This is a genomic window from Streptomyces sp. NPDC058457 (assembly GCF_042720695.1).
GTDB lineage: Bacteria > Actinomycetota > Actinomycetes > Streptomycetales > Streptomycetaceae > Streptomyces.
In genome coordinates, this window is sequence record NZ_JBHXLU010000008.1 from 57,227 (window position 1) to 112,130 (window position 54,904).

Annotated in this window: 54 protein-coding genes and 6 tRNA genes (2 of these 60 cut by a window edge); 24 read left to right on the plus strand and 36 right to left on the minus strand. The window is 71.6% G+C overall.

Going from position 1 to position 54,904, the window contains the following annotated elements:
* The 3 genes from ACFWPS_RS09285 to ACFWPS_RS09295 form a co-directional block, all read right to left on the minus strand.
* Positions 1-304, minus strand: partial view of an extracellular solute-binding protein gene (locus ACFWPS_RS09285; RefSeq protein WP_383702733.1) — the 5' end (the start) only. The gene continues 983 nt to the left of window position 1, outside the view; 304 of the gene's 1,287 nt are visible here — the first part of the coding sequence; the start codon lies at positions 302-304; the stop codon falls past the left edge of the window.
* Positions 305-1,010: 706 nt separating this feature from the next.
* Positions 1,011-1,082: transfer RNA gene (locus ACFWPS_RS09290), tRNA-Val, on the minus strand.
* A 76-nt stretch (positions 1,083-1,158) separates the two neighbouring features.
* The gene (locus ACFWPS_RS09295) at positions 1,159-1,623 is read right to left on the minus strand and encodes a TIGR02611 family protein (RefSeq protein WP_383702735.1); all 465 of its coding nucleotides are present in this window, start codon (positions 1,621-1,623) and stop codon (positions 1,159-1,161) included.
* 191 nt (positions 1,624-1,814) lie between these two features.
* Here ACFWPS_RS09295 and ACFWPS_RS09300 point away from each other — a divergent pair, with 191 nt between their 5' ends.
* Positions 1,815-2,228, plus strand: a complete 414-nt coding sequence (locus tag ACFWPS_RS09300; protein WP_004002642.1) for an SsgA family sporulation/cell division regulator — start codon at positions 1,815-1,817, stop codon at positions 2,226-2,228.
* A gap of 271 nt (positions 2,229-2,499) precedes the next feature.
* A complete protein-coding gene (locus ACFWPS_RS09305; protein ID WP_383702737.1) occupies positions 2,500-3,060 on the plus strand; it encodes a CGNR zinc finger domain-containing protein in 561 nt (186 codons plus the stop codon).
* Positions 3,061-3,195: 135 nt separating this feature from the next.
* On the opposite strand, the gene ACFWPS_RS09310 is transcribed toward ACFWPS_RS09305, so the two are convergent.
* Positions 3,196-3,348: a hypothetical protein gene (locus tag ACFWPS_RS09310; RefSeq protein ID WP_234531635.1), complete on the minus strand. Its 153-nt coding sequence runs from the start codon at positions 3,346-3,348 to the stop codon at positions 3,196-3,198.
* Between the two features lie 257 nt (positions 3,349-3,605).
* A complete protein-coding gene (locus tag ACFWPS_RS09315) occupies positions 3,606-4,061 on the minus strand; it encodes a hypothetical protein (RefSeq protein ID WP_383702739.1) in 456 nt (151 codons plus the stop codon).
* 362 nt (positions 4,062-4,423) lie between these two features.
* Between ACFWPS_RS09315 and ACFWPS_RS09320 the strand changes: the two genes are divergently transcribed.
* Complete coding sequence (locus ACFWPS_RS09320) at positions 4,424-4,942, plus strand: DsbA family protein (protein WP_383702741.1); 519 nt, start codon at positions 4,424-4,426, stop codon at positions 4,940-4,942.
* A 21-nt stretch (positions 4,943-4,963) separates the two neighbouring features.
* Here ACFWPS_RS09320 and ACFWPS_RS09325 read toward each other — a convergent pair whose 3' ends face one another.
* From ACFWPS_RS09325 to ACFWPS_RS09335, 3 genes are all read right to left on the minus strand, one after another.
* Positions 4,964-5,788, minus strand: a complete 825-nt coding sequence (locus ACFWPS_RS09325; RefSeq protein ID WP_383702743.1) for a GNAT family N-acetyltransferase — start codon at positions 5,786-5,788, stop codon at positions 4,964-4,966.
* An 86-nt stretch (positions 5,789-5,874) separates the two neighbouring features.
* Positions 5,875-6,696, minus strand: a complete 822-nt coding sequence (locus ACFWPS_RS09330; protein WP_383702745.1) for an aminotransferase class IV — start codon at positions 6,694-6,696, stop codon at positions 5,875-5,877.
* Positions 6,697-6,707: 11 nt separating this feature from the next.
* Positions 6,708-7,775 carry a chorismate-binding protein gene (locus tag ACFWPS_RS09335; protein WP_383702747.1) on the minus strand — a complete coding sequence of 356 codons (1,068 nt, stop codon included), beginning with the start codon at positions 7,773-7,775 and terminating at the stop codon, positions 6,708-6,710.
* A 178-nt stretch (positions 7,776-7,953) separates the two neighbouring features.
* On the opposite strand from ACFWPS_RS09335, the gene ACFWPS_RS09340 reads away from it, so the two are divergent.
* The 5 genes from ACFWPS_RS09340 to ACFWPS_RS09360 all read left to right on the plus strand — a co-directional run bounded on the left by ACFWPS_RS09340 (position 7,954) and on the right by ACFWPS_RS09360 (position 8,423).
* A tRNA-Gly gene (locus tag ACFWPS_RS09340) sits at positions 7,954-8,026 on the plus strand.
* 38 nt (positions 8,027-8,064) lie between these two features.
* Positions 8,065-8,138, plus strand: a tRNA-Cys gene (locus ACFWPS_RS09345).
* A 1-nt stretch (position 8,139) separates the two neighbouring features.
* Positions 8,140-8,211 (plus strand) — tRNA-Val (locus ACFWPS_RS09350).
* Positions 8,212-8,245: 34 nt separating this feature from the next.
* A tRNA-Val gene (locus tag ACFWPS_RS09355) sits at positions 8,246-8,317 on the plus strand.
* A 34-nt stretch (positions 8,318-8,351) separates the two neighbouring features.
* Positions 8,352-8,423, plus strand: a tRNA-Val gene (locus ACFWPS_RS09360).
* Between the two features lie 57 nt (positions 8,424-8,480).
* On the opposite strand, the gene ACFWPS_RS09365 is transcribed toward ACFWPS_RS09360, so the two are convergent.
* The 4 genes from ACFWPS_RS09365 to ACFWPS_RS09380 form a co-directional block, all read right to left on the minus strand.
* Positions 8,481-8,792: a zf-TFIIB domain-containing protein gene (locus tag ACFWPS_RS09365; protein ID WP_089103196.1), complete on the minus strand. Its 312-nt coding sequence runs from the start codon at positions 8,790-8,792 to the stop codon at positions 8,481-8,483.
* Positions 8,793-8,935: 143 nt separating this feature from the next.
* On the minus strand, positions 8,936-9,856 hold the full coding sequence (locus tag ACFWPS_RS09370; protein WP_383702749.1) for a phosphotransferase family protein: 921 nt from the start codon (positions 9,854-9,856) through the stop codon (positions 8,936-8,938).
* A gap of 319 nt (positions 9,857-10,175) precedes the next feature.
* Entirely contained in the window at positions 10,176-10,352 is a 177-nt protein-coding gene (locus ACFWPS_RS09375; RefSeq protein ID WP_046726640.1) for a hypothetical protein, read from the minus strand.
* A gap of 209 nt (positions 10,353-10,561) precedes the next feature.
* A complete protein-coding gene (locus ACFWPS_RS09380) occupies positions 10,562-10,837 on the minus strand; it encodes a hypothetical protein (protein ID WP_383702751.1) in 276 nt (91 codons plus the stop codon).
* Between the two features lie 196 nt (positions 10,838-11,033).
* On the opposite strand from ACFWPS_RS09380, the gene ACFWPS_RS09385 reads away from it, so the two are divergent.
* Positions 11,034-12,356 (plus strand): protein kinase, encoded by a 1,323-nt coding sequence (locus ACFWPS_RS09385; RefSeq protein WP_383702990.1) that lies wholly within the window; start codon positions 11,034-11,036, stop codon positions 12,354-12,356.
* Positions 12,357-12,362: 6 nt separating this feature from the next.
* Here ACFWPS_RS09385 and ACFWPS_RS09390 read toward each other — a convergent pair whose 3' ends face one another.
* From ACFWPS_RS09390 to ACFWPS_RS09430, 9 genes are all read right to left on the minus strand, one after another.
* Positions 12,363-13,181 carry an RNA methyltransferase gene (locus ACFWPS_RS09390; protein WP_181807761.1) on the minus strand — a complete coding sequence of 273 codons (819 nt, stop codon included), beginning with the start codon at positions 13,179-13,181 and terminating at the stop codon, positions 12,363-12,365.
* Between the two features lie 79 nt (positions 13,182-13,260).
* Positions 13,261-14,493 (minus strand): uroporphyrinogen-III C-methyltransferase, encoded by a 1,233-nt coding sequence (gene cobA / locus ACFWPS_RS09395; protein ID WP_383702753.1) that lies wholly within the window; start codon positions 14,491-14,493, stop codon positions 13,261-13,263.
* 440 nt (positions 14,494-14,933) lie between these two features.
* Complete coding sequence (gene cobT, locus ACFWPS_RS09400; protein ID WP_383702755.1) at positions 14,934-18,698, minus strand: nicotinate-nucleotide--dimethylbenzimidazole phosphoribosyltransferase; 3,765 nt, start codon at positions 18,696-18,698, stop codon at positions 14,934-14,936.
* 344 nt (positions 18,699-19,042) lie between these two features.
* Positions 19,043-20,269, minus strand: coding sequence for a precorrin-6y C5,15-methyltransferase (decarboxylating) subunit CbiE (gene cbiE / locus ACFWPS_RS09405; RefSeq protein ID WP_383702757.1), 1,227 nt, complete (start codon positions 20,267-20,269; stop codon positions 19,043-19,045).
* A 106-nt stretch (positions 20,270-20,375) separates the two neighbouring features.
* Complete coding sequence (locus ACFWPS_RS09410; protein WP_383702759.1) at positions 20,376-21,014, minus strand: GNAT family N-acetyltransferase; 639 nt, start codon at positions 21,012-21,014, stop codon at positions 20,376-20,378.
* A 164-nt stretch (positions 21,015-21,178) separates the two neighbouring features.
* On the minus strand, positions 21,179-22,015 hold the full coding sequence (locus tag ACFWPS_RS09415) for a MetQ/NlpA family ABC transporter substrate-binding protein (protein WP_383702761.1): 837 nt from the start codon (positions 22,013-22,015) through the stop codon (positions 21,179-21,181).
* Between the two features lie 78 nt (positions 22,016-22,093).
* Positions 22,094-22,819: a methionine ABC transporter permease gene (locus tag ACFWPS_RS09420; RefSeq protein ID WP_383702763.1), complete on the minus strand. Its 726-nt coding sequence runs from the start codon at positions 22,817-22,819 to the stop codon at positions 22,094-22,096.
* The gene (locus ACFWPS_RS09425; RefSeq protein ID WP_383702765.1) at positions 22,816-23,850 is read right to left on the minus strand and encodes a methionine ABC transporter ATP-binding protein; all 1,035 of its coding nucleotides are present in this window, start codon (positions 23,848-23,850) and stop codon (positions 22,816-22,818) included. The genes ACFWPS_RS09420 and ACFWPS_RS09425 overlap by 4 nt, the downstream gene beginning before the upstream one ends.
* A 376-nt stretch (positions 23,851-24,226) precedes the next feature.
* On the minus strand, positions 24,227-24,874 hold the full coding sequence (locus tag ACFWPS_RS09430) for an HAD family hydrolase (RefSeq protein ID WP_383702767.1): 648 nt from the start codon (positions 24,872-24,874) through the stop codon (positions 24,227-24,229).
* Between the two features lie 69 nt (positions 24,875-24,943).
* Between ACFWPS_RS09430 and ACFWPS_RS09435 the strand changes: the two genes are divergently transcribed.
* On the plus strand, positions 24,944-25,303 hold the full coding sequence (locus ACFWPS_RS09435) for a hypothetical protein (RefSeq protein WP_383702769.1): 360 nt from the start codon (positions 24,944-24,946) through the stop codon (positions 25,301-25,303).
* Position 25,304: 1 nt separating this feature from the next.
* Positions 25,305-25,724, plus strand: a complete 420-nt coding sequence (locus ACFWPS_RS09440; protein ID WP_383702771.1) for a hypothetical protein — start codon at positions 25,305-25,307, stop codon at positions 25,722-25,724.
* Positions 25,725-25,839: 115 nt separating this feature from the next.
* Here the strand turns inward: ACFWPS_RS09440 and ACFWPS_RS09445 are convergent, their stop codons facing one another.
* The 3 genes from ACFWPS_RS09445 to ACFWPS_RS09455 all read right to left on the minus strand — a co-directional run bounded on the left by ACFWPS_RS09445 (position 25,840) and on the right by ACFWPS_RS09455 (position 28,142).
* Positions 25,840-26,337, minus strand: a complete 498-nt coding sequence (locus ACFWPS_RS09445; protein ID WP_361291245.1) for a GNAT family N-acetyltransferase — start codon at positions 26,335-26,337, stop codon at positions 25,840-25,842.
* Positions 26,338-26,381: 44 nt separating this feature from the next.
* Positions 26,382-26,888 carry a sigma-70 family RNA polymerase sigma factor gene (locus ACFWPS_RS09450; RefSeq protein ID WP_383702773.1) on the minus strand — a complete coding sequence of 169 codons (507 nt, stop codon included), beginning with the start codon at positions 26,886-26,888 and terminating at the stop codon, positions 26,382-26,384.
* A 75-nt stretch (positions 26,889-26,963) separates the two neighbouring features.
* Positions 26,964-28,142 carry a glycerophosphodiester phosphodiesterase gene (locus ACFWPS_RS09455; protein WP_383702775.1) on the minus strand — a complete coding sequence of 393 codons (1,179 nt, stop codon included), beginning with the start codon at positions 28,140-28,142 and terminating at the stop codon, positions 26,964-26,966.
* Between the two features lie 324 nt (positions 28,143-28,466).
* Between ACFWPS_RS09455 and ACFWPS_RS09460 the strand changes: the two genes are divergently transcribed.
* Together ACFWPS_RS09460 and ACFWPS_RS09465 are read left to right on the plus strand one after the other, a co-directional pair.
* Complete coding sequence (locus ACFWPS_RS09460) at positions 28,467-29,138, plus strand: lysophospholipid acyltransferase family protein (RefSeq protein ID WP_383702777.1); 672 nt, start codon at positions 28,467-28,469, stop codon at positions 29,136-29,138.
* A 197-nt stretch (positions 29,139-29,335) separates the two neighbouring features.
* On the plus strand, positions 29,336-30,988 hold the full coding sequence (locus ACFWPS_RS09465; RefSeq protein ID WP_383702779.1) for a multicopper oxidase family protein: 1,653 nt from the start codon (positions 29,336-29,338) through the stop codon (positions 30,986-30,988).
* 96 nt (positions 30,989-31,084) lie between these two features.
* On the opposite strand, the gene ACFWPS_RS09470 is transcribed toward ACFWPS_RS09465, so the two are convergent.
* The 3 genes from ACFWPS_RS09470 to ACFWPS_RS09480 form a co-directional block, all read right to left on the minus strand.
* Positions 31,085-32,611, minus strand: a complete 1,527-nt coding sequence (locus tag ACFWPS_RS09470) for an MFS transporter (protein WP_383702781.1) — start codon at positions 32,609-32,611, stop codon at positions 31,085-31,087.
* Positions 32,608-33,159, minus strand: coding sequence for a TetR/AcrR family transcriptional regulator (locus ACFWPS_RS09475; RefSeq protein WP_383702782.1), 552 nt, complete (start codon positions 33,157-33,159; stop codon positions 32,608-32,610). Before ACFWPS_RS09475 ends, ACFWPS_RS09470 begins: the two co-directional genes overlap by 4 nt.
* Before the next feature lie 104 nt (positions 33,160-33,263).
* Positions 33,264-34,235 carry an aldo/keto reductase gene (locus ACFWPS_RS09480; RefSeq protein WP_383702784.1) on the minus strand — a complete coding sequence of 324 codons (972 nt, stop codon included), beginning with the start codon at positions 34,233-34,235 and terminating at the stop codon, positions 33,264-33,266.
* Between the two features lie 179 nt (positions 34,236-34,414).
* Between ACFWPS_RS09480 and ACFWPS_RS09485 the strand changes: the two genes are divergently transcribed.
* Positions 34,415-35,170, plus strand: a complete 756-nt coding sequence (locus tag ACFWPS_RS09485) for an HAD family hydrolase (protein ID WP_383702786.1) — start codon at positions 34,415-34,417, stop codon at positions 35,168-35,170.
* Between the two features lie 15 nt (positions 35,171-35,185).
* Here the strand turns inward: ACFWPS_RS09485 and ACFWPS_RS09490 are convergent, their stop codons facing one another.
* The 3 genes from ACFWPS_RS09490 to ACFWPS_RS09500 all read right to left on the minus strand — a co-directional run bounded on the left by ACFWPS_RS09490 (position 35,186) and on the right by ACFWPS_RS09500 (position 39,732).
* Positions 35,186-36,622, minus strand: coding sequence for a hypothetical protein (locus ACFWPS_RS09490; protein WP_383702788.1), 1,437 nt, complete (start codon positions 36,620-36,622; stop codon positions 35,186-35,188).
* A 384-nt stretch (positions 36,623-37,006) separates the two neighbouring features.
* Positions 37,007-38,437 (minus strand): argininosuccinate lyase, encoded by a 1,431-nt coding sequence (argH, locus tag ACFWPS_RS09495; RefSeq protein WP_383702790.1) that lies wholly within the window; start codon positions 38,435-38,437, stop codon positions 37,007-37,009.
* A 98-nt stretch (positions 38,438-38,535) separates the two neighbouring features.
* Positions 38,536-39,732: an argininosuccinate synthase gene (locus tag ACFWPS_RS09500; protein ID WP_383702792.1), complete on the minus strand. Its 1,197-nt coding sequence runs from the start codon at positions 39,730-39,732 to the stop codon at positions 38,536-38,538.
* Between the two features lie 243 nt (positions 39,733-39,975).
* Between ACFWPS_RS09500 and ACFWPS_RS09505 the strand changes: the two genes are divergently transcribed.
* From ACFWPS_RS09505 to ACFWPS_RS09515, 3 genes are all read left to right on the plus strand, one after another.
* Positions 39,976-40,845: a hypothetical protein gene (locus ACFWPS_RS09505; protein ID WP_383702794.1), complete on the plus strand. Its 870-nt coding sequence runs from the start codon at positions 39,976-39,978 to the stop codon at positions 40,843-40,845.
* Positions 40,846-40,964: 119 nt separating this feature from the next.
* Entirely contained in the window at positions 40,965-41,552 is a 588-nt protein-coding gene (locus ACFWPS_RS09510) for a pyridoxamine 5'-phosphate oxidase family protein (RefSeq protein ID WP_383702796.1), read from the plus strand.
* Positions 41,553-41,555: 3 nt separating this feature from the next.
* Positions 41,556-42,260 (plus strand): L,D-transpeptidase, encoded by a 705-nt coding sequence (locus ACFWPS_RS09515; protein ID WP_383702798.1) that lies wholly within the window; start codon positions 41,556-41,558, stop codon positions 42,258-42,260.
* 105 nt (positions 42,261-42,365) lie between these two features.
* Here ACFWPS_RS09515 and ACFWPS_RS09520 read toward each other — a convergent pair whose 3' ends face one another.
* Positions 42,366-43,856, minus strand: a complete 1,491-nt coding sequence (locus tag ACFWPS_RS09520) for a sensor histidine kinase (RefSeq protein ID WP_383702800.1) — start codon at positions 43,854-43,856, stop codon at positions 42,366-42,368.
* Positions 43,857-43,861: 5 nt separating this feature from the next.
* Complete coding sequence (locus tag ACFWPS_RS09525) at positions 43,862-44,602, minus strand: response regulator transcription factor (RefSeq protein WP_383702802.1); 741 nt, start codon at positions 44,600-44,602, stop codon at positions 43,862-43,864.
* 152 nt (positions 44,603-44,754) lie between these two features.
* On the opposite strand from ACFWPS_RS09525, the gene ACFWPS_RS09530 reads away from it, so the two are divergent.
* From ACFWPS_RS09530 to ACFWPS_RS09560, 7 genes are all read left to right on the plus strand, one after another.
* Positions 44,755-46,113 (plus strand): ferric reductase-like transmembrane domain-containing protein, encoded by a 1,359-nt coding sequence (locus ACFWPS_RS09530; RefSeq protein ID WP_383702804.1) that lies wholly within the window; start codon positions 44,755-44,757, stop codon positions 46,111-46,113.
* A gap of 19 nt (positions 46,114-46,132) precedes the next feature.
* Complete coding sequence (locus ACFWPS_RS09535; protein ID WP_383702806.1) at positions 46,133-46,639, plus strand: FMN-binding protein; 507 nt, start codon at positions 46,133-46,135, stop codon at positions 46,637-46,639.
* Positions 46,640-46,698: 59 nt separating this feature from the next.
* Complete coding sequence (locus ACFWPS_RS09540; protein WP_383702808.1) at positions 46,699-48,081, plus strand: ferric reductase-like transmembrane domain-containing protein; 1,383 nt, start codon at positions 46,699-46,701, stop codon at positions 48,079-48,081.
* Between the two features lie 45 nt (positions 48,082-48,126).
* On the plus strand, positions 48,127-48,927 hold the full coding sequence (locus ACFWPS_RS09545) for an FMN-binding protein (RefSeq protein WP_383702810.1): 801 nt from the start codon (positions 48,127-48,129) through the stop codon (positions 48,925-48,927).
* A 55-nt stretch (positions 48,928-48,982) separates the two neighbouring features.
* Positions 48,983-49,723, plus strand: a complete 741-nt coding sequence (locus ACFWPS_RS09550; protein WP_383702993.1) for an FAD:protein FMN transferase — start codon at positions 48,983-48,985, stop codon at positions 49,721-49,723.
* A gap of 210 nt (positions 49,724-49,933) precedes the next feature.
* Positions 49,934-50,104, plus strand: a complete 171-nt coding sequence (locus ACFWPS_RS09555; protein WP_383702812.1) for a hypothetical protein — start codon at positions 49,934-49,936, stop codon at positions 50,102-50,104.
* Positions 50,105-50,179: 75 nt separating this feature from the next.
* Positions 50,180-51,994, plus strand: coding sequence for an ABC transporter ATP-binding protein (locus tag ACFWPS_RS09560; protein WP_383702814.1), 1,815 nt, complete (start codon positions 50,180-50,182; stop codon positions 51,992-51,994).
* Between the two features lie 7 nt (positions 51,995-52,001).
* Here ACFWPS_RS09560 and ACFWPS_RS09565 read toward each other — a convergent pair whose 3' ends face one another.
* The 4 genes from ACFWPS_RS09565 to ACFWPS_RS09580 all read right to left on the minus strand — a co-directional run.
* The gene (locus ACFWPS_RS09565) at positions 52,002-52,754 is read right to left on the minus strand and encodes a zf-HC2 domain-containing protein (protein ID WP_383702816.1); all 753 of its coding nucleotides are present in this window, start codon (positions 52,752-52,754) and stop codon (positions 52,002-52,004) included.
* The gene (locus ACFWPS_RS09570; RefSeq protein WP_383702818.1) at positions 52,744-53,331 is read right to left on the minus strand and encodes an RNA polymerase sigma factor; all 588 of its coding nucleotides are present in this window, start codon (positions 53,329-53,331) and stop codon (positions 52,744-52,746) included. Before ACFWPS_RS09570 ends, ACFWPS_RS09565 begins: the two co-directional genes overlap by 11 nt.
* 141 nt (positions 53,332-53,472) lie before the next feature.
* A complete protein-coding gene (locus ACFWPS_RS09575; protein ID WP_189264716.1) occupies positions 53,473-54,018 on the minus strand; it encodes an arginine repressor in 546 nt (181 codons plus the stop codon).
* Between the two features lie 19 nt (positions 54,019-54,037).
* Positions 54,038-54,904, minus strand: partial view of an acetylornithine transaminase gene (locus tag ACFWPS_RS09580; protein WP_383702820.1) — the 3' portion only. It continues 330 nt past the right edge of the window; only the last 867 of its 1,197 coding nucleotides appear in the window; the start codon falls outside the window, past its right edge; its stop codon occupies positions 54,038-54,040.

Here is a 54,904-nt window from a genome sequence, read left to right on the forward strand (position 1 = left end):
GGAAAACGTCCGGGGGATTTCCACCGGCGGCCTGCGTCTGGAACTTCTCCCAGAACGACGCATACGTCTGAAAGTCGGTCTTGACCTTGATCTTCGGGTACTTGTTCTCGAAGAGAGCGATGGTCTTGTTGATCTTCTGCGCGCGCTCCTCGGCACCCCACCACGAGTAACGGATCGTCACCGTTCCATCCCCGGAACCGCTTCCGCCACCACACCCGGCCGTCGCCGCGACCCCGAGCGCGGCAGCCGAGGCTCCGGCCGCCTTCAGGATGGTCCGCCTCTCCACATTCCTGCTGGTTCCCACAGTCGGGCCCCTCCCCGCAGCGTCGCCGACGCTTGCATGAATCGTTTCAAGTAAGCGCTTGCTGGCACAAGTTACGGAGGGGCCGGTGAGGCGTCAATGATTCGCACAGGAATTTCTTGTGGGCGGGGGTGGCGGGGCCGGGCGGTCGGGTGAGGGTACGGGGCTTGCGAGGTGGGAGACCTCGCAGGTGACGGACGTACGGTCGGCGGGTCGAACGCGAAGTGGCTTGCGGGAGGCGGGGGTTACGGCTTGGCTTCGGCGGGCGGGCGGAGCAGTCCGGGGCGGGGCGGAGCGGTCCGGGGCGGGGCGGAGCGGAGCGGCGGGAGTCGACGGGGCTCGGGACGTACCGGGGCACACTTGCCGGCACTCGGCACCCGGGGCGCACACCTCCGACCACTGCGGTCGGGCGCGCCCCACCCGGCAGGTCCGGCCACGGTGATCGCCCACCGACCGTGTTCGCCGCCACCGCCGCCACCGCCGCCACCGCCGCGCCTGAACGACAACCGCCGACGGCACCCACCGGCCCCCGCAGGGGCGCTCACGCCCCACACGCCGACCGCCCACGGCCTTCGCCGCCTCCGGCCTCGGCGCCGGCCCCAGTGCCGCGGTCACGCCGCTCCAGCCCCGCCCCGAGCCCCGAGGCGACCGCGACCCTGGAAACGACTACGGCCCACCTGTTCTCTGGCAGGTGGGCCGTGGTTCCGGGTGGGCGATACTGGGTTCGAACCAGTGACCTCTTCGGTGTGAACGAAGCGCTCTCCCACTGAGCTAATCGCCCGGGCACAGGGAGAACATTACCCCATGTCAGGGGGTGCCCCCGACCGGTCGCCGGGGGCCCGCGGCCGATGGCCGGATCACTCCTCGATCTTCCAGGGCATCACGATCCCGAACCTGGAGAGGTAGATCCCCACCCCGGCGGCCACGACCACCAGGCCGATCGTCGTGAGCGTGATGTTGCGGCGGCGCACCTTGGGGTCGAGGGCCTTCTGGGCCGCCTCGGTGACCTTGCGCTTCGTCCAGCGCAGCACCAGCTGGGCCCAGACGAACTCGGTCGCCCAGATCGCCATGCCGCCGAAGATGATCACCCAGCCCGGCCCCGGCAACGGCAGCAGGACGATGCCCACGACCACCACTGCCAGGCCGACCGCGAAGACCCCGACCTGCCAGCTCAGGTGCAGTGCCCGGCGTGCCTTGATGAACTCGGGCGCCCGCGATCCGAGCCCCCGCTCGGCGCCCGACCGGCCCGTCGACGTCCCGTCCACCTCACTCCCGTCCGAGGCCACGGCGGCCTCGCCCGGTTCGTTACTCCCCGTATTCATACGACCAAACCCTACCTGAGCGATTCCGGTCACCGGAATGGTCGTAGATCGCGTCCGGCTTCTCGGCCGGAAGAGTTACGTAAAGGCACGCAAAACACTCAGAGGGGTTTACAACGGCACCGTAGGTGGCATGTCGATTTCGCCGACGTGCGAATCCCCGAGCGCACACTGAGCGAAAGGCCCTGGCGCTTATGAACACCACGGTCAGCTGCGAGCTGCACCTGCGCCTCGTTGTGTCGAGCGAGTCCTCCCTGCCTGTCCCCGCAGGCCTGCGGTACGACACGGCCGACCCCTACGCCGTGCACGCCACCTTCCACACCGGAGCCGAGGAGACCGTCGAGTGGGTGTTCGCCCGCGACCTCCTCGCCGAGGGGCTGCACCGCCCCACCGGCACCGGCGACGTCCGCGTCTGGCCGTCCCGCAGTCACGGTCAGGGCGTCGTGTGCATCGCCCTGAGCTCCCCGGAAGGGGAAGCTCTGCTCGAAGCCCCGGCGCGAGCCCTGGAATCCTTCCTGAAGCGAACAGACGCCGCCGTGCCGCCCGGCACGGAGCACCGGCACTTCGATCTCGATCAGGAGCTCTCCCACATCCTGGCGGAGAGCTAAGGCACGGCCCCTGAAAGCCGCCCGGCGCCGTCCACTCGGGGAGACGGCTCGGGCCAAGACAACCGCATACGGCAGCACCGGCGCCGCCACCGTGTTTCGGTCACGGGGCGGCGCCGGTGTGTCCGTGCGCCCTGTGGAACCTCCGGGGGGCGGTGAACGTTCTACCCGGCAGCCGTGAGTGGGGCAGGGCACGGTGCGGGGCCACCGCATGTCGCTACCATCGGCCACCATCGGCGGGCGCCCGCCCGACCCTCAGGCCAGGGAGCGAAACGTGCTGATCACCCACGACACCCGGCGTTCTCTCGACGCCGTGGTGGATCTGGTGAACACCGCACCGGAGGACGACACGGCGGCGGAGGGACTGCCCGATGTCGCAGCTCTCCACGATTTCGTACGAAACCACGACATCAGCGACATCGGCGTGCTGTCGGAGTTCGATCTGTCGGCAGTGCGCAAGATCCGCGGACGGTTCGCGGGGATCTTCGCCGCTCCGGACGCCCGGACCGCCGCCGGGATGATCAACGAGCTGGTCGCGGCCGCGGGCACCACGCCCCGGCTCACGGACCACGACGGCCATGACTGGCATGTGCACTACTTCGCGCCCGGTGCCTCGGTGGCCGACCATCTCGCCGCCGACTGCGGGATGGCGCTCGCGTTCTTCGTGGTCGCCGGGGAGGAGGAGCGGCTGCGGCGCTGCGAGGCCCCGGACTGCCGACGTGCCTTCGTCGACCTCTCCCGTAACCGTTCGCGTCGTTACTGCGACAGCCGGACCTGCGGAAACCGCCTGCATGTCGCCGCGTACCGGGCACGCCGCAAGGAGGCGGCCGGCTGATCCCGGAGTCGCGGCCGGCTGATCCCGGAGAGCTCGGGGACGGGTACCCGGTGCGGGGTGCCCGATCGGCCCCGGTCGGGTGCGTCGATGCCGACGCCGGTCCCGGCGGGTGGCGCCGGGACGGGCGGGTACGGCTCACAGCCACAGCAGGTCGTGCAGCGCAGCCATGAGGAGCAGACACCCGATCACCGCTAGGAAGATCATCAGCGGTGGCTGGGAAAGGGCGAAGAGGCACCCGCGGGGCTCGTCCTTCGACGGCGCGGCCTCGCTCTGTTTCGTGTCCAGCATCTCGCGGCGATGATGTCCCAGTGGGCACCCGCCGCGCGATCAACACGCCCGGAATGGGCGGGAGTTCGTCGAATTCCGTGATGTCCGTTTCACTTCCGCTCGCACCCTGCACACTTCCGCGCGCGCCGCAGCCGCACTGTGTCGTTTCAATGCCTCATGTGACTGTCATATGCATGCGCCCGCAACCCGGCTGAACAGCACCGCGGCGACGCACCGCAGGGCGCCGTCCGGCACGCCCCGCCCGCCGCCGCGGAGTGTCATATTCCGTGCTTCTTGAGGATGGCCTCTATGTCGCTGAAGTCCTCGCCCGAGTCGGTGCCGCGGGGCGCCGCCTTGGGCCTGGCCGCCGGGCGGGGGGCCGGGCTCAGGGACGGTGCCGACGCGGCGGGTGCGACGGCGTCGCGCTGTGCGCCCCGGGCGGCCGCCTTCCGCTCGGCGCGGGTACCACGGGTGCCGCCGCGTCGGCGCTCCACCGCGCGGGTGGTGGCGAACAGGGCCCAGGCCGCCCCGAGCACGCCGAAGCCGGCCCAGGCGGTGGGGCTGAAGGCGGTGTCGGCGAGCCAGCCGACCACGCCCGTCATGACCAGGCCGACGGGTACGAGGGAGTAGGCGGCGATGCGGGCCGCTGCCAGGTACCGCTTGCGATAGGCGGTGACCACGGCGATGCCCAGACCGGCCGCGGACACGGCGGAACAGACTGTCTCGGCGATCATCCGGTCCTCCTGCGGGCTGGGTCGGGCGGGCGGTGCGAGGGGCGGGCCGCGGGGTGCGCGCGCTGCTTCGCCCCTTCCATCGTGCACCGCCCGGCCCGTGCGATCCATGCCCGCGGCCGACAATCAGGGGCATCTCGGGGTCCCCTCCGGGTCGCCTCCACCCCAGGGACGAGCTGCGACCACACCCACGCCCACTCCGGCCGATGCCGTACCGCCTGACGGCTGATGCCGTACCGCCTGACGGCCGCTGCCGTACCGCCCGGCGGCCGCCGCTTGTCCGGGCCGGCTGCCACCGTCCGTCGGCGGACGCCGTCCGGTGTCTCGATTGGGTCGGTGGAGCGGGGCCTGGAAGACTGGTGGTCATGAACGACTCCCCCGCACGCACCGACGCCCCGGTCCTCGACGTCTGGTGTGAACTCCAGTGTCCCGACTGCCGCAGCGCCCTGGACGACCTCCGTGCCCTGCGTGCCCGGTACGGCGACCGGCTGGAGCTGCGGCTGCGGCACTTCCCGCTGGAGAAGCACAAGCACGCCTTCGCGGCCGCGCAGACCGCCGAGGAGGCCCTGGAGCAGGGGAAGGGCTGGGAGTACGTCGAGGCGGTCCTCGGCCGGGTCGAGGAGCTGGACCGCGGGGGCGAGCCGTTCCTGGTCGAGGTGGCCGGTGAACTGGGCCTGGATGCCGAGGAGTTCGACACCGCACTGGTCGACGGCCGGCACATCCTGATCGTGGACGCCGACCAGGCCGAGGGCAAGGCCATCGGCGTGACCGGCACCCCGACCTATGTCATCGGCGGCGAACGCCTCGACGGCGGCAAGAGCCAGGAGGGGCTGCGCGAGCGCGTGGCGGAGATCGCCGACCGGCTGCTGGCCGGGGCGGAGTGACCGGGCAGGAGTGACCGGGTCTCAGATCAGGTCCTTGTAGAGGATGTGCGACACGGTGACGTACCCCAGCGATTCGTAGAGCCGTTCGGCCGGGGTGTTGCCGGCGAACACGTTGAGGCCGAGGACGCGTCGGCCGGCGGCGATCGTCTGGTTCTCCGCCAGCAGCATGAGGGTGCGGCCGTGTCCCCGGCCGCGGTGGTCGGCGTCGGCCTCGACGTCGTACACCCAGGCCTGGTCCTCCCAGAAGGCCAGCCAGAGGGTGCCGACGCGGGTCCCCTCGTGTTCGAGGATGCTGAACCGCATGTCCTCCGTGGCGAGCCCTCGCGGCAGCAGCCGCTCGTGATCGCGCCGCGACTTCTCCCAAGCCTCGGCCTCGGGCAGGCCCCGCTCGATCCACATGCGCGTGTACACCTGGGACTCGTGGGCGAGCCACTCCTCGTACTCGGCCCCGGTCATGGCACGGCCGAGGCTGCCCGTCGGCAGGGCGAGCGGGGTGTCACCGAGCCGTTTCTCCATGCCCCGGTTGCGCGGGACGTAGCCGAGCGCCTTGACGAGCCGCAGCGCCGGCTCCGCGGCGGCCGGGACGCTCAGCTCGATCTGCCGGCAGCCCCAGCCGCGCGCCACCTCCTCCGCGGCGAGCGCGGCCACGGTGCCCCGGCCCCGGCGGCGGTCCGGCTCCTCGATGCGCAGGTCGTCGATCCGGGCCACCCGGGCGCCGAGATTGCGCGAGGTGCCGAGGCGGAGGGTGCCGACGGGCCTGCTGTTCACGCACACCTGGAAGCGGCGGGACAGCGCTCCGTCGGCGCCGTGCTGGAGCGGCTCGGTCGGCCGCAGTGTCGTGGTCATCAGGGGTGTTCTACCCGCCCGGGACGCCGACGTCAGCCCAATAAGACCCTATGGGGGAGGGCATCAAAGGTCCCATGGGGAGGGGCTCAGGGGTCCAGGTCCTCGCCCGACCGCTCGTCGAAGATGCGCACGGCCTTGGCGGTCACCGGGCCGGGGGCGCCGGGGAGTTCGCGGTCGTCCACGCGGTGCACGGCCTGGACGTCGCGCAGGGTGGAGGTGAGGAAGATCTCGTCGGCCCGCTCCAGGACGTCCAGGGGCAGGTCGGTCTCCCGGGCTCCGGTCCACTCGACGGCCAGGGCACGGGTGATGCCGGCCAGGCAGCCGGAGGCGACCGGCGGGGTGTGGATCTCGCCGTCGAGGACGACGAAGACGTTGGAACCGGTGCCCTCGCAGAGCTGCCCGACGGTGTTGGCGAACAGGGCCTCGGAGGCGCCGTGTTGGTGGGCGCGGGCCAGGGCGACGACGTTCTCGGCGTACGAGGTGGTCTTGAGGCCGGTGAGCGCGCCGCGCTCGTTGCGGGTCCAGGGGACCGTGATCACGGCGGTGGAGTCGGCGCGGCGGCCGGTCTCGCCGAGGGCGACCACGAGGGTGGGGCCGTGGTCGCCGCGGTCGGAGCCGAGCGGGCCGTGGCCGCCGGTGTAGGTGATGCGCAGCCGGCCCAGCGGCATCGGGTTGGCCGCCAGGACCGCCGCACAGGCCCGGCGGACCTCGTCGTGGTCGGGGTCGGGCAGGCCGAGGCCCCGGGCCGAGCGGGTCAGCCGGTCCAGGTGGCGGGTGAGCGCGAAGGGCCGGCCCTCGGTCGCCTTCACCGTCTCGAAGATGCCGTCCCCCACGGTCAACCCGTGGTCGAAGACGGAGACACGCGCGGACTCGACGTCCTGCAACCCGCCGTCCAACCAGATCTTCAAAGCTCTCTACCTCACAAGTCAGCGCCGGATGCGTCGGCTGCGTCGGACCTGCCGTGCACGTCATACGTACCCGACGCTACCGCGAGCAGCCGGGCGGCCTTCAGCTCGGTCTCCCGCCATTCACCCTCCGGGTCGGAGCCCCAGGTGATCCCGGCGCCGGTGCCGAACCGCAGCACGCCCGCACCGCGGTCGATCCAGAAGGTACGGATGCCCACGGCCAGCTCGCCGACGCCCCGGTCCGCGTCCACCCAGCCGATGCCGCCGCAGTACGGGCCGCGCGGCGCGGTCTCCAGGGCCTCGATGATCCGCAGGGCGCTCGACTTCGGCGCGCCGGTGACCGAGCCGGGCGGGAAGGCGGCGGCGAGCAGCTCGGGCCAGCCGGTGTCCGCGCCCAGCTCGCCCCGGACCGTGGAGACGAGGTGGACCAGCCCCGGATGCTTCTCCACGGCGCACAGGTCGGGGACGGTCACCGTGCCGGTGGCGCAGACCCGCCCGATGTCGTTGCGGACCAGGTCCACGATCATCACGTTCTCGGCGTAGTCCTTCTCCAGGAGGTCCGCCTCGGTACGGCCGGTGCCCTTGATGGGCCCGCTCTCGACGGTCCGCCCCGTCCGGCGCAGGAACAGTTCGGGCGAGGCGGTGGCTATCTCCACGCCGTGCTCCGGGAGGCGAATCGTTCCGGCGTACGGCGCCGGGTTGCCGCGGGCCAGCAGCGCGGTCAGGGCGTCCACGTCGGCGTCCGGGGCGACCGGCGCGGACAGCACGCGGCAGAGGTTGGCCTGATAGACCTCACCGGCCGCGATGTACGTGCGGATCCGCCGCACCGCCGCCGTGTACGCGGCGCGGTCGAGGGACGACGTCCAGTCGCCGACCGCCGGCCCCCGCCACTCCCCCGGCACCGGCGCGGGCACCGGCTCCTCCCGCACGTCGCCGAAACGGGCGCAGGTCAGCCGGCCCTCGAAATCCGCGCAGACGGCCCAGAAACCGGAGGAGTCCAGGGCCGCCGGATCGGTCGTGACGTCGAGCAGGCCGGTGGCGACGCGGTCGCCGAAGCGGGCGAGAGGAGCATGATGGAGCACGTCGTCGAGTCTATGGCGGGTGTCCTGGGGGTGACCCGGGCATGTCGTCAAGGGGGCCCTGACCACGTCATCCGTCGGGTCGGGCGCAGCACGCTGCGCAAACGCGTTTTTGTGCTGGCCCGGGAATCCGCTAGAGTTCAACACGTCGCCGGGACGCGAGAGCGGACCGAAACGACAGGCGGACGTAGCTCAGTTGGTAGAGCGCAACCTTGCCAAGGTTGAGGTCGCGAGTTCGAGCCTCGTCGTCCGCTCGAAGGAATCAGGGGTCTTCCCGATCCCCTACACTCCTGGTGGAGTGGCCGAGAGGCGAGGCAACGGCCTGCAAAGCCGTCTACACGGGTTCAAATCCCGTCTCCACCTCCAAGGACGATTAGCTCAGCGGGAGAGCGCTTCCCTGACACGGAAGAGGTCACTGGTTCAATCCCAGTATCGTCCACTGGATCTTGGTCGGAAGGCTGTGGATCTGTCCCGCGCGATTAGCTCAGCGGGAGAGCGCTTCCCTGACACGGAAGAGGTCACTGGTTCAATCCCAGTATCGCGCACGCAGTACTCGTGATCTTCGGATCGCGGTCCCGAGGACGATTAGCTCAGCGGGAGAGCGCTTCCCTGACACGGAAGAGGTCACTGGTTCAATCCCAGTATCGTCCACGCAGCAAAGAGCCCCGGCCGTCTCGTACGGCCGGGGCTTCTTCGTGCGGTCAGCCGTCAGCTGGAGAAGAGCATGTGCGCCCAGCTCTTGTTGTGGCCGTGGTGGCCGCCGTGGCCGCCGTAGTGCCCGTGGCCGCCACCGTGGTGACCGCCACCGTGCTGCGGGGCGCCCCAGGCCGGCGCGGGCGGGGCCGGGTACGCCTGCGGAGCCGGCGGCGGGACCGGCTTGGACCACTGTGCCTCCAGCTGGGTCAGCGCCTCCAGCTCGCCGTAGTCGAGGAAAATACCCCGGCAGCCGCTGCACTGCTCGATCTGGACGCCGTTGCGGTTGTAGGTGTGCATCGGCGCATGACACTTCGGACACTGCATGGTCGGCTCAACTCCTCGCCGGTAAAAACTGCTTCACGTTCTTCCAGGACAGACTCCGTCCGACCCTGGCCGGTTGCAGCCTACTTCGGGAAATCGTGCGTCAACCGGGCGGGGACCAAGGTCGTTCCAGGCCGGACAAAGGGTCATTCCGGTGCCATCCGGGCGCAAGCGTCGATCAGGGACTGCTCCACCTCGTCCAGGGAGCGCTCCGTCGCGATCGCCTTCGCGAGATAGCGCGCACCGGTCTGGACGGTGAGGGCGCGGGCCGGGACGTCCAGGGCGGGCCAGGGGTCGCCGTCCTCCGGTACGGCCGGACCGCCGGCCGCGCGGTAGGCGGTGAGGAAGCGGGTCCAGTCGTCGGGCGGAAGGAGACCGCAGGCGTACCAGGACGCGGGGCGGGCGAGGTCCCAGGCGGGGACGCCGAGGCCGAGATCGTCGACGTCGATGAGCCGCCACGGGCCGTCCGGCGCGGGGTGCCGGACCAGCTGGCCGAGGTGCAGGTCGCCGTGGCAGAGGGTGCGGGGGCCGGGCATCGGGGCCTCGGCGCGAGCCCAGGCGGGCAGCGCGGCCCAGGCCCGGAGGACGGGCGGGGCGGCGGGGTGGGCGCCGGCGGCGAGGGCTTCCTGGAGCCGGGCCATCGCGTGGGCCGCCTTGGCGGGGCCGCGCATCGGCGGGGTGGCGGGGGTGGGTGGGGTGCGGTGCAGCCGGGCGAGGAGGGTGGCGGCGGCTTCCCAGGGGGCGGCGTCCGGGGCGTCGGGGTCCACGGGGGCGCCGTACGGCCAGAGGGTGACCGGCCGGTCGTCGACGAATGCGGCGGGGGCCGGGTCGAGGGGCGGGAGAAAGACGCCGGGGAGGCGGGCGGCGGTGGCCAGCCGCAGGGTGAGGGCCGTGGGGTCGGTGTCGGGGGCGTGGGCCTTGGCGACGGTTTCCGCGTGGCGGAGGACCGTGGTGTCGGGGCGGTGGGCGAGGGTGGTGGTGCCGCAGGTGCAGGGGGCCGTCGGGCCGCCGGGGTGGGCGGCGTCTCTGACTCTGACGGTCAGTTGGGGCAGTACGTCTGCGGTCATGGGGTCCCCCGGGAGGTGCGGCTGCGCTGCGGTGAGGGTACGTGGATGCGGTGGACCGGAGTGGGGGGCGCCGTACCGGGGTTTCGCTCGCCCGCGCTCGCGGGGTGCCTCCCCCAGCCTTCGGCCGGGGGAGGAACTGCGCGACAAGCCCCCACCGGCCCGCAGCCGAACAGCTACCGCCGGCTTCCCGCAAAAAAGCAATGCCGGCGCAGCTCCCCAGCTGCGCCGGCATTTTGCCGTCCGCCGCACCCCCGTCCCCACGGGGTTTCATGGGTGGATGTCCCCGCCCGGACCGCTCTTCCGGGCCTGGGGTCGCCGCTCAGCGCCCCAGCATCACTCCCACGGACGACGCCTGTGTGGCCACTGTCTCCCAGCCGTCGAAGACGAGGAGGAGCAGGGCCGCCAGGGGAAGGGCCATGAGTGTCGCCACCAGTGGATGGCGGCGCCCCTGCCGGCGGGGACGGGTGGTGTGTGTCCGCTGTGCCGTAAGGGCCATGGTCCCTCTCCTGACCGTGCTCAGTTGTCGTTGGCAGCGGCGGGTGTCTGACCTCGGGGGACGAGTGCTGCACCCGCCGCTTGACCTCAAATCTAGGCGCGTGCCACCTCGCGGACGTCATGCCCTCGTACCGAATCACGGGCCTCCGAGAGGATGAGCCATGACCGGTGGTCTACTCCCCTGGGTGGAGACGGGTCCTACGTCTCGTCCTACCCCTCGGGGTCTTCCCGGAGGGGGTGCCCGGTCCTTCCCGTTTTTTCCGAGCTGTCCTCGCGGGGCACCGGCTGCTCGACCAGGGCCAGGACCCGGGTCGCCATGAAGCGGGCGGTACGCACCACAGAGCCGTTTCGCGTGACTTCGCTCACTTCCACCACCCCTCGTCGTACCGCTGTCTCCACCCGGCGGCCCGCCCTGCTCGCCACCACCTCGTAGGTGCGGGTGGTGTCGCCGGCGTCGACGACTATCTCCACGCGGTCACCCTTCACAGCATCAATCCCCCTTCTGTGACGGCTTGTTGGAGTAGAGAGGTGCTCAAAGGAGCCGATAACGGCGCCTTCCTGACCACTCCTCAAGTCTCGCACCCGGCACTGACAATCCATCGATCCGAGAGGGCGCGGCCTCTGCGCACGGGCGGCCCGGTAAACGTAAGCTGTGCCACGTCAAACGGACCGGGCAGCGGGGATGAACATGGCGATGATGCGCCTGAGGCGCGAGGACCCGCGCGTCGTCGGCTCGTTCAGGCTTCACAGAAGGCTCGGCGCCGGCGGGATGGGCGTGGTCTACCTCGGCTCCGACAAGAAGGGGCAGCGGGTCGCGCTGAAGGTGATCCGGCCCGATCTGGCGGAGGACCAGGAGTTCCGGTCGCGGTTCGCCCGCGAGGTCTCGGCGGCCCGGCGGATCAGGGGCGGTTGCACGGCACGGCTGGTCGCGGCGGACCTGGAGGCCGAGCGGCCGTGGTTCGCCACCCAGTACGTGCCCGGGCCCTCGCTGCACGACAAGGTCGCCGACGACGGCCCGCTGGGCGCGGCGGACGCGGCGGCGGTCGGGGCGGCGCTGTCCGAGGGCCTGGTCGCCGTGCACGAGGCCGGGGTCGTGCACCGGGATCTCAAGCCGTCCAACATCCTGCTGTCCCCGAAGGGGCCGCGGATCATCGACTTCGGCATCGCCTGGGCCACCGGGGCCTCCACCCTCACCCACGTCGGTACGGCGGTCGGCTCCCCCGGGTTCCTCGCACCCGAGCAGGTGCGCGGGGCCGCCGTCACGCCCGCCACGGACGTCTTCTCGCTCGGCGCGACCCTCGCCTACGCCTCGACCGGTGACTCGCCCTTCGGGCACGGCAGTTCCGAGGTGATGCTCTACCGGGTCGTCCACGAGGAGCCGGCGCTGCACGGGGTGCCGGACGCGCTCGCCCCACTGGTGCGGGCCTGCCTGGCCAAGGACCCGGAGGAACGGCCGAGCACGCTGCAGCTGTCGCTCCGGCTGAAGGAGATCGCCGCGCGCGAGGCGCACGGGCTGGCCGACGTACGGCCGCCCGCGCCGCGTGCCGCCGAGGCGGACCGGCCCACCGGGCGGCTCACCGAGACCTACCCGGAGCCGCAGCGCACCCAGCGCCGGCCGCAGTCCTCCGCGGGCACGCCGGTACGGGGCAACGCCCCCTCGCGCGGCGGCAGCGGCCCGCGCCCGACCGGCGGTGTGCCGTCTCGGCCGAACGGCACGCGCCCCACGCCCGCCCCGCGCGGCAACGGCACCAGGTCCGGGAACGGGACCGGGAACCGGCCCGTGTCGCGCAGTGGTACCGGGCGTCCGGCGCCGCGCCCCACGGGCACCGGACGGCGGCCTGCCAATCCGCGGCTGCTGCGGCAGCGGCTGTTCGTGTTCGTCGTGGTGACCCTGCTGGTGGCGCTCGGGATCGCGCTGGCCCAGGGCTGTTCCGGGCCCGCCCACGGGATGGGCGTGCCGGGCGGCGGTGTCGCACCCGCGAAGGCCACGGCCCTCAGGGAGTAGCAGGTCCTACGCCTCGGGGCGGCCGGTGGTCACCGCGTAGAAGGCGACCGCGGCCGCCGCGCCCACGTTGAGGGAGTCGACTCCGTGGGACATCGGGATGCGCACCCATTCGTCGGCGGCGACCAGCGCCTGGGTGGAGAGGCCGTCGCCCTCCGCGCCGAGCATGAGCGCGACCCTGTCCATCCGGTGCGGGGCGGCCTCGTCCAGGCTGCGGGCCTTCTCGTCCGGGGTGAGGGCGAGCAGCGTGAAGCCGGCCTCGCGGACCGAGTCCAGCCCCTTGGGCCAGGTGTCGAGACGGGCGTACGGCACGGAGAAGACCGCTCCCATCGAGACCTTCACGCTGCGGCGGTAGAGCGGGTCGGCGCAGTCCGGGGACAGCAGCACCGCGTCCATGCCGAGGGCGGCCGCCGAGCGGAAGATCGCGCCGATGTTGGTGTGGTCGTTGACGGACTCCATGACGACGACCCGGCGGGTGGTGCGCAGCAGTTCGGTCGCCGTCGGCAGGGGTTTGCGCTGCATGGAGGCGAGGGCGCCGCGGTGCACGTGGTAGCCGGTGACCTTCTCGGCGAGCTCCGGGCTGACCGCGTAGACGGGGGCCGGGAGTTCGTCGATGACATCGCGCATGACGTCGACCCACTTGGCGGACAGCAGCATGGAACGCATCTCGTAACCCGCGTCCTTCGCCCTGCGGATGACCTTCTCGCCCTCGGCGATGAACAGGCCCTCGGCCGGTTCGCGCTTGCGGCGCAACTCGACGTCGGTCAGGCCCGTGTAGTCACGGAGGCGCGGGTCGTCGGGATCCTCAACGGTGATGAGATCGGCCACAGGGTGATACTGCCTTGTCCTGGGTGGGGTGCCAATGGTCTGGGGCGGGTTGTGTTACCCGGGGTTACGCCGGTACCCCTCAGGGCGCCGTCCGCGGGCCGACGTTCACGACCTCGCCGATCACGATGACCGCCGGGGGTTTCACTTCCTCCGCGCGGACGACCTCCGCGACCGTGGCGAGGGTCGCGTCGACCCGGCGTTGAGCGGCCGTCGTGCCTTCCTGGACCAGGGCCACAGGGGTTTCCGGGGACTTGCCGTGCGCGACCAGGGTCTCGGCGATCTTCCCGATCTTGTCGACGCCCATAAGGACGACGAGGGTCCCGGTCAGCTTCGCGAGGGACGGCCAGTCGGCCAGCGAGCGCTCGTCGTCCGGCGCGACATGGCCGCTGACCACCGTGAACTCGTGTGCGACGCCCCGGTGGGTGACCGGGATGCCCGCGGCGGACGGTACGGAGATCGAGCTGGAGATGCCGGGGACGACCGTGCACGGGATCCCGGCCTCGGCGAGCGCCTGGACCTCCTCCATGCCCCGGCCGAAGACATAGGGGTCACCGCCCTTGAGCCGTACGACCGACTTGCCCTGCTTGGCGTGTTCGATCAGGGCGTTGTTGATGGCCTCCTGGGCCATGTAGCGGCCGTACGGGATCTTCGCCGCGTCGATCACCTCGACATGCGGCGGGAGTTCGGCGAGGAGGTCGCGGGGGCCCAGGCGGTCGGCGATGACGACGTCGGCGGCTGCCAGCAGGCGGCGGCCGCGGACCGTGATCAGGTCGGGGTCGCCGGGGCCGCCGCCGACCAGGGCGACGCCGGGGGTGCGGGTGCGGTGGTGGGGGGCGACGAGGGTGCCGTCGCGCAGGCCCTCGACGACGGCGTCCCGGATGGCGGCGGTGTGGCGGGGGTCGCGGCCGCGGGCGTCGGTGGTGAGGACGGCGACCGTGACGCCCTCGCTGTGGCCGGTCGCCGGGGTCCAGGCGGTGGCCTGGTCGGCGTCGTCGGAGCGCACGCACCAGACGCGGTGGCGTTCCGCTTCGGCGGAGGCGGCGGTGTTGGCGGCGGGGTCGCTGGTGGCGATCAGGGCGTACCAGGCTTCGCCGAGGTCGCCGTCCTGGTAGGGGCGCCTGGTCCAGGTGAGCTCACCGGCGTCCGCCATCGCCTCGACCGAGGGGGTGGCCTCGGGGGATACGAGGGTGATGTCGGCGCCGGCCGCGATGAGGGCGGGGAGGCGGCGCTGGGCCACCTGGCCGCCGCCGAGGACGACCACGCGGCGGCCTGTGAGGCGGAGGCCTACGGGGTAGGCGGGGTGTTCGGCCATGAGGTGCGGCTCCTCCGAGGCGTTGCTATAGCCCTGACGTGCAGATTTTACTGGGCGGGGGTTCTGGGCGGCTCGGGTGTCCGGTGGCTGGGCTGCGTGACCGGGTGCGCGGCTGTGGGTGGTTGTGCCCACCCGTTCCGCCCTGCGGAACGCCTGCCCACAACCACCTGGTCGGCCGACAAGGAAGCCGGTACCGCCGTCCCGCAGCCCAGAACCGCCGGTCGGCCGACAAGGAACCCGGCGCGGCCGTCCCGCAGCCCGCGGCCACCGGCCACCGGCCACCGGCCACCGGCCACGGCCACAGCCACAGCCACAGCCACAGCCACAGCCACAGCCACAGCCACAGCCACAGCCACAGCCACAGCCACAGCCACAGCCACAGCCACAGCCACAGCCATCAACGGCCGGTCGGGCGCTGTAGTGACGCGGGATCGCGGCCCCTACTTCTCCGTCACGCCCGCCGAGTCGAACGTGGCCACCTCGTGCATGGCCCTTGCCGTGCTCTGGACCAGCGGGAGGGCCAGCAGGGCGCCCGTGCCCTCGCCCAGGCGGAGGTCCAGGTCGACCAGGGGGCGCAGCCCCAGCTTGTTCAGGGCTGCCACGTGGCCCGGTTCCGCGCTGCGGTGGCCCGCGATGCACGCGGCGAGGACCTCGGGGGCGATCGCGCGGGCCACCAGGGCGGCGGCGCCGGCGCTGACGCCGTCCAGGATCACCGGCGTGCGCAGGGACGCGCCGCCCAGCAACAGGCCTACCATCGCCGCGTGTTCGAAGCCGCCGATCGCGGCCAGGACGCCGATCGGGTCGGCCGGGTCCGGCTGGTGGAGCTCCAGGGCGCGGCGGACGACCTCGGTCTTGCGGGCGAGGGTCTCGTCGTTGATGCCGGTGCCGCGGCCGGTGACCTCGGCGGGGTCGGCACCCGTGAAGACGGAGATCAGGGCCGCGGACGCGGTGGTGTTCGCGATGCCCATCTCACCGGTGAGCAGCGCCTTGTTGCCGGCCGCCACCAGGTCGCGGGCCGTCTCGATGCCCACCTCGATGGCCTGCTTGGCCTCCTCGCGGGTCATCGCGGGGCCGGTCGTCATGTCGGACGTGCCGGCCCTGACCTTGCGCGGGAGGAGACCCGGCGTGGCGGGCAGCTCGGACGCGACGCCCACGTCGACCACGCACACCTCGGCGCCCACCTGGCTCGCGAACGCGTTGCAGACCGCTCCCCCGCCGAGGAAGTTGGCCACCATCTGGGCGGTGACCTCCTGCGGCCAGGGGGTGACGCCCTGGGCGTGCACCCCGTGGTCGCCGGCGAAGATCGCGACGGCCGCGGGCTCCGGGATCGGCGGCGGGCACTGCCGGGACAGGCCGGACAGCTGGGCGGAGATGATCTCCAGCATCCCGAGCGCACCGGCCGGCTTGGTCATCCGCTTCTGCCGCTCCCAGGCCTCGCCGAGCGCCTTGGCGTCCAGCGGGCGGACGCTGGCGACGGTCTCGGCGAGCAGGTCGTGCGGGTCCTCGCCGGGCAGCGCGCGACGGCCGTACGTCTCCTCGTGGACCACCCAGGACAGCGGCCGGCGCTTGGACCAGCCGGCCTGCATGAGCTCGGGTTCGTCCGGGAACTCGTCGACGTACCCGACGCACAGGTAGGCGATGACCTCCAGGTGCTCGGGCAGCCCCAGTGCGCGGACCATCTCGCGCTCGTCGAAGAAGCTGACCCAGCCGACGCCGAGGCCCTCGGCGCGGGCGGCGAGCCAGAGGTTCTCGACGGCGAGGGCGGCCGAGTAGGGCGCCATCTGCGGCTGGGTGTGCCGGCCGAGGGTGTGGCGGCCGCCGCGGGTCGGATCGGCGGTGACGACGATGTTCACCGGGGTGTCGAGGATCGCCTCGATCTTCAGTTCCTTGAACTGCTTCGCACGGCCCTTGGGAAGGGACTTGGCGTAGGCGTCCCGCTGGCGCATGGCCAGTTCGTGCATCGAACGGCGGGTGTCGGCCGAGCGGATGACGACGAAGTCCCAGGGCTGGGAGTGGCCGACGGAGGGCGCGGTGTGGGCGGCCTCCAGGACGCGCAGCAGCACCTCGTGCGGGATGGGGTCGCTGCGGAAGCCGTTGCGGATGTCACGGCGTTCGCGCATGACCTTGAGCACGGCCTCGCGCTCGGCGTCGTCGTAGGCGGGCGCGGCCGGGCCGGTGGACTGACGTGCTTCTGCCACGGGGGCCGTGCTCTCTTCCTGGTCGGCGGCCCTGGTGTCCAGGTCCTCCGCTTGCTGTACGACATCGGGGTGCTCCGGCAGCGGAGCGGGTTCGGCCTCGCGGGGCCCGGGGACCGTCGCGGCCTGCTCGGGCGGCGACTCGCCGCCCTGGTCCTGCGCGGGGAGGACCAGCGGGTGGGGCGGGGTGGGAGCGAGGTGCGGGGTGGTCGGCACCTGGCCGTCGACGGGGACGAACTCGCCCAGCGGCTGCTCCGGCGCCGGTTCCGCCGGGGCGGCGGCCACGGGCTCCGGGGCCGCCGGGGTCTCCTCGGGGGCGGGCGCGGTGCCCTGGGTCTGCGGGCCGGCGAGGGGCACCCGGACCGGCTGGGCGGGCTGCGTCTCGGGGTTCTCGGCCGACGGTACGACAGCCGCCGCGGGGACCTCGGCCGGGGCCGGCGGGGTGACCTGCTCGGTCTCCGGAGCGGCCGGCGCGAAGGGCTCCGGCGCCCCGGGGGCCTGCGCGGCCTCGGCGGCGACGGATGCGGGGACTGCCGGGACGGGCTCCTCGATGGCAGCCTCCTCCGGCTCCACCGGCACGTGCGGCGCGGCGGGCACCGGCTGGGCGAGCTCGGCCACGACGGCCTCCGGGGCCGGGACGGACTCGGGCACGACGGCTGCCGGCGCGACGGCTTCCGGTGCGACGGCTGCCAGCGCGACGGACTCCGGCGCCGGGCCGGGCTCGGGGGCCGCGGTCTCCGTGACCTGCTCGGCCACGGCCGGTGCCACGAACTGCTGCTCCGGCACGGCCGACTGCGCGGCCGGCTCCGGCTCGGTCACCACGGCCTCGGCGACCGTCTCCGTGACCGCCACCGGCTCCGCGAGCTGCAGACCTACCTCCTCCGGCACAGGTACGGCCTCAGGGCCGGCAGGCCCACCAGGTGTCGTGTCGGCGCCGGAAGCCTGTACCGCCTCCGGAATCACCACGGCCGCCGGAGCCGCCTGCATCGGCACCGCATCCGGCCCCTGCGGAGGCAGCGGAGTCTCCGGGAACTGCGGAGCCTGCGACGCCTGAGCGGCATCCGGGGTGTGCGCGAACTGCGGCGGCACCGGCTCGGATCCCAGGTCGCCCGCCGGTTCGGCCATCGGCACCGGAACGCCTCCGGCCACCGGCTGGGCCCCGCCCTGCGGTCCGTACACGTTCTCGGGCTGCACACCGAGACCCGTGGTCGTCGCCTGCGGCTCGGTCACGACGCCCGTGGCCACGGCCGCCGTGGCGAGCCGGGCGACGGCCGCCTGGGCGGCGCCGGACGGATCGGGCGCATGGAGCTCGCGGGCGACCGCGGGCTGCTGCTCCGGCACAGCGGCAGCGGCCGGGACAGGGGCGGCGGGAGCCGCGACGGCGACCGTCTCCGAAGCCGGAACAACCGTTTCGGCAGCCGGGTCCTGTGCGGCGACCTGGGCCACCGGAGACGCCTGCGGCACCGTCTGCGGGACCGTCTGCGGCGCCCCCCAGGGTGCGGCGGACTGCGGTACGGCCTCGCGCGGCGGCTGGACGTCGAGGTACTCGGGACCGGCCGCCGGCAGGCCCGGCTGCCGTACCGGTGCGCCGGCCGGGCCGCGGTCGGCGAGGGAGCGGACCGGGCTGGTGGAGGCGTCGGGGATCGGCGGGCCGAGGTGCAGCGGGCGGCGGGGGGCCGGGGCGACCGCCGGGTCGTGCGGCACGGAGAGGATCGGGGACGCCGGTACCGAGCTGGGCAGCCGGACGGCGGTGAGGTCGACCGAGCCGCTGTCCCGGCCGCCCGTCTCGTGCGGGCCGGGCTCGTGGACGGTCTCGACGACCGGCTCCGGGGCCGGCGGCGGCACTTCGTTGCCCCAGGCCCCCTGGGCGCCGGGGAGCAGCAGGTCCTCGTCCTCGGCAGGCGACTCGGAGAGGTAGGTGTACGCGCCGTGCGCGGGAACGCCCGGCTGTTCCACCATGCCTGCGCTCTCCGGCAGTCCCTCGCCCGGGACCTGGCCGGTGTCCGTCATGCGTACCCCTCGCCCATCGGTTAGTGCCTTCTACGACCAGCTCACCCGGGACGGCGCACCGACCGTCCCGCAGTGAAGAACGAGCGTGCGTGCCCAGCGGCACGAACGACCCGCCGGAAAAGGCGACAAAGCCATTCAGTGGCATTGTCCCGGCCGTTCGACCGTCGCGACAGCGTGATCCGCGACAGCCCGCTGTGGACTGCGCCACGTTGCGCGTCCCCGGTTCTGCCGTACCACACCCGCCTCAAAAGGGGCGTGTTTTCCGGACATTGACGAACGAACTTCCGGGCCACCGGTGTAGTGCAGCGATCGGCCAGCCTACCGCGCGAAGTATGACAACAGGATCACGGGGCGCGCTCGGGCAGAACACCGCTGAGCAGGAACGCGACGTTCCGCTCGGTCTCCGTCCAGGCTCTGGTGTCGAGTTCGACGGACTGCAGCAGGGCGCACTCGACGTGGTATCCGTGCTCGGTCAGGTCACGGCCGATGAGTTCCGCCGCGTCCCGGGTCGCGGCGTGCGCGACGATGCGCTGCGGCCGGCGGTCGGCGACCGCGGAGACCACCGCGGCTCCTCCGCCGCCGACCCGGACGACGTCCGGCTCGGGCAGGTTCTCCAGCACGTGCGGGGCGCTGCCGTGCACGATCTGGAGCTGGACCCCGAACTTGCGGCCGGCCGCCTCGCTGCGGACGCAGGCTGCGAGGTCCCGGTCGACGGCGATGACGGCGGCTCCGGCGCGGGCGGCCTCGGTGGCGAACGCACCGCTGCCGCAGCCGATGTCCCAGACGAGGTCTCCCACCCGGGGCCCCAGCCGGGCGAGTTGGGCGGCCCTCAGCAGATCCGTCTCCCCTTCGCCGAGCGCGGCTCCCTCGCCGTACTCCGCATCGGGCTGCACCCAGCCGCGCGGGCCGGTCGCCGGGTCCCGGCCGGCGATCCAGCCGCCGCCCTCCCCCGCCGCCACCGGTCCGGCCGGTCCGCCGATGACGATGACGACGTTCGGGTCGCGCCAGGAGTGGTCGGCGGCCTTGTCGGAGGTGACGACGGAGACCTGCTCGCGTTCGGTGCCGAGTTCCTCGCAGATGACGAAGGTGCGGTGCACGCCCTCCATGAGCAGGCCGAGTTCGGCGGGTCCGGCGCCCGGCGAGGTGAGAACGGCCACCTTGGTATGGGCGCGGCACACATTCACCGCGCGTCGCAGGGTGCGCCGGTGTGCCACGACCACTTGTGCGTCGTCCCAGGGCATGCCGGCGCGGGCGAAGGCGGCGGCCACCGAGGAGACGGCGGGGACGACCTCGACCTCCAGGCCGAACTCGGGTGAGCGCAGGGTCCGTACGACGCCGAAGAAGCCGGGGTCGCCGTCGGCGAGCACCACGGCGGTGCCGCGGTGGCCGGTGATGCGGCGGGCGGCGAGGGCGACGCTGCCGAGGCGGATGCGTTCGGCGCGGGGCGGCACCTCGGGCAACGCCAGGTGGTGGGCAGCGCCGGCCACCAGTGTGGCGGCGCCCAGGGCGGAGCGTGCCGCGGCGGTCAGCGGCGAACCGTCCCAGCCGATCACCGTGACGCGGTCGGCCATAGTCGTCGGTCTCCAGTGTGTTTACGCAGGTCGGGCTCCGTGAGGTTACCTGGTGGAAGGTGCCGTCGTCGTGACGGCGGTCGCTCCTCCAGCGGGCCCCGAGGTGTCAGTTCCAGTCGTTGAAGGACGTGAAACCACTGGTGTCGGCCAGTTGTTCACTCACCCCGGCGAGGTCCTCCGGCAGCAGGCTCCAGACGATGACGTCGGTGCGCACCTCGATCCACTCCCCGGTCTCCGCCCGGGTGCGGGCTATCCAGGCGTTGCGGAGCACACCCTCGCTGATACAGCCGATCTTCTGGGCCACCTGCTGGGAGGCGGTGTTGTCGGCAGCGGTCCGCAGTTCCATCCGCTCGAACTTCTGGTCGTGGAAGAGCCACTGGGCGGTGGCGAGGGCCGCCTCGGTGGCGTAGCCCTCGCCGCGGGCCCAGGGGGCGACGACGTACGCGATCTCGCTGGCGCGAACACGCCAGTCGGTGTTCTGCAGATGCACCATTCCGACGAGACGCTGGGTGAGGAACTCGGTGACGGCGAGGACGATGCCACGGCCCTCGGCGCGCTCGGCGGGGGCGATCTCGGTGATCCAGGCACGGGCGTTGCTCGCGGTGTACGGCTGCGGCACCGACGTCCAGGCCCCCACCTGCTCGTCGTTCATCATCTCGGTCAGCGCGGGCACGTCGTCCTCGTCGAGGGGCCGCAGCACCAACCGCTCCGTGCTGATGGAGATGTTGGGGAAGGTGCTAGTCATGCGCCGCTCCGTAACCTTCGGAAACCTTCAGGGCCTGCGAACTGCCCAGCATGCAACATGAAACCACCGAACCGCACGACGGGGTCCACCCGTGGTGACCGAGTGGACCCCGTGCGTGGCGATACGCCGTATACGTGCCGTCGGGAGGACGGTCGGGAGGACGATCAGAAGGACGGGATGACCGAGCCCTGGTACTTGTCCTCGATGAACTTCTTGACCTCGGGCGAGGTGAGGAGCTTGGCGAGCTTCTTCAGCCGCGGGTCCTTCTCGTTGCCCTTCTTCACCGCGAGGAAGTTGCCGTACGGGCTGTTCTTCGCGGACTCCAGGACGAGGGCGTCCTTGGCGGGCTTGATGCCGGCCGAGATGGCGTAGTTGCCGTTGATCACCGCGGCGTCGACGTCGTCCAGGGAGCGCGCGGTCTGGGCCGCCTCGACCTCCTTGAACTGGAGGTTCTTCGGGTTCTTGGCGATGTCCTGCGGGGTCGCCTCGCTGCCGGCGCCGTCCTTGAGGGTGATGAGTCCGTTGGCGGCGAGCAGCTTGAGGGCACGCGCCTCGTTCACGGAGTCGTTGGGGACGGCGACGGTCGCACCGCTCTTCAGCGCGTCGACGCTCTTGACCTTGTGGGAGTAGAGGCCGAGCGGTTCCAGGTGCACCGTGACGACGGGCACGATGTGGGTGCCGCGCTTCTTGTTGAAGTCGTCGAGGTACGGCTTGTTCTGGAAGTAGTTGGCGTCCACCGAGCCGTCCTCGGTCGCCGTGTTCGGCGTGATGTAGTCGGTGAACTCCTTGACCTCCAGGTCGAGTCCGGCCTTCTTCGCCAGGTGGTCCTTGATGTAGTCGAGGATCTCGGCGTGCGGGGTCGGGCTCGCGGCGACGACCAGCGGTCCGCTGTAGTCGGAGGAGCCGGAGGCGGAGTCCTTGTCCGAGCCGCAGGCGGTGAGCCCGAGGGTGAGGGCCCCTGCGGTGAGGACGGCAGCGGTGAGCTTTGCGGTGTTACGCACGAAAAGTGCCTTTCCTTAAGGGTGGAGCGACCCCGCGGTTGGTGGTGCGGGGAAATCTGAGGGGGTGCCGGGACTCGGTCAGACGGTCTCGCCGGCGGCCGCCGAGGCCTTCGGCAGGCGCAGCCTCGGCGCCGGGCCGGACCGGCCGCCGCGGCGGTGCAGCGAGCGGGCCGCGTAGTCGCCGGCGAACTGGATGACCGAGATGACCACGGCGAGGATGGCGACCGTGATCCACATCAGCTCGGTCTCGAACCGCTGGTAGCCGTAGCGGATGGCGATGTCGCCGAGGCCGCCCGCGCCGACCGTGCCGGCCATGGCGGAGTAGCCGATGAGCGCGACGATCGTGGTCGTGGTGGAGGAGATGAGCGAGGGCAGCGACTCGGGTACGAGGACCTTCCGTACGACGGTCCAGGTGTTGCCGCCCATCGACTGCACGGCCTCGACCAGCCCGCCGTCCACTTCGCGGACAGCCGTCTCGACGAGGCGTGCGAAGAAGGGGATGGCGCCGATCGCGAGCGGCACGATGGCGGCCTCGCGGCCGATGGTCGTCCCGGTGACCCAGCGGGTGAAGTTCATGAGCGCGACCATCAGGATGATGAACGGCATCGAGCGGGCGACGTTCACGATCTGCCCGATGACCTTGTTGGCCAGCACGTTCTGGAGCAGTCCACCCCGGTCGGTGAGGACGAGCAGCACGCCGAGCGGGAGGCCGCCGACGACGGCGATCAGGGTGGACCAGCCGACCATGTAGAGCGTGTCCCAACACGCCTGGGACAGCAGCGGCTGCATCTCGGACCAGGTCACTGGGCACCGTCCTTCACCAGCAGGGCCTCCCGGCCCAGTACGTCGATCTGCAGGCCCTGTTCGCGCAGGAAGCCGATGGGCACCACGTTGTCCTCGTAGCGGCCAGGGAGTTCGATGCGCATCCGGCCGACCTGGAGGCCGCCGACGGTGTCGATGGCGGCGCCGAGGATCGAGATGTCGATGTTGTAGGTGCGGGAGAGCTGCGAGATGACCGGCTGGGTGGCGGCCTCGCCGTGGAAGGTGACGTCGAGGACGGTGCGGTCGTCGCCGGAGGCCTCGCCGCCGACCGGGAAGAGCGCGGCGGCCAGTTCGGAGCCCGGGGTCGCGAGCAGCTCGCTGACGGTGCCGGACTCGACGATGCGGCCCTGCTCCATCAGCGCGGCCGAGTCGCAGATCGTCTTCACGACGTCCATCTCGTGCGTGATGAGCAGGACGGTCAGGCCCAACTGCCGGTTCAGGTCGCGCAGCAGCTGGAGGATGGAGCGGGTGGTCTCCGGGTCGAGGGCGCTGGTGGCCTCGTCGGAGAGCAGCACCTTGGGGTCGCCGGCGAGGGCACGGGCGATGCCGACGCGCTGCTTCTGGCCGCCGGAGAGCTGGGCCGGGTAGGCCTTCGCCTTGTCGGCGAGCCCGACCAGGTCGAGCAGCTCAAGCGCCTTGCGGGAACGTTCCTTCCCTGACTTCCCGAGGATTTCGAGCGGCAGCTCGACGTTGTCCTGGACGGTCCGGGAGGACAGCAGGTTGAAGTGCTGGAAGACCATGCCGATACGGCTGCGCGCCTGCCGCAGCTCCTTGCCGGCCCGCGGTCCGCGCCCGGCGAGGGCGGTGAGGTCCCGGCCGTCGACCGTCACGGTGCCGGCGGTGGGGCGCTCCAGCAGGTTGACGCAGCGGATCAGCGAGGACTTGCCGGCGCCGGACTGGCCGATGACGCCGTACACCTCGCCTTCGCGGACGTGCAGGTCGACGCCGTCGAGGGCGGTGACCTCTCGGCCGCGCGAGCGGTAGACCTTGGTGAGGCCCGTGGTGGTGATCACGTGGGTTTCCGTCACTGTCGAGTGCGCGGGCGTGGGTGTGCCCGGGCGCACGGGTGCGTTCGTTCAGGGACGCGGCACGGTTCTCGCAGGGGCGCTGAACCGGGGAGAACATGTGCGCGGGGGGGCGGCTTGCGTCACGTACGCGCGTCGTGGCGTCGTACGGACATGCCACCGGTCTCGCTTCGGGGCGCGAGCTCTGGGGTGGTGCGGGGGCCCTCTAGAAGGCGCACATTCGACACATACAACGAGCACCGGGCGTCATGGTCGCCTCGGTCGCAGGGGTGCGGTCGCTCGTCGTGGTCATGCGATCAGTAAACCAGACCTACGGTCCTGACAGACCGCCGCTGTCCGCATGCTGGACAGCGGCGGACGCCTTTCAGCCGCGGGGCGATATCTCGACGGCGTGGTCGGTGACCAGTGCGGACAAGGCCGAGAGGTCCCTCACCACGAGGTCCGCGTCCAGCTCGTGCGCCTGGTGGGTTGTGGCCAATGCCACGGTGGTCATGCCGGCCGCGCGGCCGGCCTGGAGTCCGGCGGGGGCGTCCTCGAAGACCACGCAGTGCGCGGGATCGACGCCCAGCTGGCGGGCGGCGAGGAGGTAGGGCTCGGGGTCGGGCTTGCCGCGGGTGATGTCGTCGGCGCAGACCAGCGTCTTCGGCCGGATCCCGACCGCTTCCAGACGGGCCTCGGCCAGGCGGCGGGTGGCGGAGGTGACGACGGCCCAGCGGTCGGCGGGCAGGGCGTCGAGGAAGGCGGCGGTACCGGGGAGCAGGTGGACGCCGTCGTTGGGGACGTCCTCCACCTCCAGCTGTTCGACGCGGGCGACCGCCTCCGGCACCAGGGCCGCCGGGAGCAGGTCGGCGACGATGTCCGCGGCGGGCCGTCCGTGCAGTTCGACTCGGGCGAACTCCTCGGTGACGCCGTACTCCGCCGCCCAGCGGGTCCAGCAGCGCTCGACGGAGTCGAGGGAGGAGACCAGGGTGCCGTCGTTGTCGAACAGGAGGGCTTGTGCGTGGATCGTCATGGCCTCGACCCTACGGTGTACGGCAGGGGCGACGGCATCGGGCCGTTTCGGCCGTAATAAGGTCACCGCATGCTCAATGCCCTGCTGCTGGTGACCGGAGTCGCCGCGCTGCTGCTCGCCGCGTGGTGCGGCTGGGCGGCGTACCGGGACCAGCCGACGAAGGACTGGCACTTCATCGGGATGGCCGTGGTGACGGTGCTGGCGTTGATCCAGCTGATCGCCGGGATCGTGCTGTTGGCACGGGGCGAGAAGCCGGAACAGGGAACGACGATCTTCGTCGCCTATCTGCTGGGCGCGTTCGCGTGCGTGCCGGCCGCGGGGTTCATGTCGCTCGCCGAGCGGACGCGGTGGGGTTCCGTGACGGTCGCCGCGGGCGGTGTGGTGCTTGCCGTGCTGGAGGTGCGGCTCTATGACATCTGGGGAGGGTGAGATGACGGCCGTGGAAGAGAGGCCGAAGCGGCTGACCAGTGGGCCGGGGACGCTGCTGGTGTGGTTCTACGGCGTGATGGTCGTCGGGGCGGTGTCGCGGTCCGCGTACCAGATCGCGACGGAGTTCGACCGGGCGCCGCTCGCGTACTCGCTGTCGGCGGTCGCGGGGGTGGTGTACGCGTTCATCACGTACACGCTGGTGCGGGGCGGCGAGACTGCGCGCAGGGTGGCGCAGGTGTGCTGCGCCGCCGAGCTTGCGGGGGTGTTGATCGTGGGTACGTGGACGGTCGTCGACTCTTCCGCGTTCCCGGATGCGACCGTGTGGTCGGAGTACGGGATGGGGTACGTGTTCATTCCTGTGCTGCTGCCGCTTTCCGCGTTGTACTGGTTGCGGAAGAACGCCAAGAGGGCTGGAACCTGAGGAACGTGCGCGACTGCGGGTGGTTCGTGGCTGGTCGCGCCCACGCGGCGGTAGCCGCAAATCAAACACAGCCCCGCGCCCCTAAAGGGGCGCTTCGGCCAAGGGGACTAAAAAGTCACGCCGTTGTCGCGTATGTGCTGGCCGGCTTTTCCAGGACGATCATCGGGACGCCGTCTGCGCCCTTCGACGTGCCTACGGTTTCGTAGCCGACCCGGCGGTAGAGGCGGAGGTTGCCTTCGCTGCGGTGGCCCGTGAAGAGGCGGAACTTCTTGGCTCCGCGTTCCTCGGCCAGGGCCCCTTCCGCCGCGCGGAGGAGCCTCGCTCCGATTCCGTGGCCCTGGAGGCGGGGGTGGACGCAGAGCTTGCCGATGGCGGCGGCGCCGTCCTCGGTGACCGAGCCGCGGACCGAGCCGACGACCTCCTCGCCGAGGCGGGCGACGAAGACGCAGTCGGTGGCGAGCTCCTGGCGGACCGAGTCGAGGCTCTGGACGAGCGGGTCGATGCGGTAGTTGCCGTACAGCGCCGCCTCGCTCTGGAAGCACAGGTACTGGAGCCTGAAGATCTGCTCTGCATCCTGCTCGGTCGCCACCGAGATGGTCACGCTCATGCCCATGTGCGCACGCCTCCCGCTCACCTGATCGCCTGTTGTTCTCACTCCTATCCCCGCGCTTCGCGAGGCGCAACCTCCGGCGTCAACAATCGGCGCAGACATCCCAGACATCTGGAACGTTCCGGGCCGAGACTGCCCTGTGAGATACCCAACTCCCCCGCGATCTCCCGGTATGTCAGGTCCTTCGGGGAGAGCAGGGCATGGAGGAGGCGGGGGCAGCGGCCGGGGAGACGGGTCACCGCCTCGCGCAGGGCGCGGTGGCGGGCGGTGGTGAGGACGCGTTGTTCGGGGGTGGGGGTGGCGGGGTCGGCGGGGTCGATGGCATAGGGGCGTTCCCGGCGGGCGGTACGGCGGGTGCGGCGGGACTCGGCGCGGACCGCCCGGCGCAGCCAGTCCTCGGGGGCCCGGGGCGGGCCGTGGCTCTCCAGGCGCTCCAGGAGGCGGAGCCACACGGTCTGCTCCAGGTCGCGAGGGTCGCCCCCGAAGGCGTATGCCTCCGCGGCGGCCTCGGCGGTGAGCAGCGGGCGCAGGGCGGCGACCAGGTCGTGCGTCATGTGCGGAACGACGCGGCCGCCCCGGGGGCAGGTTGCCGGGGCGGCCGGGAGACACCCCGAACGGGGTGCGGGGGCTCAGCCGTTGACGAAGTCGGCGCGGGCCAGCAGGGCGGTGTCGGCGTTGTCGGTGAACACGCCGTCGATGCCGGTCTCGAAGTACTTCTGGAAGACGGGGAAGACGTTGCCGTAGGCGTCCGCGGCGGTGCCGTTGCGGTAGGCCGGCGGCAGGAAGGGGTTCTCGTTGCGCATGGTGTAGGGGTGCAGGATCAGGCCCACCTTGTGCGCGTCCGCGACCAGCGTGCTCGGCGTGGTGAAGTTGCCGCCGGCGTCCTTCGGGATGATCAGGTCGACGGTCGGGCCGATGCCCTGCGCGTAACCGGCGATCTCCCGCAGGCCCTTCGGCGTGATCAGGTCGGCGACCGTGCGCGGGTCGCCCGTCGCGACGAAGTCGTAGGGCTGCGTGGTCGCGCCGGAGAGCAGCACCACCAGCGGGTTGTCGAGCAGCGTGTTCAGACGCTGGATGCTGCTCGGCTCGAAGGACTGCAGGATGACCGGCGAGTTCCGCTTGTCCTTGCCGTACTTGCGCAGCAGCTTGGCGACGCGCTCCTCAAGGCCGAGGCCGAGGCGGCGGAAGTAGGTGGGGTGCTTGGTCTCGGGGTAGATCCAGACCTGCTTGCCGCGCTTGCGGGTCTGCTCGTCCTGCCACTTGAGGACCTCCTCGAAGGTGGGGATCTCCCAGCGGCCGTTGTAGATCGTGTTGTGCGGGCGGTTGGCCGGGATGCGCTCGATCGCGCGCAGCGTCTTCAGCTCGGCGAGCGTGAAGTCCTCGGTGAACCAACCGGTGGTGGGCACGCCGTCCAGCGTCTTGGTGGTCTTGCGGTCGGCGAACTCGGGGTGGTCGGCGACGTTGGTGGTGCCGCCTATCTCCGGCTCGTGGCGGCAGACCAGGTGACCGTCCTTGGTGGGGACGAGGTCGCCGGCCTCGACGACGTCGGCACCGAGGTCGAGGGCCAGGTTGTAGGAACCGAAGGTGTGCTCGGGGCGGTAGCCGCTGGAGCCGCGGTGGCCGATGATCGTCGGCTTCGGCAGGCTGCTCAGGCCGCCGTGCCCGGACTGCTTGGCGTCGGCCGCCCTGGCGGCGCCGGGCAGCCCGAGGACCGCGCCGCCCGCGCCGAGCACCGCGGCGCCGAGCAGCGCCCGCCGTCCGGTCGTGCCGTTCATCTGCGTCCGCCCGTTCGAGTCGTGCGTGTTCATGACCGCTCTCCTGCCTGACCTTCGCCCTTTGATGCCGGCTGATCGTAGGGCTGCGGATGTGGCCGAAGGGAGACCGCCGACCCAACGGCCGGGTGACGCCGTATGGCTGCTGGACGGCGAGTCATGACGGTCCGTCGGCGACTTCCGTCACATCGTCGCGAGCTCGTTACGGCCTGGCCCCGGAGTGTCACCGCAGGTAAACCAGCGTCAACAGTACGTAAGACCTCGGTGAACCGGCCGTACCCGATGTGCGCTTCCCACAGAGCCGCGAGTAATGTCCTCACCTGCACAGACTCATACCGCCCCTCGACATCGGAGGACCCGTTGTCCCGCTTCGCGCTCATCAAGGCAGTGCTCGGACCGATCATGCGCCTGATGTTCCGCCCCCAGGTGGAGGGCGTGGAGCACATCCCGGGGGACGGTCCGGTCATCCTCGCCGGCAACCACCTCACGTTCATCGACTCGATGATCCTGCCGCTCGTGAGCAAGCGGCAGGTGTTCTTCATCGGCAAGGACGAGTACGTCACCGGGAAGGGCTTCAAGGGCCGGCTGATGGCCTGGTTCTTCACCGGCGTCGGCATGATCCCGGTGGACCGGGACGGCGCGAGCGGCGGGGTCGCGGCGCTGATGACCGGCAAGCGGATCCTGGACGAGGGCAGGGTCTTCGGGATCTACCCGGAGGGCACCCGCTCCCCCGACGGCCGGCTCTACCGGGGCCGTACCGGCATCGCGCGGCTGACGCTGATGACCGGTGCGCCGGTGGTGCCGTTCGCGATGATCGGCACGGACAAGCTGCAGCCGGGCGGCGCGGGCATCCCGCGGCCGGGCAAGGTCACCGTCCGGTTCGGCGAGGCCATGGAGTTCTCCCGGTACGAGGGGATGGACCGGGACCGCTACGTGCTGCGGGCCGTGACCGACTCGGTGATGGCCGAGGTGATGCGGCTGTCCGGGCAGGAGTACGTGGACATGTACGCCACGAAGGCGAAGGCCGCCTGACGACGGAGACCGGCCGACGGCGAGGGCCGGCTGACACTCTTTCGGCGGAAGGGCACGGACCGGTGGTCCGTGCCCTTCTGTCTGCCATCTGCCTGACACCCGTCCGGCGTCCGCCTGCCGGTGGAATCTGCCCCGACACTTCGGTCATTCGTCCGCATTTACCGACCATATGAGCACACAGCATGTCTTATTCAGACATGCAGAAACCTTCTCGGCGTACCCTGCTCCGTGCTCCGTTCGCCGCCGCCGGGGCGGGGCTCCTTGCGGCATGTTCCGACTCCGGCTCCGAGCCCACTTCCGGCCCGCAACACACGGCCGGCACCGCGGCGTTCGTCCCGCAGGGGCCCAGGGGGTACGTGAATCCGTCGGACCCGGAGGTGCTCGCGGCCGAGCGGAAACGCGGGTCCGGTCCCGTCCGGATGATCAAGTTCACGGCCGCCAAGAGCATGCTGGACCTGGGTGGGCGGTCGGTCCACAGCTGGGCGTACAACGAGTCGGTGCCGGGGCCGCTGGTGCGCGTCACCGCCGGTGACGTCCTCAGTCTGACCCTCTCCAACCAGCTGCCCGAGAAGACCACGCTGCACGCCCACGGGGTGCGGCTGCGCTGCGACATGGACGGCGTGCCGGACCTGACCCAGCCCCCCATCGCGCCGGGGACGGATTTCATCTACCGATTCGTCGCCTCCCACCCGGGCACGTATCTCCTCCACTCGCACGTCGGCATGCAGCCCGACCGGGCCCTCTACGCGCCGTTCGTCGTCGACGACCCGAAGGAGGCGCTCTCCTACGACCAGGAATGGATCGTCGTCCTGGACGACTGGCTCGACGACATCGACGGTTCCAACCCGGAGCAGGTGCTCGACCAGCTCAAGCCGGGCGGGTCCATGGCGATGGACATGGGCATGGGCATGGGTCCCGGGCGCGGCAGCCCGAGCCCCCACGGAACGGCGCACGCGTCCGCGTCACCGTCCGCGTCGCCCTCCAGGTCCAGGTCCAAGATGCCGATGGGTCCCGACCGGGTGCTGCGCGACTCCCACAGCAGCATGCTGCACGGCGAGGGCGGCAATGTCGCCTACCCGCACTACCTGGCCAACGGACGGCTGCGTACCGACCCCTCCGTCTTCCGCTGCCGCCCCGGCGACCGGGTCCGGATCCGCATCATCAACGCGGGTTCGGAGACGGCCTTCCGGGTCGCGCTCGGCGGGCACGCCATGACCGTCACCCACACGGACGGCTATCCCGTGCAGCACACGAGGACCGACGCGCTGCTCGTCGGCATGGCCGAGCGGTACGACGTCCTCGTCACCGCGAAGGACGGCGTCTTCCCGCTCGTCGCACTCGCCGAGGGCAAGAAGGGAAAGGCGCTCGCGATCCTCCGCACCGACAAGGGCAGAAACCTTCCCGCGCCGGATGTCCGTCCTGATGAACTGGACCGCGAGATCGTGCCGGCGCGCCGCCTGCTGCCGGCCGAGTCCGTCGCCATGGACGACCGGGTTCCCGACCGCGACCTGCGGATCAGGATCACGGGGACGATGCAGAAGTACGACTGGGGGTTCGACCACAAGACGTACGACGTGCGGGAACGGCATGCGGTGCGGGCCGGTGAGCGGGTGCGGCTGACGCTCGTCAACGCGACCGACATGTGGCATCCGATGCATCTGCACGGGCACACGTTCTCGGTCGGCGGGATCAGCTCGGAGGGGGCGCGCAAGGACACGACGATCGTGTTGCCGCATCGCAAGCTGGTGCTCGACTTCGATGCCGACAATCCGGGGTTGTGGATGCTGCACTGTCACAACCAGTACCACTCGGAGAGCGGGATGATGACGGTGCTGGGCTATAAGAAGTGATTCATGGGGGGATTCGGCGGTTTTCGAGCGCGGGTACGTCGTGGTTGCTCGCGCCCACGCGGCGGCAGCCGCAAATCAAACACAGCCCCGCGCCCCTTACGGGGCGCTCTCCAGCCGTTGGTTCCGTAGCAGGAACCACGCTGCCGCTGCCGTCGCCAGCAGGACTGCGGCGCCTGCTCCCGAGGCCAGGTGGAGGCCGTGGGTGAAGGAGTCGCGGGCCGCCGTCAGCATCGAGGCCGCCGTGGGGGAGGGCATGGCCGTCGACGCCTCGACCGCCGCGCCCAGCGATTCGTGGGCGGTGACCGGAGTGCCCGGCGGGGCCGTGAAGCCCCGGTAGACGCCCATGACGATCGAGCCGAGCAGGGCGATGCCGAGCGCCGCGCCCAGTTCGTACGCCGTCTCGGAGACCGCCGAGGCGGCGCCCGCCTGGTCCTTGGGGACGCTGGAGAGGATGACGTCCGCGGTGACCGTGAAGGAGAAGCCCGCCCCGATGCCGACCACCAGCAGGGCGGCGCCGAGGATCGGGTAGCCGGTGGACCGGGAGAGGGTGGTCAGGGCCGCGAGGGCCACGCCGACGGCCGCGAGGCCGCCGGAGACCACCGCCCGTACCGAGTAGCGGCGAGCAGCCCGGCCGGCCGCCAGGCCCGCCGCCACCGCGCCGACCGCGGCCGGGAGTTCGGCGAGGCCCGCCTCGAACGGGTGCCTGCCCTGGACCAGTTGCAGGTACTGGGAGAGGAAGAACACCAGGCCCGACATGCCGAGCACGGTCAGCAGGTCGGCCAGGACCGCGCCGCTGAAGCCGCGGTTGCGGAACAGCCGCATGTCCAGCAGGGGCTTGGGCATGGTGAGCTGGCGGCGGACGAAGCCGTAGAGGGCCGTGGCGCCGAGGAGGGCGGTGGCCGCGGTCACGCCGGTGAGGCCGTGGGTGGCGGCCTCCTTCACCGCGTAGACGAGGGCGATCATGCCGACCAGCGACAGGACGACGCTGGTGAGGTCCCAGGGGCCGGGGGCGGGGTTGCGGGACTCGGGGAGCGTCCTGCCGCCGACCAGGACCAGGACCACCATCACCGGCAGGTTGATCAGGAAGACCGAACCCCACCAGAAGTGCTCCAGCAGGAAACCGCCCACGATCGGGCCGACGGCCGTACCGGCCGAGGCCGCCGCGCCCCAGATACCGACGGCGAGGCTGCGCTCGCGCGGGTCGTGGAAGAGGTTGCGGATCAGGGCGAGGGTCGCGGGCATCAGGGTCGCGCCCGCGACGCCCAGCAGGGCGCGGGCCGCGATCAGCATCCCGGGGGTCGACGCGTACGCGTTCAGGACGGATATCGCACCGAACGCCGTCGCGCCCACGAGCAGGATCCGCTTGCGGCCGATGCGGTCGCCGAGGCTGCCCATGGAGACCAGCAGGCCGGCGATGACGAACGAGTAGACGTCGCCGATCCAGAGCAGCTGGGTGCCGGAGGGGTTGAGGTCTTCGCTGATGTAGGGGGTAGCCAGGCCGAGGACGGTCGCGTCGACGGCCACCAACAGCACGGCGAGCACGAGGGCGGAGAGCGCGAGCCAACGGCCCGGACGCCTCTCCTCCGCCTCCGCGACGCGCGCCGGCTGCAGGGTGCTGGTCATGATTCCTCTCTTCGTCGTGCGCCGCCGAGCAACAGCTCGACGATCATGTGGGTGAAGTCCTTGCGGGCGACGCGGCCTTCCGAGACCGCCCAGGCGGCGGAGGCCAACAGGCCGTACAGCGCCTCGGTGAGCCAGGCGGGTGCGAGATCGATACGGAACTCGCCGCTCTGCTGACCGCGCCGGAAGAGGGCCGCGATGCGGTCGTCGATCCGCGTCCAGCCCTCGTTCTGCCCCTCGCCCTCGAACAGCTGGTTCTCGGTGTAGAGGAAGGCGAGCAGGCCGGCGGCCGGTTCGATCTCGCGGACCAGGCGGTGTACGGCGTCAGCCGCGGGGCCCTCGTCCAGGCGGGCCGCGTCCAGGGCCGCCTCGCACTCCTCGATGCCGAGCGCCTCCAGCGCACGGACGAGCGCGTCCCGCCCGGCGAAGTGCCGGTGCAGGGTGGCCCGGCTGATCCCGGCGGCCTTGGCGACCTCGTCCATGGTCGCGGTGGATTTGCGGGTCAGCAGAGCGGCTGCGCTGCGCAGGACGTGGTCGCGATCGAGGGCCATGAGACAAGAGTAGCCCATGTGAGACATTGATGTCTCATTATTGGCATGCGTGAATCATCGAGGGCGGATCAGAGGTCGCGTCCGTCCCAGGACAGACTGCTGCGTCAGTGCCAGGGCAGGCTGCCGCGTCGCTCCCAGTAGGCGCGCGGGTCCTCGGCCAGGGTGGCGAGCCGGGTCAGCTGGTCCGCGTCGAGGTCGACCACGGCCGCGTGCAGGTTGGAGGCGAGCTGGGCGAGCGTCGCCGCGCCGGAGAGGACGACGCCGGCCCAGGACTGGCGGAGTACGACCGCGAGGGCGACGGCGTCGCAGCCCATGCCGGTCTCCTCCGCCACCGCCCGCACGGCGTCGGGCGCGTGCGGGGCGGCCAGGCGGCCGTTGGCCATGCCCTCCTTCACGATCACCGTCAGCCCGGCGTCGTGCGCCTCGGCGAGGGCCGGTCCTGCCGAGGTCTCCAGGGCGTTGTACGTGGACTGGACGGTACGGAAGAGGGGCTCGCCGTCGACCGTGACGGCGAGGGCGGCGCGGATGGCGTCGGTCTGGGCGGGGCCGCTGGTGGAGAAGCCGACGGTGAGGCCGGTGGCCGCGGCTTCGGCGAGGCGGGCGTGGAGTTCCTTGTCGGTGAGGGCGGGGCTGTCCGGGGTCACCGAGTGGATCTGGTAGAGGTCGAGCCGGTCGCCGAGCAGCTCGGCGGTCTCGGCGCGCTGACGGTCGTACGTCTGCGGGCTGTGGTCCTTGACCTCGTGCGTCTCGGCGTCCGCCGACCAGCCGGCCGTGTACGTGTAGCCCCACTTGCTGCCTACGACGACGTCGGTGACGTCGGGGCGGGCGGTCAGCCAGTCGGCGAGGAACTCCTCGGAGCGGCCGTAGGAGCGGGCCACGTCGAAGTAGCGGACGCCCTGGGCGTAGGCGGCGTCGAGGAGTTCGTGCGTGCGGGCTCGCAGGGCGCCGACGCTGCGGTCCTCGCCGAGGTCGGCTTCGCGGCCGAGGTTGATGTAGCCGGGGCGGCCGACCGCGGCGAGGCCGAGGCCGATGTGCGCGGTGGGCGTGGTCACGGTGGCCAGGCGGCTGAACGGCATGGGGGCTCCCGGCACGGTCGGCGAAGGGGATCTCACCTCAGGGGAGGGATCGCGCACCAATCTACCCAGCCCCGCACGGTTCGGCCCCGCGCCGGGAGCTGCCGCCGCACTTCACGCCCGCACCGTTTTCACTCCGGCGGTCCAGACTCGAAAGCGTTCACCATGGGGAGGCACTCACCATGTCTGTGATCTTCTTCGACATCGGTGAGACCCTTGCGGTTCCCCATGTGGACCCCGACGGCTCACTGAGACTGCAGCCCCTGCCACGTGTCGTCGCCGTGCTCGACGCCCTCGGCGAGGTGCGCAAGGGCATCATCTCCAACCCCGGGACGGACGACGGTGCCGCAGCGCGGGCAGCGAGCGCGTTGGCGCAGGCGTTCCCCGGCCGTTTCACGGACGAGGCCCTTGTGCACTGGGGCGCGAAGGACAGCCGGGAGATCTTCGACCGGGCAGTCGCGAGCACGGGGGGTGCGACAGCCGACGACTGTGTCTTCGTGGGCGAGAACGCCCGGGAGCGCGCGTTCGCCCGGGAGGCCGGGATGCGTACCGCGACGCACCCGGTGTTCACCGTGGCCGCGATGGAGAACCGTCCCGTGTTCCGGGTGCGGATCGAGTTGCCGGGCGACCAGGACCAGTCGGCGTTGACCGCGGCCATGAGCAGGACCGAGGCCGTTCCCGTGCAGGTCGTCTCCCAGCGACTCGTGGTGGCCACGGCGACCACGCGGGGCACCGAAGTGCTCGAAAGCGCCGGTTTCACGGTGGACGTGCAGGGAGGGGTGGAGGAGCTGGCGGCCACCGAGAAATTCGTCAGCGACCTGCTGGCCCGCGGCGAGGCGGTCTTCGAGGGCGAGGAACCGACGCCCGAGACGACGCACGTGGTCAAACGCGAGGACGACGGACGGCTCACCGTCCGTCGCCTGCGTTTTGTCCGATGAACGCGGTCCGAGAACTCAGTCGAAGCACCGCCGGACCAGGGCCAGGCCCTCGCCGGTCGTACTCCGCGTGATCTCGTGCGTCTTGAGCCGGGAGGGGCTGTCGTCGGCGAACGACGTGGCGGACCGGTGGTCTGCCGGCACGTGGATCCGGCCGCGGCGGAAGAGGTCCTCGAGGTACGACGTCGCGACGCGCTCGGGGTCGGAGGGCCGCACCGAGCCGCCGGCGGGGTCGGAGCCCGCGACACCGAAGCGTCGCTCCTGCGCCGGGGCGGCGAGGGTGAGCGGCTGGGTGACGCCGTACGTCGCCCCCTGGACCGTGACGGGCGTCAGGCTCTCGTCGTCTCCACCGCCCGGGGTGGACTCGGCGATTCCGGCGCCCCGGCGTGCCACCTCCGGCTCGGTGACGGATGCGGCAGCCTCCAGGGAGAGGATGCCGTGCCGGATGAACGCCGAGCGCAGGGACTGGCCGTACAGGCCGCCGTTCCGGCGATGGTCCGCGGCGATCATGTGGGCCGCGACCTGCGCGTAGTAGGCGGACACCACCGGTGCGGCCACGACCGCGTCCACCAGCAGCTGTCCCGCGATCTCGGCCGCCCTGCCCAGACCGGCCTGGTCCTGCAGGTCCTGCTGCCGGAAGATCCCCGCGACGATCTTCAGGAACGCGCCGCTGAACACCCGGGAGAACGAGTGCGGCTCGCTGGAGATCCTGCTCGCGGGCTCGCTGGGCGACAGCAGCACCGGGTCGCGGTAGAAGAAGTTGTTCGACATGTTGCGCAGACAGTCCGGGTCCACCGCGCTCGGCGCGCCCTGGCGGATCGCCCAGCCCAGCTGCTCGGCCATCCTGGACACCCGCGAGGACAGTTCGAGGTTGCCGTGCGTCTCGGCCAGGACCGCGATCCGCAGGGATTCCAGCTGGAGCGAGCCCAGCAGGGCACTGATGTCGCCGAACGCCTCGTGCAGGGCGGCCGTCTCCGCGCTCGCCATGTTGAACAACTGGGGCCGCAGGGCGTCGAGGATCCCGTGCCCCGTCTCGTGCAGGACAACCTCGTTGCTCTCGCACGCGGCGACGTTGACGCCTGCCACCGTGCTGCGGAAGAACCACACGCCCTTTCGGTCGTAGAAGGCGTTCAGGTCGTCTCCTGCGTTGAGGTGCGCCGTGAGGGCGCGTCCGACCTGCGGATGCCACTTCGTCCCGGCCGGAACCAGCGGACCCCAGGTCTGGCTGGCCCGGCTGAGCGAGTCGGCCGCCACCCAGTAGCGAAACGCCTCGGTGCCGGGCCCGGCGCCGTTCGGCTGCGGCGCGGTGTCCGCGATGGCCGTCGGGAAGGGCTGGGTGTCCAGATGGGGGACGGGATGCGGTACGGGCATGTTGATGTGCAGAGGATCTCCGCCGGGATCGTCCTCGAACACCAGGACCATCGGCATGGTCGCTTGTTGTGACTGCACCGTCATGGCGGCTCCATGTGGGGTGGGATGGGGGGTGACGGAGTACATCAAATGGGCATTTTTGCCCGCGAATGCCTCCTGACTCAGTACGAGGCCCCGGTAGCCCGGTGTCAATTCGAACAGGAGCAGGCGGAGACGCCCGAGAGGGGCAGCGGCAGCGGCTGGGCCGGCCGTCCTTCCTGGCCCGCGCCCGATGCACACGGGCCGCCGGTCCCGGCGAGGCCGACGGCCAGTCGGGGGACGGAGGCCCTGCATCCGGGGCCCATCGGGTTCACTCGGTCCCACCGGGTTCTCCGGGTTCTCCGGGTTCTCCGGTCGGAGCCGAGACTCTGTCACCGGACAGCGTGAAGGGCCCGGACAACGTGTCCGGGCCCTTCACGATGCGCTGGGCTAGGCCGTCCTGGCCGCCGCCCAGGCGTGCTGTGCCGCCAGGTCCGCCTTGACCTCCGCCAGCTGCACTGCCACCGCACTGGGTGCCGTACCACCACGGCCGTTGCGCGAAGCGAGGGCGCCGGGGACGTTCAGGACCGTCCGTACCTCCGGCGTCAGCTGGGCGCTGATCTTCGCGAACTGGTCGTCGGTCAGCTCGTCGAGTTCCTTGCCCTCGGCCTCCGCCGCCTTGACGCACTCGCCGGCCACCTCGTGGGCGACCCGGAAGGGGACGCCCTGCTTGACCAGCCACTCCGCGATGTCGGTGGCGAGGGAGAAGCCGGCCGGGGCCAGTTCCTCCATGCGCTCGCGGTTGACGGTGAGGGTGGCCATCATGCCGGTGAAGGCGGGGAGCAGGACCTCCAGCTGGTCGCAGGAGTCGAAGACCGGCTCCTTGTCCTCCTGGAGGTCGCGGTTGTAGGCGAGCGGGAGGGCCTTGAGGGTGGCCATGAGGCCCGTCAGGTTGCCGATCAGGCGGCCGGACTTGCCGCGCGCCAGCTCCGCGATGTCCGGGTTCTTCTTCTGGGGCATGATCGACGAGCCCGTGGAGAACGCGTCGTGCAGGGTCACGAAGGAGAACTCCTTCGTGTTCCAGATGATGACCTCCTCCGCGATCCGGGAGAGGTTCACGCCGATCATCGCGGTGATGAAGGCGAACTCCGCCACGAAGTCGCGGGAGGCCGTGCCGTCGATGGAGTTGGCGACGCTGCCGCGCTCGAAGCCGAGGTCGGCGGCGACCGCCTCCGGGTCCAGACCGAGGGAGGAGCCCGCGAGGGCGCCGGAGCCGTACGGGGAGACGGCCGTGCGGTCGTCCCACTGGCGCAGCCGCTCGGCGTCCCGGGACAGGGACTGGACATGGGCCAGCACGTGATGGGCGAAGAGGACCGGCTGGGCGTGCTGCAGGTGGGTACGGCCGGGCATCGCCACGTCCGGGTGGGCCTCCGCGAGACCGACGAGGGCGTCCTGGAGGTCGGCGATCAGGGCGCCGATGGTGCGGGCGTGGTCCCGGAGGTACATCCGGAAGAGGGTCGCGACCTGGTCGTTGCGGGACCGGCCGGCACGGAGCTTGCCGCCGAGGTCGGGGCCGAGGCGTTCGAGGAGGCCGCGCTCCAGGGCGGTGTGCACGTCCTCGTCGGCGATCGTGCCGACGAAGGAGCCGTCGGCGACGTCGGCCTCCAGCTGGTCGAGGCCGGCGATCATGCGCTGGAGCTCGTCCTCGGTGAGCAGGCCCGCCTTGTGCAGCACGCGCGCGTGGGCACGCGAACCGGCGATGTCGTAGGGCGCGAGCCGCCAGTCGAAGTGGACGGACGCGGACAGCTTCGCCAGGGCCTCGGCGGGACCGTCGGCGAAACGGCCGCCCCAGAGCCGTACGTCACCGCTGTTGCTGCTCACTTGCGTTGCTCCTAGAGAGATACGGATGTGGCACCGCCTCCCCGGCCATGAACGGGGAGGCGGTCGTCACGCTACTGGTCGGGCGAGGTCGCGTCGGGCTACGCCCGCAGTTGACGCTGCGCCGCGATCTTCGACGACAGGCTGTAGATGTCGATGAAGCCCTTGGCCGCGGCCTGGTCGAACGAGTCGCCGGTGTCGTAGGTGGCGAGGTTGAAGTCGTAGAGGGAGGAGTCGGAGCGGCGGCCGGTGACGACCGCTCGGCCGCCGTGCAGGGTCATCCGGATGTCGCCGGTGACGTGCCGGTTGGCCTCGTCGACGAAGCCGTCCAGGGCGCGCTTGAGCGGGGAGAACCACTGGCCGTCGTAGACGAGTTCGCCCCAGCGCTGCTCCACCTGCCGCTTGTAGCGGGCGAGTTCGCGCTCGACGGTGACGTTCTCCAGCTCCTGGTGGGCCGTGATGAGCGCGATCGCGCCCGGCGCCTCGTACACCTCGCGGGACTTGATGCCGACGAGACGGTCCTCGACCATGTCGATGCGGCCGACGCCCTGGGCGCCCGCGCGCTCGTTGAGCTCCTGGATCGCCTGGAGCACCGTGACCGGTCTGCCGTCGATCGCGACCGGGACGCCCGCCTCGAAGCTGATGATCACCTCGTCGGCCTCGCGCGGGGTGGCCGGGTTCCGGGTGTACTCGTAGATGTCCTCGATCGGGCCGTTCCAGATGTCTTCCAGGAAGCCGGTCTCGACGGCGCGGCCGAAGACGTTCTGGTCGATGGAGTACGGGGACTTCCTGGTGGTCGCGATCGGGAGGTTCTTCGCCTCGCAGAAGGCGATGGCCTTGTCGCGGGTCATCGCGTAGTCGCGGACCGGTGCGATGCAGGTGAGGTCGGGGGCGAGGGCGACGATGCCGGCCTCGAAGCGGACCTGGTCGTTGCCCTTGCCGGTGCAGCCGTGGGCGACCGTGGTGGCGCCGTGCTTGCGGGCGGCGGCGACCAGGTGCTTGACGATGGCCGGCCGGGAGAGGGCGGAGACCAGCGGGTAGCGGTCCATGTAGAGGGCGTTGGCCTTGATCGCCGGGAGGCAGTACTCGTCGGCGAACTCGTCCCTGGCGTCGGCGACCTCGGCCTCGACCGCGCCGCAGGCCAGGGCGCGCTTGCGGATGGCGTCCAGGTCCTCGCCGCCCTGGCCGACGTCCACCGCGACGGCGATGACCTCGGCGCCCGTCTCCTCGGCGATCCAGCCGATGGCGACGGAGGTGTCCAGCCCGCCGGAGTAGGCGAGTACGACGCGCTCGGTCATGGGTCCCTCCTCACGTACATCCACTTGCTATGCATGAGTATGCAGAGCTCTGCATGATTCGTCAATCCAACTCACTCCAACACACTCCAACTCGCTCCGGCCCGCTCCGGCGGTGGAGACCTTCCGAGCAGTGTCGGAGATTTGTGAAAGGGGTTTGAACAAACGAAACCGCTTTCTCGTACCCATCCCTGAACGCCGGCGCCGCGTTTGTAAACCCACCTCTGACCCAAGTGAGGCATCCGCATGTCCAGGGCTCTTCCGAAGTACAACAAGCGTCGCGTCGTGCTCATCGGCGGCGCTGCCGCCGTGGCGCTCTCCGGTGCGGTCATCGCCGGTTCGGCCCTCGCCGGTACGCCCGACAAGAGCAGTGGCACGAGCAACGCGCGCACCCTCGCCGCCTCGCCCGGCACCATCACCTGCCCGGACGTCGCCTCCCAGCTGCCCGCGATCCCGGCCTCCGCGAAGGCCGAGGTCGACCGGAACCTCACGCTCCTCCAGACGCAGATCCAGGAGGCCAACAAGCGGCTGGTCGACACGGTGGGCCAGGGCGGGGCGAACTTCGTGAACAACGCGATCCTCGGTCCCCTGAAGGACAAGCGGGTGGCGACCATCAACCGGATCGCGACCGCGATCGGCCGTACGGCCGCCAAGCCGACCGGCCTGGACTCGCTGGCGCCGTGCACCCTGAACGCCAGCGGGACGAGCACGAACACGGGCAGCGGTACGGCGACGGGCACCGCCTCGGCCACGCCGAGCACGGCCGCGACCCAGCAGCAGTCGACGGGCAGCACCGGCAGCACGAGCACGAACACCAGTGCCGTCGGCACGATCACCTGCCCGGACGTCGCCTCGCAGCTCCCGGCGATCCCCGCGTCCGCGCAGGCGGAGGTCGACCGCAACCTCACCCTGCTCCAGACCCAGATCACCGAGGCCAACAACCGGCTCCAGACCACGGTCGGCCAGGGGGGCCCGAACTTCGTGCAGAACGCGATCCTCGGCCCGCTGGAGGACAAGCGGAAGTCGACCATCGACCGGATCGCCATCGCGATCGGCCGGACGTCGACCAAGCCGACCGGCCTCGACTCCCTGGCCGCCTGCACGCTCACCAAGTGACGTGACAGGCAGCTGTGGCCGCCCCGTGTACAGCGCCGGCCGGGGCGGCCGCAGTGGGGCCTGTCCGGATCCCGGAATTCCTCAGACGAGCGAAGTAGCCGCGCCGATAATTTCCAGGTATGGGAAAGACCTATGAGCGCATCGACGGCAGGCTCCGCACGTTCATCGAGGAACAGCCCCTGTTCTTCACCGCCACCGCCCCGCTCGCGGGCGACGGCACGGTCAACCTCTCCCCCAAGGGCCTCAAGGGCTCCTTCGCCGTACTCGACGAACTCACCCTGGCCTACCTGGACTTCGCCGGCTCCAACGCCGAGACCATCGCCCATCTGCGGGAGAACGGCCGCATCACCCTGATGTGGTGCGCGTTCCAGGGCCCGCCGAACATCGTGCGGGTGCACGGCCACGGTGAGGCGGTCTTCCGCGACGACCCGCGCTTCGCGGAACTCCTCACCCGTTTCCCGGACATCGACCCGACCCTGCACGGCCTGCGCGCGATCATCGTCGTACACGCCGAACTCATTCGCGACAGCTGCGGTTACGCGGTCCCCTACATGGCGTACGAGGCCGACCGTGAGCTGCACGGGAAGCGCTTCGGGCGCGAGGACGACGCCTCGCTGAGCGCGTACTTCGAGAAGAAGGACCACATCGCGGTGAGCCTGGACGGCCTACCCGGGCTGCCGTTGCCGCTGCCTCCGTCTACCGTCTGAGCCATGCGTCCAGGCGTCGTCGTCACCCTCGTCTCCGCGTCCCTGCTGCTGCTCGGTGCGGCACCGGGGGGCGGGGACGCCTCACCGCTGCCCGCGAGCATGGCCGACACGGGTGGCGGCACCCAGCTGATCACCGCGGAGGCGTCGGCACTGAGCTCGACGTCGGGGACCGTGACCTGGTGGGAGCGGCGGGACGGGCAGTGGGCCCAGGTGGGGTCCGCCGCCGCGCGGTTCGGGGCGAAGGGGCTGGTCGAGGGGGTCAAACGGCAGCAGGGTACGAACACGACGCCGACGGGGTTGTACGACCTGCCGTTCGGGTTCGGCCTCCAGGCGGCACCGGCAGGGACCACCGTCGAGTACCGGCCGGTGACGGCCAATTCGTGGTGGTGCCAGGACAACGACTCCGCCTCCTACAACCGTTGGGCAGAGCCGTTGCCGTCCGACTGCCGGGCCGCCGAGTCGGAGAAGTTGTCGTCGTTCACGACGCAGTACGCGTACGCGCTGGTGATCGGGTTCAACTACCAGCAGCCGGTGCGGGGGCGGGGGGCCGGGATCTTTCTGCATGTCAATGGGGAGGGGGCCACGGCGGGGTGCGTTTCGGTGCCGGTGGATGCGATGCAGCGGATTCTGCAGTGGGCGGATCCGAAGAAGGCGCCGCATATCGCCATCGGGACGGTGGGCGGAGATACGGCTCTCACCCGGTACTGAGGGTGCGGTTGCGCCGTAGAGGTGCGGGTGCATGGGCGGGTGCGGGCCGTCTGCGGCTGATCGCGCCCACGCGGCGGAGCCGCAGATTGATACAGCCCCGCGCCCCTAGGGAGTGGCAGTGGCCGCCAGTTTCACAGTGAACGTCGTTGCACCCGGGCGGCTCTCCAAAGTCACCGTCCCCCCATGCGCCTCCACCACCGCCGCCACGATCGACAGGCCCAGGCCCGCTCCGGCGCCGGAGGCGTCAACGCGGCGGCGGTGTTCTGCTCTGGTGAAGCGTTCGAAGACGCCGGGCTGGATGTCCGGCGGGATGCCGGGGCCGTCGTCGTGGACGTGGAGGACCGCCGTCCCGTCGTCCGTCTCCAGGGTCACCGTCACCTTCGTGCCGGCGGGGGTGTGCAGACGTGCGTTGGCCAGCAGGTTGGCCAGTACCTGTTGGAGGCGGTGGGTGTCGCCGGTCACCGTCACCGGTTCCTCGGGGAGGTCGAGTGTCCAGCGGTGGTCGGGGCCCGCGGCGCGGGCGTCCGTGACCGCGTCCAGGACGAGGTGGGTGAGGTCGACCGGGTGGCTCTCCAGGGGGCGGCCGGCGTCCAGGCGGGCCAGCAGGAGGAGGTCGTCGACCATCTCGCCCATGCGGGAGGACTCGGCGGCGATGCGTTCCAGGGCCCGGGTGATCCCTGGGGGCAGGGGGCCCGGGTGGAGCAGGGCCAGTTCCGCGTGGCCGCGGACCGAGGCGACCGGGGTGCGCAGTTCGTGGCTGGCGTCGGCCGCGAAGGAGCGCAGGCGTTCCTCGCTCGCGTGGCGTTTCGTCAGCGCGTCCTCGACGTGGCCCAGCATGCGGTTGAAGGCGGCGGCCACCTGGCCGACCTCGCTGCGCGGGTCGGATTCGGGGGCCCGGGGCGGCAGGGCCACCTCGCCGCTGGCGAGTGAGAGTTCGCTGACCCGGGTGGCGGTGGCCGCGACCCGGCTCAGCGGGCGCAGGGACCAGCGGACCCAGAGGGCACCGGCCACCCCGGCCGCGGCGAGGGCGAGGCCGAAGACGCCGGCGGCGACCAGTTCCAGGCGGTGCACGGTGGCCCGTACCGGCTCCAGGGGGAGGCCGGTGACCAGGACGTCGCCGTCGCGGCCCGTCCAGGCAAGCAGCCGGTAGTCGCCGAACGAGGAGAGGCGGACCGTGTGGCCGCGTCCGTCCACCCGCAGCGCGGCGAGGGCCGCGCGGTCGTGGGCCGTGAGGGCGACGGTCAGGTCCGGGTCGGCGCCGGAGGGGATCAGGGCCGCGTTGGTGACCCGGCCCTTGAGCAGGCGGGCGCCGAAGGTGCCGGCGGCCTGGCGGCGGGTGTCGCCGTGCTCGTCGCCGTCCCGGTCGCTGGGCTTGTACGTCCCGTGTTCGAGGGACTGCGGGAAGCTCGGGCCGGTCTGCTGGAGCTGCTGGTCCAGGCGCCCGGTGAGGAAGCCGTTCAGCTCGACCACCGCGGCGACGCCCACGGCCGCGCAGCTCACCGCCAGCAGCACGACCAGGCCCGCGGTGAGACGGGCGCGGAGGGTACGGGGGCGGGGCAGGTGCCGTAGCCGTCGCAGGAGATTCACCCTGGTCACCTGGGTCACCTGGTCACCGGCTTGAGGACGTAGCCCGCGCCGCGGACCGTGTGGATCATGGGTTCGCGGCCCGCGTCCACCTTCTTGCGCAGGTAGGAGATGTACAGCTCCACGACATGGGCGCGGCCGCCGAAGTCGTAGGACCAGACGCGGTCGAGGATCTGCGCCTTGCTGAGGACGCGGCGCGGGTTGCGCATCAGGAAGCGGAGGAGTTCGAACTCGGTCGGCGAGAGCTCGATCAGCTCGCCGGCCCGGGTCACCTCGCGGGCCTCCTCGTCCATGGTCAGGTCGCCGACGACCAGCCGGGGGCCGTCCTCCTGCTGGCGGGCCATGCCGGCCCGGCGCAGCAGGCCGCGCAGCCGGGCGACCACCTCCTCCAGACTGAAGGGCTTGGTCACGTAGTCGTCGCCGCCCGCGGTGATGCCGGCGATACGGTCCTCGACGGCGTCCCTGGCCGTGAGGAAGAGCACACAGACGTCCGGCTTGACCTGGTGCAGCGAGCGGAGCACGGCGAAGCCGTCGGTGTCCGGGAGCATCACGTCGAGGACCACCGCGTCCGGCAGCAGCTCCCGGGCCGTGGCCAGCGCGGCCGCGCCGTCGCCGGCCGCGCGGACCTCCCAGCCCTCGTAGCGCAGGGCGCCGGTGAGGACCTCCGCGAGGTCGGGGTCGTCGTCGACGACGAGGACCCGGAGCGGGGTGCCGTCGGGGCGGGTGAGGGCGGGGCGGCCGGAGCGGGTCGTGTTCATCGCGTCTACCAGCATCGCCCCTGCGGGTGGCGAGGGGGGACCCCGGGTGCTCTGAGTTTGCTCTGAGTGCGCTGAGCAGGGCGGGGACTGAGAGGTCGCTCAGAGGTTGGGGCTGCACAGTGGCGGCACCGGACGGAGAAAGGACCCGACTCATGACGACCGTGGACGATCGGCACACGGCACCCGCCGTACCCGCCGTGGCCACGCGCCGCTCCCCCGCCGCCGCCGTGCTCGCCGTGCTGTGGGCCGGGGTGGCGGCCGTGATCGTGCTGTGGTGGTCGGACACCGGCTCGGTCGTCGGAGCGGCGGGCTGGCTGACCGGGGCCGGGCGGATCGCCGGGCTGCTGTGCGGGTACGCCTGCGCGGTGCTCGTCGGCCTGATGGCCCGGGTGCCGCTCCTTGAGGTCCGGGTCGGCTCCGACCGGGTGGCGCGGTGGCATGCGATGGCCGGGCGGTACACGGTGTGCCTGCTGGTCGCGCACATCGTGCTGATCCTCACCGGGTACGCGGCCCAGGACCATGCCCCGATCGTCCACGAGACGCTGAACGTCGTCCTGGACTACCCCGACATGCTCAAGGCGACCGCCGGCACGGTGATCCTCTTCGCCGTCGGCATCACCTCGATGCGGGCGGCGCGCCGCCGTACCAGCTACGAGTTCTGGTACTACGTCCACCTGCTCACCTACGCGGCCGTCTTCCTCGCCTTCTTCCACCAGCTGACGCTGGGCAACGACTTCAACGGCAAGCCGGTGGCCACCGCCTTCTGGTACGCGCTGTACCTGGGGGTCGCGGCTCTGGTGGTGTGGTTCCGGGTGCTGGCGCCGGTGCGGCTCAACCTCCGGCACCGGCTGCGGGTGGAGTCCGTGCAGCAGGAGGCGCCCGGTGTGTACTCCGTCGTGGTGCGGGGCCGGCGGATCGGTGAGCTCGGCGCGCAGGCGGGGCAGTTCTTCCGCTGGCGGTTCTTCGGCGGTGACGGCATGGGCTGGACGTCCACGCCGTACTCCCTGTCGGCGCCGCCGCGCGGCGACCTGCTGCGAGTCACGGTCAAGGCGCTCGGCGACCACAGCACGGCCGTGGCGCTGCTGCGCCCCGGTACCCGGGTGTGGGCGGAGGGGCCGTACGGCTCCCTCACCGCCGACCGGGCCAGCGGCCGCCGGTCCCTGCTGATCGCGGCCGGCGTCGGGGTCACCCCGCTGCGGGCGCTCTTCGAGACGCTGCCCGGCGAGGTCACGCTGCTCTACCGGGCGCGTACCGCCGAGGACCTGGCGCTGGGCGGCGAGCTGGAGGCGATCGCGCGGTGGCGCGGGGCCCGGGTGCTCTACGCCCTCAACGGCCCGCGCGGCGAACGCCCCGCCCTCACGCCGGACGCGCTGCGGGCGAGCGTCCCCGGTCTCGCCGGGCACGACGTGTACATCTGCGGCCCGCACGGCTTCGCCCAGGAGCTGTACGGGGCGCTGCGGGCCGCCGGAGTGCCGGACCGCCGTATCCACCACGAGTCGTTCGAACTGTGAGAGCTGTGAGGCCCCTGTCGTGCACGCACTGAACAAGAACCGGCCGCTGCGCCGCATCATGCTGGCGAGTGCCGCCACCGTCTCCGGGATAGTGATGCTGCTGGCGCTGAAGCCGCACACCAGCCCCACCGTGATCACGGACTCGGTGGCCCAGGCACCGGCGCCGTCGAGCAGCGCGAGCGCCTCCCCGGGCGCGACCGGCGGCTCGGGCAGCAGCGGCTCCGGCAAGTCCGGGAGCAGCAGCACCGGCACCAAGACCGTGACCGGGGACACCGTGCAGACGCGCTGGGGTCCCGTCCAGGTGAAGGTGACCATCAAGAACGGCAAGATCACCGACGTCACGGCGCTCCAGTACCCGTCGGAGAACCCCAGGGACCAGCAGATCAACGACTACGCCCTGCCGCAGCTGCGCAGCGAGGCGCTGGCCGCGCAGAGCGCGAGCATCGACACCGTCTCCGGGGCCACCTACACCAGTCAGGGTTACCAGCAGTCACTCCAGTCCGCACTGGACTCCGCGGGTCTCTGAACACTCGGGCAGTACGGCACGTATCTGTGGGCCAAGGGTCAATTCCCTACGGAGGAACCGTGACCACCACGCTCGCAGGCGGACGTGCCGCCCGACGACAGACGATGCGCCGCATCCGCCCGCGCCGCTCCCCGGCAGTTCCGCTGCTGCTCGCCGTATGGGCGGGCGCGGCGGCCGTGCTGTGGCTGTGGTGGCACAACACCCCGTCCATCGCCGACCAGAACGGCAAGATCCTCAACGCGGGCCGGATCACCGGCCTGCTGGCGGGCTATCTGATGGCCCTGGTGGTGCTGCAGATGGCCCGGGTGCCCGCGCTGGAGCGGCGGGTCGGCTCCGACCGCGTCGCCCGCTGGCACGCGATGAGCGGCCGCTACACGCTCTGCCTGGTCTTCGCGCACGTGTTCCTCATCATGTGGGGCTACGCGCTGCAGGCCGGCAAGACGCTGAACGACATCGTCCAGCAGACCATCGACTCGGTGAACCAGCTCCCCGACATGGGCAAGGCCGCGATCGGCACCGGCCTGTTCGTCGTCATCGGCCTGACCTCGATCGGCCCGGTCCGGCGCCGGATACCGTACGACACCTGGTACCACGTCCACCTGCTCACCTACGCGGCGGTGTTCCTGACCTTCTGGCACCAGATCACCACCGGCAACGACTTCGCCCTCACGCCGATGGCCAAGACGTTCTGGTACGGGCTGTACGGCGCGGTCACCGCGCTGGTCGTCTGGTACCGGATCCTCACCCCGATCCGGCTCAACCTGCGGCACCGGATGCGGGTCGAGGCGGTCATCGAGGAGACGCCGGGCATCGTGTCGGTGCTGATCGGCGGGCGCAAGCTGCACCGGATGGGCGCCGAGGCCGGCCAGTTCTTCCGCTGGCGGTTCCTGGCCCCCGGGATGCGGTTCAGCTCGCACCCGTACTCCCTGTCGGCGGCACCCCGCCCCGGCATGTTGCGGATCACCGTCAAGGCGATCGGCGACCACAGCGCGCGGCTGCGCGAACTACGGCCCGGGACCAGGGTGTGGGCCGAAGGGCCGTACGGGGCGATGACCGCGTCCCGGCGCAGCCGCGGCAAGGTCCTGCTGGTGGCGGGCGGCGTCGGGATCACGCCCATGCGGGCGCTGTTCGAGACGCTGCCCGGCGCCGCGGGCGACCTGACCCTGCTCTACCGGGCCAACACCACGCAGGACCTGGCACTCTGGGACGAACTGGCGAAGATCGCCAACGAGCGTGGGGCCCGGCTGATGTACGCGGTCAACAGCCCGGAGGGCGAGCGGCCGGACATCTCCGCGGAGAACCTCCAGCGGAAGATCCCGGACATCGACAACCACGACGTCTTCATGTGCGGCCCGCCCGGGTTCGCGCAGGGCGTGTACGAAGCACTGCGCGGCGCGGGGGTTCCCGCCCGCCGCATCCATCACGAGTCGTTCGAGATGTGAGCGACGGGACCACACGGGAATCCAGGAATCGGGAGTTCGGGAACGATGAGGAAGAGTCACCCCATCAGGCGTGTGGTGCTGGCCACCGCGGCGACCGTGTCCGGTGTCGTGCTGCTGCTGTCGCTGAAGCCGTCGTCGGACCCGGCGTCCGCGTCCGCGGCGGGCGCGGCCCCGTCGGCCGCGGCGGCGGGACAGGAGTCGCCGCAGGGCGGCACCGGGGCCGCCGGGACCACGACGGTGGACGGAGACGCCACCCAGACCCAGTACGGGGTCGTGCAGGTCCGGCTGACCGTCGCCAACGGCAAGATCACCCAGGCCCAGGCGATCCAGGCGCCCAAGGGCGGCACCAGCGACCAGAAGACCGCGCTGTCGGTGCCGACGCTGAACAAGGAGACGGTGGCGGCGCAGAGCGCGAACATCGACTCGGTCTCCGGGGCGACGTACACGAGCACCGGCTACAAGCAGTCGCTGCAGTCGGCGCTGGACAAGCTGAAGGAGGCGGCCGCCTCCTCGTCGTCGGGCTCGTCCTCGTCCTCGGGCTCCTCCTCGTCGTCCGGGTCCGCGCAGGCGCAGGCCAAGACGGTGACCGGGCAGGTCGCGCAGACCCAGTACGGGCCGGTCCAGGTCCGGATCACCGTCTCCGGCGGGAAGATCACCAAGGCGGAGGCGGTGCAGGCGCCCAGCGGCGGCACCAGCGACCAGAAGACGGCACTCTCCGTCCCGAAGCTCAACCAGGAGGCGGTGGCAGCCGGCAACGCCAGCATCGACTCCGTCTCGGGGGCCACCTACACCAGCACCGGCTACAAGCAGTCCCTGCAGTCGGCGCTGGACCAGGCCGGTGGCTGAGGCCGTGGCGGAGTCCGCGGAAGCTCCCGCCGCGGTGCGTCATGCGGAGGAGGTCATGGGGACGGTCTTCTCCTTCGACGTCCGCGGCGGGGATCCGGATGCCGTGCGGGCGGCCCTCGAAGAGGCGGTCGCCGGGCTGCACCGGGTCGACGAGGTGTTCAGCACCTACCGCGAGGACAGCCAGGTGTCCCGGCTGGCTCGGGAGGAGATCGGCGTCGCCGACTGCGATCCCGAGGTGGCCGAGGTGCTGGAGCTGGCGGCCGACGCGGAGCGGGTGAGCGACGGCTGGTTCAGCACGCGCTACCGGGGGCGGCTCGATCCCACCGGGATCGTGAAGGGCTGGTCCGCCGAGCGGGCGGCGCGGGTGCTGCGGCAGGTGGCCGGGGTGAGCGGCGTGAGCGTGAACGGCGGCGGTGACGTCCAGATGTTCGGCGCGCCCGAGCCGACGCGGGCATGGCGGGTGGGGATCGCCGATCCGCTCCGGCCCGGTGGGCTGGCGGCGGTGATCTCGGCGGCTGGGGTGGAGGAGCTGGCGGTCGCCACGTCCGGTACGGCGGAGCGGGGCGCCCATATCGTCGATCCGCGGACCGGGAAGTCGGCGGTGACGGATCTGGTGGCGGTGACGGTGGTGGGGCCACGGCTGACGTGGGTGGACTGCTGGGCCACGGCGGCGTTCGCGATGGGGTCACGGGCGGGGTTGGCCTGGTTGGAGTCGCTGCCGGGTGTGGAGGGGCTGTTGATCACTGCGGGCGATGAGGTGCGCTGCACCGGGGGGCTGGCCGCCCGTCTGGGCTGAGGTGGGGGGGTAGGGACGCTCACCGGCGCTTGCCGGGTTCCTCCCCCAGCCTTCGGCCGGGGGAGGAACTGCGCGACCAGCCCCCACCGGGCCCGCAGACGAACGGCCGTCGGACACCGCCGCGATGTATTTCAGATTCGTCCCGTAAAACGCCATCCCGACGCCCCTCCCGGCCGTACCCCCTGTGAAGCAAGTTTCGGGAGGAACACCATGGCCGTCTTCAGCAACCTCATGCCGTTCAAGCATCGGGACCACGACCGCAACCACGACGACCGTCACGGGCACGGCCACGGCCACAACCACGACCACCACGACCGTCACGACCGTCACGGTGACCGGCACGACCACGGCGGCGACCGGCACGGTCACGACCGCTACTGACCACATCCGAAGGCGGAGCGGACCGGCGCCGGGTCAGCCGGTCCGCTCCGCCGGTGGTTTCCGAGGAACCCCGTCATGGCGCAAGTGCTGCGACGTCTGCTGTCGGCCGGCGATCCCTCCGGCACCGTGGTCGCGGCCGCTCCCCCGGTCTCCCCGCGCGAGGTCTTCCGCCGGTTCTGGCCCTACACCCGCGGCGGCCGCCGCTGGCTCGTGCCGCTCGTCCTGCTGAGCCTGACCGCCCCCGCGTTCGACGCCGCCGAGCTGTGGCTCTTCAAGTTCGTCGTCGACGACGTGCTCGTCGCGCGGGAGCTGCGACCTCTGCTGTGGATCGCACCCGCCTACCTCGGCCTCGTCCTCTGCTCCGGCGCCCTCGGCTTCGCCGACGACGTGACGTCCACCTGGGTCGGCGAACGCTTCCTGCTCACGCTGCGCTCCGAGGTGTTCCGGCATGTCCAGGGGCTCTCCCTCGGCTTCTTCGAACGCCGACGGCTCGGGGACGTGCTGTCCAGGGTCACGGGCGACGTCGACGCGGTGGAGACCTTCCTGCTCTCGGGTGTCGCGGACGCCCTTTACTACCTGATCAGCCTGGGCGTCTACCTCGGCATGCTCTGCTACCTCCGCTGGGACCTGACACTGCTCGCCCTCGTCGTCGTACCGCTGTTCTGGGGCTCGGCCCGGCACTTCTCGCGGCTGATCAGGGAGGCGTCACGGGAGCGCAGGCGCCGCGGCGGGGCGCTCGGCGCGATCGCCGAGGAGTCGCTGGGCAACGTCGTCCTCGTGCAGGCGTACAACCGGCAGGACTGGGAGGCGCGCCGGTTCGAGCGGGAGAACGTCGGCAGGTTCCGGGCGGCGATGGCCTCGGCGCGGATCCACGCCGTGTACGAACCCGCGGTCGAGTTCGTGGAGGTGGCCGGCGGCCTCGGGGTGCTGGCCCTCGGCACCTGGAAGCTGGTCCAGGGCCAGCTCACACTCGGCGGACTGCTGGTGTTCCTCGCGCTGATCGGCAAGCTGTACAGCCCGGTCCACGGACTGTCCGGGCTCGGTACCACCTTCTACACGGCCTCCGCCGCCGCGGAACGCATCATCGAACTGCTCGACGAGCGTCCCCAGGTGACCGAGGCGGCCGGAGCGCGCCGGATCCGCCGGGCGCGGGGTGCCGTGGAGTTCGACGGGGTGTGGTTCCGCTATCCCGGTACGGCGGCCTGGGCGCTGTCGGACGTGTCGTTCCGGGCGGCTCCCGGGGAGACGCTGGCGCTGGTCGGGGCGAGCGGGGCGGGCAAGTCCACGCTCGCGAAGCTGCAGTTGCGGTTCTACGACCCCGACCGGGGCGCGGTCCGTCTCGACGGGACCGATCTGCGCGAACTCAGCCTGACCGACGTCCGGGAGAACATCGCCGTGGTGCTGCAGGAGACGCTCGTCTTCCACGGCACCGTGCGGGACAACATCGCCTACGGCCGGCCGGCGGCCACGGATGCGGAGATCGTCGCGGCGGCGCGGGCCGCGGACGCCCACGAGTTCGTCGAGCGGCTCCCGGACGGCTACGACACGCTCGTCGGACAGCGCGGCCGGACGCTCTCCGGCGGACAGTGCCGGCGGCTGGCGATCGCCCGGGCGATGGTCCGGGACGCGCCGGTGCTCCTCCTGGACGAGCCGACCGCCGGACTGGACGTCCGCTCGGCGCGGCGGGTCATGGAGCCGCTGCGCCGGCTCATGGCGGGGCGGACCACCGTGGTCGTCTCGCACCAGCTGCTGACCGTCCGCGACGCCACCCGGATCGTGGTGCTCGACCGCGGCCGGGTCGTCGAGGACGGCGCGCACGCGGATCTGCTCGGGCGGCAGGGGCCGTACGCCCGGCTGCACCGGCTCGGCTCGGGAGCGGTGCTGTCCTGACCCCCGTTCACGCCTCCGGGGTCACCACCTTGCCCTTCTGCAGCTGGGCGGTGGCGAGGACGGTGCCGACGGGAGAGGTGAGGCGGGCGGCGGAGTACTTGGTGAGGTCGACGGGGACCGCCACGCCCCAGTTGCCGCGTCCGGCGCGCAGGGGGAAGTCGCCGACCCGTGCGGTCGTGCCGTCGGTGCGGGCGAGGAGGCAGGTGACCTTGCCGTTGTAGGGGGTGCCGGGGAGGGCGACGGACACGAAGATCCAGGCGGGGCTGCCGGGGTGGGCGTAGACCTCGCCGACGGGCTCTCCGCCGCCGGCCGGGATCATGTCCCCGACCAGCACGGGCTCGGATTCGACCGCCGGCGCCGAGGCGGTGACGGCTCCCTCTACGGCGCTGCCGATCGCCCAGCCGGCGAAGCCGACGGCGACCGCTGCGGTGGCGGCGACCGCCGCGAGCCGCAGCCGGAGGCGCCGGATCCGGCCGCGCCGGCCCTGGCCGACGCCGGCCGGGCGGGCCCCCTCCGGCCCCGCCGTCTGCTCGGCCAGACTGCGCGCCACCCGGGTCTCGAAGCCGGGCGGCGGGTCGCTCTCCGGCAGCAGGCCGATCAACCGGTCGCCGATCCCGGTGAGTTGGCGCACGTACTCCCGGCAGTCCGCGCACCCGTCCAGGTGGGCGACCGCCTCGGCCCGCTCGCGGCCGGGCAGGACGCCCAGCGCCAGTTCGGCGCCGACCTCGCGCAGCTTCTCGCAGTGCGCGTCACCGGACATGGCCGCCTCCCTTCGGGGTCGCGAACGCGGTGCGGAGTTTCGCCATCGCCGCTCTGATCCGCGTCTTGGCCGTGCCCAGCGGGATCCGTTCCGCGTCGGCGATCTGCTGGGCCGTCATGCCGTAGATGCCGGCCATCATCAGGGCCCGGGCCTGGTCTCGCGGCAGCCGGGCCAGTGCGGCCCTGAGCTGGGTGGAGGCCTCGTCGGCCAGGGCCCACCGTTCGGGGGTCTCGGTGACGGCGTCCAGGAGGGGGTCGAGGTCCTCGGGTGCCATCGGTTCGGTCCGCCGGGCCCGGACGGCGTCGACGGCGAGGTTGTGGGCGATGGTGGTGAGCCAGGTCCCGACCGAGCCGCGGCGCGAGTCGTAGATCTGGGCGTGCCGCCATGCGCGCTCGAACGTCTGCTGGGCGACGTCCTCGGCGAGCTGCTGGTCCCCGGTGACCGCCATGGCGACCCCGAAGACCCGGTGCTGGAATCGCCGTACGAAGATCTCGGCGAGCTCCGGGTCTCCGGTGGCCAGCCCGGACAGCAGAGCCTCGTCCGGGAGGCGGCCGACGGGGAACCGGAATCCCGACACACCCCTGTGTACGTTCGACGGCCGCCAGGGGATTGCCCGCCCGCCTGACCGCTCGCCGCGGAAGATCACACCGCCATTGTCCGTCGGCCGGCCGGGCCCCGCACGCGGGTGCCGGCGGGTGCAGGTGGCCGTCGGCTGCCGTCAGTGGCCGTTCTGGGCCAGGCGCAGCAGATGGTCCGCGAGAGCCTGTCCGCCGGTCGGCTCACGGCTGATGAGCAGCAGTGTGTCGTCCCCGGCGATGGTCCCCAGGATGTCGTGCAGCTCCGCCTGGTCGATCGCCGAGGCGAGGAACTGGGCAGCGCCGGGCGGGGTGCGCAGGACGACCAGGTTCGCCGAGGCCTCCGCGGAGATCAGGAGTTCCTGGGAGAGGCGGCGCATCCGCTCCTCCTTGGCCGACTCCCCCAGCGGGGCGCGGGGCGTGCGGAAGCCCCCCTCGCTCGGCACCGCGTAGATCAGCTCGCCGTCGGTGTTGCGGATCTTCACGGCGTTCAGCTCGTCGAGGTCCCGGGAGAGCGTCGCCTGGGTGACGGTGAGCCCGTCGTCGGCGAGCAGCTTGGCGAGCTGGCTCTGCGAGCGCACCGGCTGCCGGTTGAGGATGTCCACGATCCGGCGGTGCCGGGCGGTCCGGGTCTGCGGCACCGCGGGCCCCGCCCCGCCCGACTGGTCGAACTCCTGCGCCTGGCTCATCGTCGTCTCAATCTCCGGATCATGCTCCGGATCGTCCGTCCCCGCTCGCTGCGTCGAGGATGCCGGGCAGGGCGCTCAGCAGCGCGTCCGCCTCGGCGTCGCGAAGGTTCAGCGGCGGCATCAGCCGTACGACGTCGGGAGCGGGCGCGTTCACCAGGAACCCGGCCTCCTGAGCCGCCTGCTGCACCTGTGCTGCCAGCGGCTCGGTGAGCACGATACCCAGGAGCAGGCCCGCGCCCCGGACATAATCGATCAACCCGTGGCCGAGACCCTCGATTCCGTCCCGCAACCGCTCGCTCTGCCGCTTGACGTTCTCCAGCAACCCCTCGTTCTCGATGGTGTCGAGGACGGCGAGGCCGGCGGCGCAGGCCACCGGGTTGCCGCCGAAGGTGGTGCCGTGGTGGCCGGGCTGGAGGAGCTCGGCGGCCCGGCCGAAGGCCACGGTCGCACCGAGCGGCAGCCCGCCTCCGAGCTGCTTGGCGAGGGTGACGACATCGGGCAGCACGCCCTCGTGGGCCTGGTACGCGAACCAGGTGCCGGTGCGGCCGGTGCCGGTCTGCACCTCGTCGAGGACGAGCAGCGCGCCGGTGGCGGCGGTGATCGCGCGGGCCGCCTTGAGGTAGCCGGGGGGCGGTACGACGACGCCGTTCTCGCCCTGGACGGGCTCGATGATCACCAGGGCGGTGTCCTCGGTGACCGCGGCCGCCAGGGCCTGCGCGTCGCCGTAGGGCACGTGGGTGACGTCGGCGGGCAGCGGGCGGAAGGGGTCCTGCTTGGCGGGCTGTCCGGTGAGCGCGAGGGCGCCCATCGTCCGGCCGTGGAAACCGCCGTCGGTGGCGACCATGTGGGTGCGCCCGGTCAGCCGGCCGATCTTGAAGGCGGCCTC

Bases quoted from the DNA above. Each gene is read 5' to 3' on its own strand.
- ACFWPS_RS09295 (WP_383702735.1), bottom strand. From the start codon at position 1,623: ATGAATACGGGGAGTAACGAACCGGGCGAGGCCGCCGTGGCCTCGGAC.
- ACFWPS_RS09300 (WP_004002642.1), top strand. From the start codon at position 1,815: ATGAACACCACGGTCAGCTGCGAGCTGCACCTGCGCCTCGTTGTGTCG.
- ACFWPS_RS09310 (WP_234531635.1), bottom strand. From the start codon at position 3,348: ATGCTGGACACGAAACAGAGCGAGGCCGCGCCGTCGAAGGACGAGCCC.
- ACFWPS_RS09315 (WP_383702739.1), bottom strand. From the start codon at position 4,061: ATGATCGCCGAGACAGTCTGTTCCGCCGTGTCCGCGGCCGGTCTGGGC.
- ACFWPS_RS09320 (WP_383702741.1), top strand. From the start codon at position 4,424: ATGAACGACTCCCCCGCACGCACCGACGCCCCGGTCCTCGACGTCTGG.
- ACFWPS_RS09325 (WP_383702743.1), bottom strand. From the start codon at position 5,788: ATGACCACGACACTGCGGCCGACCGAGCCGCTCCAGCACGGCGCCGAC.
- ACFWPS_RS09365 (WP_089103196.1), bottom strand. From the start codon at position 8,792: ATGCAGTGTCCGAAGTGTCATGCGCCGATGCACACCTACAACCGCAAC.
- ACFWPS_RS09370 (WP_383702749.1), bottom strand. From the start codon at position 9,856: ATGACCGCAGACGTACTGCCCCAACTGACCGTCAGAGTCAGAGACGCC.
- ACFWPS_RS09375 (WP_046726640.1), bottom strand. From the start codon at position 10,352: ATGGCCCTTACGGCACAGCGGACACACACCACCCGTCCCCGCCGGCAG.
- ACFWPS_RS09385 (WP_383702990.1), top strand. From the start codon at position 11,034: ATGAACATGGCGATGATGCGCCTGAGGCGCGAGGACCCGCGCGTCGTC.
- cobA (WP_383702753.1), bottom strand. From the start codon at position 14,493: ATGGCCGAACACCCCGCCTACCCCGTAGGCCTCCGCCTCACAGGCCGC.
- cobT (WP_383702755.1), bottom strand. From the start codon at position 18,698: ATGACGGACACCGGCCAGGTCCCGGGCGAGGGACTGCCGGAGAGCGCA.
- cbiE (WP_383702757.1), bottom strand. From the start codon at position 20,269: ATGGCCGACCGCGTCACGGTGATCGGCTGGGACGGTTCGCCGCTGACC.
- ACFWPS_RS09410 (WP_383702759.1), bottom strand. From the start codon at position 21,014: ATGACTAGCACCTTCCCCAACATCTCCATCAGCACGGAGCGGTTGGTG.
- ACFWPS_RS09430 (WP_383702767.1), bottom strand. From the start codon at position 24,874: ATGACGATCCACGCACAAGCCCTCCTGTTCGACAACGACGGCACCCTG.
- ACFWPS_RS09435 (WP_383702769.1), top strand. From the start codon at position 24,944: ATGCTCAATGCCCTGCTGCTGGTGACCGGAGTCGCCGCGCTGCTGCTC.
- ACFWPS_RS09440 (WP_383702771.1), top strand. From the start codon at position 25,305: ATGACGGCCGTGGAAGAGAGGCCGAAGCGGCTGACCAGTGGGCCGGGG.
- ACFWPS_RS09445 (WP_361291245.1), bottom strand. From the start codon at position 26,337: ATGGGCATGAGCGTGACCATCTCGGTGGCGACCGAGCAGGATGCAGAG.
- ACFWPS_RS09450 (WP_383702773.1), bottom strand. From the start codon at position 26,888: ATGACGCACGACCTGGTCGCCGCCCTGCGCCCGCTGCTCACCGCCGAG.
- ACFWPS_RS09455 (WP_383702775.1), bottom strand. From the start codon at position 28,142: ATGAACACGCACGACTCGAACGGGCGGACGCAGATGAACGGCACGACC.
- ACFWPS_RS09465 (WP_383702779.1), top strand. From the start codon at position 29,336: ATGCAGAAACCTTCTCGGCGTACCCTGCTCCGTGCTCCGTTCGCCGCC.
- ACFWPS_RS09470 (WP_383702781.1), bottom strand. From the start codon at position 32,611: ATGACCAGCACCCTGCAGCCGGCGCGCGTCGCGGAGGCGGAGGAGAGG.
- ACFWPS_RS09475 (WP_383702782.1), bottom strand. From the start codon at position 33,159: ATGGCCCTCGATCGCGACCACGTCCTGCGCAGCGCAGCCGCTCTGCTG.
- ACFWPS_RS09480 (WP_383702784.1), bottom strand. From the start codon at position 34,235: ATGCCGTTCAGCCGCCTGGCCACCGTGACCACGCCCACCGCGCACATC.
- ACFWPS_RS09485 (WP_383702786.1), top strand. From the start codon at position 34,415: ATGTCTGTGATCTTCTTCGACATCGGTGAGACCCTTGCGGTTCCCCAT.
- ACFWPS_RS09490 (WP_383702788.1), bottom strand. From the start codon at position 36,622: ATGACGGTGCAGTCACAACAAGCGACCATGCCGATGGTCCTGGTGTTC.
- ACFWPS_RS09500 (WP_383702792.1), bottom strand. From the start codon at position 39,732: ATGACCGAGCGCGTCGTACTCGCCTACTCCGGCGGGCTGGACACCTCC.
- ACFWPS_RS09505 (WP_383702794.1), top strand. From the start codon at position 39,976: ATGTCCAGGGCTCTTCCGAAGTACAACAAGCGTCGCGTCGTGCTCATC.
- ACFWPS_RS09510 (WP_383702796.1), top strand. From the start codon at position 40,965: ATGGGAAAGACCTATGAGCGCATCGACGGCAGGCTCCGCACGTTCATC.
- ACFWPS_RS09515 (WP_383702798.1), top strand. From the start codon at position 41,556: ATGCGTCCAGGCGTCGTCGTCACCCTCGTCTCCGCGTCCCTGCTGCTG.
- ACFWPS_RS09525 (WP_383702802.1), bottom strand. From the start codon at position 44,602: ATGAACACGACCCGCTCCGGCCGCCCCGCCCTCACCCGCCCCGACGGC.
- ACFWPS_RS09530 (WP_383702804.1), top strand. From the start codon at position 44,755: ATGACGACCGTGGACGATCGGCACACGGCACCCGCCGTACCCGCCGTG.
- ACFWPS_RS09545 (WP_383702810.1), top strand. From the start codon at position 48,127: ATGAGGAAGAGTCACCCCATCAGGCGTGTGGTGCTGGCCACCGCGGCG.
- ACFWPS_RS09550 (WP_383702993.1), top strand. From the start codon at position 48,983: ATGGGGACGGTCTTCTCCTTCGACGTCCGCGGCGGGGATCCGGATGCC.
- ACFWPS_RS09555 (WP_383702812.1), top strand. From the start codon at position 49,934: ATGGCCGTCTTCAGCAACCTCATGCCGTTCAAGCATCGGGACCACGAC.
- ACFWPS_RS09560 (WP_383702814.1), top strand. From the start codon at position 50,180: ATGGCGCAAGTGCTGCGACGTCTGCTGTCGGCCGGCGATCCCTCCGGC.
- ACFWPS_RS09565 (WP_383702816.1), bottom strand. From the start codon at position 52,754: ATGTCCGGTGACGCGCACTGCGAGAAGCTGCGCGAGGTCGGCGCCGAA.
- ACFWPS_RS09575 (WP_189264716.1), bottom strand. From the start codon at position 54,018: ATGAGCCAGGCGCAGGAGTTCGACCAGTCGGGCGGGGCGGGGCCCGCG.